This is a genomic window from Candidatus Poribacteria bacterium, assembly GCA_009839745.1.
In the GTDB taxonomy this organism is placed as follows: domain Bacteria; phylum Poribacteria; class WGA-4E; order WGA-4E; family WGA-3G; genus WGA-3G.
In genome coordinates, this window is record VXPE01000075.1 from 57,672 (window position 1) to 115,342 (window position 57,671).

At 48.4% G+C, this 57,671-nt stretch carries 54 protein-coding genes (2 of these 54 cut by a window edge); 23 read left to right on the top strand and 31 right to left on the bottom strand.

All coding sequences use genetic code 11. From position 1 onward, the window contains the following. The 5 genes from F4X88_12470 to F4X88_12490 form a co-directional block, all read left to right on the top strand. A protein-coding gene (locus F4X88_12470) for a carbon starvation protein A (protein MYA57104.1) crosses the window boundary here: on the top strand, window positions 1–1,750 show its 3' portion. 143 nt of this gene lie to the left of the window's left edge; 1,750 of the gene's 1,893 nt are visible here — the last part of the coding sequence; its start codon lies off the left edge, out of view; the stop codon is at window positions 1,748–1,750. Between the two features lie 153 nt (window positions 1,751–1,903). Continuing rightward, window positions 1,904–2,197, top strand: coding sequence for a DUF2089 domain-containing protein (locus F4X88_12475; protein MYA57105.1), 294 nt, complete (start codon window positions 1,904–1,906; stop codon window positions 2,195–2,197). Beyond that, window positions 2,197–2,592, top strand: coding sequence for a hypothetical protein (locus F4X88_12480; GenBank protein ID MYA57106.1), 396 nt, complete (start codon window positions 2,197–2,199; stop codon window positions 2,590–2,592). Before F4X88_12475 ends, F4X88_12480 begins: the two co-directional genes overlap by 1 nt. Then, a complete protein-coding gene (locus tag F4X88_12485; GenBank protein ID MYA57107.1) occupies window positions 2,592–2,987 on the top strand; it encodes a hypothetical protein in 396 nt (131 codons plus the stop codon). Before F4X88_12480 ends, F4X88_12485 begins: the two co-directional genes overlap by 1 nt. Beyond that, window positions 2,987–3,361, top strand: coding sequence for a hypothetical protein (locus F4X88_12490; GenBank protein MYA57108.1), 375 nt, complete (start codon window positions 2,987–2,989; stop codon window positions 3,359–3,361). The genes F4X88_12485 and F4X88_12490 overlap by 1 nt, the downstream gene beginning before the upstream one ends. A gap of 146 nt (window positions 3,362–3,507) precedes the next feature. Here the strand turns inward: F4X88_12490 and F4X88_12495 are convergent, their stop codons facing one another. The 7 genes from F4X88_12495 to F4X88_12525 form a co-directional block, all read right to left on the bottom strand. After that, window positions 3,508–4,287, bottom strand: coding sequence for a cysteine hydrolase (locus F4X88_12495; GenBank protein ID MYA57109.1), 780 nt, complete (start codon window positions 4,285–4,287; stop codon window positions 3,508–3,510). Beyond that, window positions 4,284–6,428, bottom strand: a complete 2,145-nt coding sequence (locus F4X88_12500; protein ID MYA57110.1) for a hypothetical protein — start codon at window positions 6,426–6,428, stop codon at window positions 4,284–4,286. Before F4X88_12500 ends, F4X88_12495 begins: the two co-directional genes overlap by 4 nt. Then, window positions 6,428–7,945 (bottom strand): insulinase family protein, encoded by a 1,518-nt coding sequence (locus F4X88_12505; protein MYA57111.1) that lies wholly within the window; start codon window positions 7,943–7,945, stop codon window positions 6,428–6,430. The genes F4X88_12500 and F4X88_12505 overlap by 1 nt, the downstream gene beginning before the upstream one ends. Window positions 7,946–8,272: 327 nt before the next feature. Next, window positions 8,273–8,530, bottom strand: a complete 258-nt coding sequence (locus tag F4X88_12510) for a hypothetical protein (protein MYA57112.1) — start codon at window positions 8,528–8,530, stop codon at window positions 8,273–8,275. A gap of 196 nt (window positions 8,531–8,726) precedes the next feature. Continuing rightward, window positions 8,727–10,784 carry an excinuclease ABC subunit UvrB gene (gene uvrB / locus F4X88_12515; GenBank protein ID MYA57113.1) on the bottom strand — a complete coding sequence of 686 codons (2,058 nt, stop codon included), beginning with the start codon at window positions 10,782–10,784 and terminating at the stop codon, window positions 8,727–8,729. 161 nt (window positions 10,785–10,945) lie between these two features. After that, window positions 10,946–13,408, bottom strand: coding sequence for a PBP1A family penicillin-binding protein (locus tag F4X88_12520; protein MYA57114.1), 2,463 nt, complete (start codon window positions 13,406–13,408; stop codon window positions 10,946–10,948). A 58-nt stretch (window positions 13,409–13,466) separates the two neighbouring features. Beyond that, a complete protein-coding gene (locus F4X88_12525; GenBank protein MYA57115.1) occupies window positions 13,467–14,120 on the bottom strand; it encodes a thioredoxin family protein in 654 nt (217 codons plus the stop codon). A 179-nt stretch (window positions 14,121–14,299) separates the two neighbouring features. On the opposite strand from F4X88_12525, the gene lexA reads away from it, so the two are divergent. After that, on the top strand, window positions 14,300–14,965 hold the full coding sequence (lexA, locus tag F4X88_12530) for a transcriptional repressor LexA (protein MYA57116.1): 666 nt from the start codon (window positions 14,300–14,302) through the stop codon (window positions 14,963–14,965). Window positions 14,966–15,036: 71 nt separating this feature from the next. Here lexA and F4X88_12535 read toward each other — a convergent pair whose 3' ends face one another. From F4X88_12535 to F4X88_12545, 3 genes are read right to left on the bottom strand one after another with little or no spacing between them, the layout of a single operon-like run. Then, the gene (locus F4X88_12535; protein MYA57117.1) at window positions 15,037–15,852 is read right to left on the bottom strand and encodes an HAD family hydrolase; all 816 of its coding nucleotides are present in this window, start codon (window positions 15,850–15,852) and stop codon (window positions 15,037–15,039) included. A 16-nt stretch (window positions 15,853–15,868) separates the two neighbouring features. Beyond that, window positions 15,869–16,915, bottom strand: a complete 1,047-nt coding sequence (gene waaF, locus F4X88_12540; protein MYA57118.1) for a lipopolysaccharide heptosyltransferase II — start codon at window positions 16,913–16,915, stop codon at window positions 15,869–15,871. 22 nt (window positions 16,916–16,937) lie between these two features. Next, the gene (locus tag F4X88_12545) at window positions 16,938–17,813 is read right to left on the bottom strand and encodes a PHP domain-containing protein (GenBank protein MYA57119.1); all 876 of its coding nucleotides are present in this window, start codon (window positions 17,811–17,813) and stop codon (window positions 16,938–16,940) included. Window positions 17,814–18,097: 284 nt separating this feature from the next. Between F4X88_12545 and F4X88_12550 the strand changes: the two genes are divergently transcribed. From F4X88_12550 to F4X88_12605, 12 genes are all read left to right on the top strand, one after another. Continuing rightward, on the top strand, window positions 18,098–19,018 hold the full coding sequence (locus F4X88_12550) for a molybdopterin biosynthesis protein MoeB (GenBank protein MYA57120.1): 921 nt from the start codon (window positions 18,098–18,100) through the stop codon (window positions 19,016–19,018). 45 nt (window positions 19,019–19,063) lie between these two features. Beyond that, the gene (locus F4X88_12555) at window positions 19,064–19,285 is read left to right on the top strand and encodes a hypothetical protein (GenBank protein ID MYA57121.1); all 222 of its coding nucleotides are present in this window, start codon (window positions 19,064–19,066) and stop codon (window positions 19,283–19,285) included. Window positions 19,286–19,334: 49 nt separating this feature from the next. Beyond that, window positions 19,335–19,577 (top strand): hypothetical protein, encoded by a 243-nt coding sequence (locus F4X88_12560; GenBank protein ID MYA57122.1) that lies wholly within the window; start codon window positions 19,335–19,337, stop codon window positions 19,575–19,577. 106 nt (window positions 19,578–19,683) lie between these two features. Further along, window positions 19,684–20,388, top strand: coding sequence for a hypothetical protein (locus tag F4X88_12565; GenBank protein ID MYA57123.1), 705 nt, complete (start codon window positions 19,684–19,686; stop codon window positions 20,386–20,388). 110 nt (window positions 20,389–20,498) lie between these two features. After that, window positions 20,499–22,151, top strand: a complete 1,653-nt coding sequence (locus tag F4X88_12570; protein ID MYA57124.1) for a CRTAC1 family protein — start codon at window positions 20,499–20,501, stop codon at window positions 22,149–22,151. 82 nt (window positions 22,152–22,233) lie between these two features. After that, window positions 22,234–22,881, top strand: a complete 648-nt coding sequence (cysC, locus tag F4X88_12575; protein ID MYA57125.1) for an adenylyl-sulfate kinase — start codon at window positions 22,234–22,236, stop codon at window positions 22,879–22,881. 60 nt (window positions 22,882–22,941) lie between these two features. Next, entirely contained in the window at window positions 22,942–23,214 is a 273-nt protein-coding gene (locus F4X88_12580; GenBank protein ID MYA57126.1) for a hypothetical protein, read from the top strand. Between the two features lie 49 nt (window positions 23,215–23,263). Continuing rightward, a complete protein-coding gene (locus tag F4X88_12585) occupies window positions 23,264–24,217 on the top strand; it encodes a fumarylacetoacetate hydrolase (protein MYA57127.1) in 954 nt (317 codons plus the stop codon). An 11-nt stretch (window positions 24,218–24,228) separates the two neighbouring features. Then, window positions 24,229–25,353, top strand: a complete 1,125-nt coding sequence (locus F4X88_12590; GenBank protein ID MYA57128.1) for a DSD1 family PLP-dependent enzyme — start codon at window positions 24,229–24,231, stop codon at window positions 25,351–25,353. Beyond that, window positions 25,353–25,673 carry a YbjQ family protein gene (locus F4X88_12595; protein ID MYA57129.1) on the top strand — a complete coding sequence of 107 codons (321 nt, stop codon included), beginning with the start codon at window positions 25,353–25,355 and terminating at the stop codon, window positions 25,671–25,673. The genes F4X88_12590 and F4X88_12595 overlap by 1 nt, the downstream gene beginning before the upstream one ends. 93 nt (window positions 25,674–25,766) lie before the next feature. Next, complete coding sequence (locus F4X88_12600; protein MYA57130.1) at window positions 25,767–26,942, top strand: hypothetical protein; 1,176 nt, start codon at window positions 25,767–25,769, stop codon at window positions 26,940–26,942. 14 nt (window positions 26,943–26,956) lie between these two features. After that, window positions 26,957–28,591: a PQQ-binding-like beta-propeller repeat protein gene (locus F4X88_12605; GenBank protein MYA57131.1), complete on the top strand. Its 1,635-nt coding sequence runs from the start codon at window positions 26,957–26,959 to the stop codon at window positions 28,589–28,591. Between the two features lie 163 nt (window positions 28,592–28,754). On the opposite strand, the gene F4X88_12610 is transcribed toward F4X88_12605, so the two are convergent. Then, the gene (locus tag F4X88_12610; GenBank protein ID MYA57132.1) at window positions 28,755–29,789 is read right to left on the bottom strand and encodes a DUF3500 domain-containing protein; all 1,035 of its coding nucleotides are present in this window, start codon (window positions 29,787–29,789) and stop codon (window positions 28,755–28,757) included. A 416-nt stretch (window positions 29,790–30,205) separates the two neighbouring features. On the opposite strand from F4X88_12610, the gene F4X88_12615 reads away from it, so the two are divergent. From F4X88_12615 to F4X88_12625, 3 genes are all read left to right on the top strand, one after another. Further along, window positions 30,206–30,787 (top strand): sigma-70 family RNA polymerase sigma factor, encoded by a 582-nt coding sequence (locus F4X88_12615; protein ID MYA57133.1) that lies wholly within the window; start codon window positions 30,206–30,208, stop codon window positions 30,785–30,787. Between the two features lie 20 nt (window positions 30,788–30,807). Beyond that, window positions 30,808–31,428: a hypothetical protein gene (locus F4X88_12620; GenBank protein ID MYA57134.1), complete on the top strand. Its 621-nt coding sequence runs from the start codon at window positions 30,808–30,810 to the stop codon at window positions 31,426–31,428. 230 nt (window positions 31,429–31,658) lie between these two features. Then, window positions 31,659–33,713 (top strand): tetratricopeptide repeat protein, encoded by a 2,055-nt coding sequence (locus F4X88_12625; GenBank protein MYA57135.1) that lies wholly within the window; start codon window positions 31,659–31,661, stop codon window positions 33,711–33,713. Window positions 33,714–34,005: 292 nt separating this feature from the next. On the opposite strand, the gene pncB is transcribed toward F4X88_12625, so the two are convergent. From pncB to F4X88_12725, 20 genes are all read right to left on the bottom strand, one after another. Next, a complete protein-coding gene (gene pncB, locus F4X88_12630) occupies window positions 34,006–35,424 on the bottom strand; it encodes a nicotinate phosphoribosyltransferase (protein ID MYA57136.1) in 1,419 nt (472 codons plus the stop codon). Further along, complete coding sequence (locus tag F4X88_12635; protein ID MYA57137.1) at window positions 35,421–37,772, bottom strand: tetratricopeptide repeat protein; 2,352 nt, start codon at window positions 37,770–37,772, stop codon at window positions 35,421–35,423. The genes pncB and F4X88_12635 overlap by 4 nt, the downstream gene beginning before the upstream one ends. Before the next feature lie 329 nt (window positions 37,773–38,101). Next, the gene (locus F4X88_12640) at window positions 38,102–39,520 is read right to left on the bottom strand and encodes a tetratricopeptide repeat protein (protein MYA57138.1); all 1,419 of its coding nucleotides are present in this window, start codon (window positions 39,518–39,520) and stop codon (window positions 38,102–38,104) included. Between the two features lie 96 nt (window positions 39,521–39,616). Then, entirely contained in the window at window positions 39,617–39,901 is a 285-nt protein-coding gene (locus tag F4X88_12645; GenBank protein MYA57139.1) for a helix-turn-helix domain-containing protein, read from the bottom strand. A gap of 276 nt (window positions 39,902–40,177) precedes the next feature. Next, entirely contained in the window at window positions 40,178–41,827 is a 1,650-nt protein-coding gene (locus F4X88_12650; protein ID MYA57140.1) for a CRTAC1 family protein, read from the bottom strand. Window positions 41,828–41,925: 98 nt separating this feature from the next. Beyond that, window positions 41,926–43,284: an acetyl-CoA carboxylase biotin carboxylase subunit gene (accC, locus tag F4X88_12655; protein MYA57141.1), complete on the bottom strand. Its 1,359-nt coding sequence runs from the start codon at window positions 43,282–43,284 to the stop codon at window positions 41,926–41,928. A 105-nt stretch (window positions 43,285–43,389) separates the two neighbouring features. Further along, window positions 43,390–43,914: an acetyl-CoA carboxylase, biotin carboxyl carrier protein gene (locus F4X88_12660; GenBank protein ID MYA57142.1), complete on the bottom strand. Its 525-nt coding sequence runs from the start codon at window positions 43,912–43,914 to the stop codon at window positions 43,390–43,392. Between the two features lie 55 nt (window positions 43,915–43,969). Beyond that, window positions 43,970–44,527, bottom strand: coding sequence for an elongation factor P (gene efp / locus F4X88_12665; protein ID MYA57143.1), 558 nt, complete (start codon window positions 44,525–44,527; stop codon window positions 43,970–43,972). A gap of 194 nt (window positions 44,528–44,721) precedes the next feature. Continuing rightward, window positions 44,722–45,309, bottom strand: a complete 588-nt coding sequence (gene rdgB, locus F4X88_12670) for an RdgB/HAM1 family non-canonical purine NTP pyrophosphatase (GenBank protein ID MYA57144.1) — start codon at window positions 45,307–45,309, stop codon at window positions 44,722–44,724. Continuing rightward, window positions 45,284–46,039: a ribonuclease PH gene (locus F4X88_12675; protein MYA57145.1), complete on the bottom strand. Its 756-nt coding sequence runs from the start codon at window positions 46,037–46,039 to the stop codon at window positions 45,284–45,286. The genes rdgB and F4X88_12675 overlap by 26 nt, the downstream gene beginning before the upstream one ends. A gap of 145 nt (window positions 46,040–46,184) precedes the next feature. Beyond that, window positions 46,185–46,409, bottom strand: a complete 225-nt coding sequence (locus tag F4X88_12680; GenBank protein ID MYA57146.1) for a hypothetical protein — start codon at window positions 46,407–46,409, stop codon at window positions 46,185–46,187. After that, window positions 46,399–47,316: a phytanoyl-CoA dioxygenase family protein gene (locus F4X88_12685; GenBank protein MYA57147.1), complete on the bottom strand. Its 918-nt coding sequence runs from the start codon at window positions 47,314–47,316 to the stop codon at window positions 46,399–46,401. The genes F4X88_12680 and F4X88_12685 overlap by 11 nt, the downstream gene beginning before the upstream one ends. Before the next feature lie 46 nt (window positions 47,317–47,362). Continuing rightward, complete coding sequence (locus F4X88_12690; GenBank protein MYA57148.1) at window positions 47,363–49,510, bottom strand: VWA domain-containing protein; 2,148 nt, start codon at window positions 49,508–49,510, stop codon at window positions 47,363–47,365. Between the two features lie 211 nt (window positions 49,511–49,721). Further along, window positions 49,722–50,708, bottom strand: a complete 987-nt coding sequence (locus tag F4X88_12695) for a DUF58 domain-containing protein (GenBank protein MYA57149.1) — start codon at window positions 50,706–50,708, stop codon at window positions 49,722–49,724. Between the two features lie 294 nt (window positions 50,709–51,002). Continuing rightward, entirely contained in the window at window positions 51,003–52,946 is a 1,944-nt protein-coding gene (locus F4X88_12700; GenBank protein MYA57150.1) for a SpoIIE family protein phosphatase, read from the bottom strand. 58 nt (window positions 52,947–53,004) lie between these two features. Beyond that, window positions 53,005–53,349 (bottom strand): STAS domain-containing protein, encoded by a 345-nt coding sequence (locus F4X88_12705; protein MYA57151.1) that lies wholly within the window; start codon window positions 53,347–53,349, stop codon window positions 53,005–53,007. 201 nt (window positions 53,350–53,550) lie between these two features. After that, window positions 53,551–53,982, bottom strand: coding sequence for an ATP-binding protein (locus tag F4X88_12710; protein ID MYA57152.1), 432 nt, complete (start codon window positions 53,980–53,982; stop codon window positions 53,551–53,553). 147 nt (window positions 53,983–54,129) lie between these two features. Next, entirely contained in the window at window positions 54,130–54,684 is a 555-nt protein-coding gene (locus tag F4X88_12715) for a hypothetical protein (protein MYA57153.1), read from the bottom strand. Window positions 54,685–54,743: 59 nt separating this feature from the next. Next, window positions 54,744–55,334, bottom strand: a complete 591-nt coding sequence (locus tag F4X88_12720; protein MYA57154.1) for a 4Fe-4S dicluster domain-containing protein — start codon at window positions 55,332–55,334, stop codon at window positions 54,744–54,746. Between the two features lie 47 nt (window positions 55,335–55,381). Next, window positions 55,382–56,014, bottom strand: a complete 633-nt coding sequence (locus F4X88_12725; protein ID MYA57155.1) for a transcriptional regulator — start codon at window positions 56,012–56,014, stop codon at window positions 55,382–55,384. Between the two features lie 194 nt (window positions 56,015–56,208). On the opposite strand from F4X88_12725, the gene F4X88_12730 reads away from it, so the two are divergent. Together F4X88_12730 and F4X88_12735 are read left to right on the top strand one after the other, a co-directional pair. After that, on the top strand, window positions 56,209–57,015 hold the full coding sequence (locus tag F4X88_12730; GenBank protein ID MYA57156.1) for a phytanoyl-CoA dioxygenase family protein: 807 nt from the start codon (window positions 56,209–56,211) through the stop codon (window positions 57,013–57,015). A gap of 120 nt (window positions 57,016–57,135) precedes the next feature. Then, window positions 57,136–57,671 carry the beginning of a sulfatase-like hydrolase/transferase gene (locus F4X88_12735; protein ID MYA57157.1) on the top strand. The gene runs 859 nt beyond the window's last position, so 536 of the gene's 1,395 nt are visible here — the first part of the coding sequence; it begins with the start codon at window positions 57,136–57,138; its stop codon lies off the right edge, out of view.

Below are 57,671 nucleotides of genomic sequence, written 5' to 3' on the forward strand. Positions count from 1 at the left end.
TTACGTTCCAACGAAAAAAGAGGTCATCTTTGGGCACCATTTCACGAGTATCGCGGGTACAGGTCCAATCGTAGGACCTGCCATTGCCGTTTTCTGGGGATGGCTACCGGCGTTGCTTTGGGTTGTCCTCGGCTCGGTTTTCATCGGTGCTGTCCATGACTTCGGGGCACTCGTTGTCTCCCTCCGTAACCGTGGGCAAAGTGTCGGCGAAGTTGCAGGGCGGATGATCGGTCCACGCGCGAAATTTCTCTTCCTTTTCGTCCTTTTTATGGGGTTGACCATTGTTCTTGCCATTTTTGGCTTGGTCATTGCCCTGATTTTCTCCTACTACCCTGAATCCGTCCTGTCCGTTTGGGTGGAAATTCCGCTCGCTGTTGCCATCGGTGTCTGGATCTATCGTAGGGGGGGCAATATTCTCATTCCCTCGATTGTCGCGCTCGGTATCATGTACATCGGGATGGCAGTTGGTGCGTATCTCCTACCGATCGATCTCTCGCAATGGTTCGGCATCCCCTTGCTCGGAAAAACTTACCTAAACGTTGTGGTGATCTGGACACTGGTGCTTTTCGTCTACTGCTTTATCGCCTCGGTATTACCCGTCTGGACGCTTCTGCAACCGCGTGATTTCATCAACAGCCATGAACTTGTATTAGCACTTCTCCTATTAGTGCTTGGACTTGCCGTTGCAGGTTTCACAGGCAGAGCGGATCTGACAGCCTCCGCGCCGGCTGTTGCCTCAGACATCCCACCCGATGCTCCACCGATTTGGCCCTTCCTCTTTATTACGATTGCGTGCGGTGCGGTCAGCGGTTTCCACTGTATGGTGAGTTCCGGGACTTCCAGTAAACAGGTCGCCTCCGAAGGCGACGCGCAATACGTCGGATACGGGGCGATGCTACTCGAGGGTGGACTTGCCGTTATCGTTATTCTTGCCTGCTGTGCTGGCATCGGTATGGGGATTTTCAACCGGACGGGGACTGGTGCAAACTATACCTTCCAACCGATTGTCAAGGCAGATAGCGCAACCCCTGTTACGAATCACGACGCCTGGAAAGCGCGCTACGCTATCAAAACGGAAACAAGTGCTGACGGGACGACTACGGTCGTCAGCGGTTGGGCAAGCCACGGACTCAAGGCGAAGGTGAGTGCGTTTGTGGACGGAGGTGGAAATTTCCTCGCCTCCCTCGGTATTCCGCTCAAGATGGGCATTGCGATTATGGCGGTTCTCGTTGCGAGTTTCGCCGCTACAACGTTAGACACAGCGACACGACTCCAACGGTATGTTATCTATGAACTGGCGCAAACGGTTAACTTCAAGCCGTTAACCAACCGTTATATAGCGACTGCGTTCGCGTTAGTGCTCGCCGCCGCAGTTGCGCTGCTACAGGGACCGAGTGGTCCTGGCAGTGGCGGTTTGACGCTCTGGCCCCTCTTCGGTGCGACAAATCAACTCTTAGCCGGATTAGCCTTCATGGTCATCGTTTTCTATCTCCTACGCCGCAACAAACCGATCTGGTTCGCACTCCTGCCGATGATCGTCATGCTCATCATGCCTGCATGGGCAATGCTCCACCAGATGTTCAATCCTGAAACAGGATGGCTTTTCACTGGCAAATATTTACTCTTCGGATTCGGTGTTGTCGTGGAGGCGTTACAGGTCTGGATGATCGCTGAAGGGGTCCTCGCGTGGCGACACGCCCGTGGCAACTACCCGGAACTTCCACCGTTGGAAAGTTTCGCCACCGATTGAAAATCAATCCTCGCATAATTTCTTCCATCAGCACTCTATACCAATTTTTCATCGCTTAAAACTTTAACAAAATTTAATTTGACTTTAATTTTGTTAAATGCTATCATATTATAAATGCCTTAAACCGCGTTTAAGTTTAAGGGAAGAAGGAATATGACAGATACACAAATTCCGAAGTGGCTGTCTGCCTTGAGTGAAGAAGAACTCCACTTCGTCAAACGATTTGTCTTAGCCTCCGGGTCGCTCAAGGACTTAGCAAAACAGTATAAAGTTTCATATCCAACCTTGAGAATCCGGTTGGATCGGCTTATAGACAAAATTAATATCGTTGATGACTCCGATGCGGAAAACCCGTTTTTATTGAAAATTCGGTTGCTGGTCGCGGAAGGTACGTTGACGCAAGCCGCCGCAAGGGCACTTATCAAGGCTTACGAGGAATCAAAATAATGAATGAAACTTGGATTTCACAGCAAGAACTGGGTATTTTAATGATGGTGATATTCATTCCTCTCGGTCCAATCGTCGGAACATTGGGATGGTTGTTTGTTCCAAAAGGAAAAGCCAAAAAACTTACTTTAGGTGTTCTCGCTTTTGGATGTGTCATGGGTTTCGTATTGTTGGTGTTTGGTATAATCGCATATTTCTTCGGACAACCGCGTTGGGTATGGTTGAGGTCCATTTTTTTCGGTCTAAATGACACAGTTCTATTTGCCTTTGTTTATTGGGTAATTCTCAAAAGATATAGAGAAGCCGAACTCAGAAAATCGATGTCTGAAGACCTCACATTCGGAGGGAACAAGACGCAGGACATAAATAACAGGAAAGAGAAGGAGGAATTCTGATGAACGAACCTTGGATTAGTAACACTGGAATGGTAGGTGGTATATTGGGTTCAATGATAGGTATCCTCGGTGGCGTTGTAGGAACATTGGCAGGCGGATTTGTTCCAAGGGGAAAAGCAAAGAGACTCACTTTGGGCGTTAACACCTTCGCGTTTGTTTTATCGTTCACTTCACTTGTTGTCGGTATAATCGCATATCTGTCGGGACAACCTCGTGACGTATGGTACGTATTTGGCTACATCGGACTCCTTTGCACAGTTGGATTTGGTACGGGTTTTTGGGTAATCCTCAAAAGAGCAAGAGATGCTGAACTCAGAAAATCTATGTCCGAAGACCTTATGCTTGGTGGTAACGAGAAAGACACCATGAAAAAAAAAAGAAAAGGAGGTTTCTGATGAATGAACCTTGGATTAACCCCGGAATACTGGGGAGCATATTAGGTGGAATTGGTGGTACTCTTGGTGGAGTCGTCGGGACTTTAGCAAGTTTTTTTATCCCAAAAGGAAAAGCAAAGAAACTCGTTTTAGGGGTCGACATTTTTGGCTTTGCTCTATCAGGCCTCTTACTTGTAGTTAGCATAATCGCGTATTTGTCAGGACAACCTTACAGTGTATGGTACGGATTTGGTCTCTGTGGACTGATTGGGACACCCCTCTATGGAATGCTTTTCTTTGTATTTCGCAGTGAATATAGGAAAGTCGAACTTAGAAAGGCTATGTCTGAAGATCTAACACTTGGAGGGAACAGTGACGACCAAAACGAAAACTGAAGACTTTAGGACCCGGAGGCTGTGGCACTCTTTACTCGGATGTTTCGAAAGTTCAAAAGGGCATTCGTCTCGTAGTCATTAAGCAAAAAGGCGAGGCACGGAGACCTCGCCTAACAGTGAAAAATGGGAATTCATTGGTAGGATAACTATGCTGGAAATTTCTCAATTGCCGCAAAGAAATCGGCGTTCGATGCGCTGAAGCCGTACTGCTGTTCCACCTCCCGAATGGCGATTTCTGTCGTGAACAGATTATCGTATGTATCAGGGAACTCCACACCAGTTGTAGCATCGCGGAGTAACACGATATTATAGCCATACCGCGCCATAGAGCGGATACCGTAATCCCTGCCCAATACACACCAATTCGTTGCGAAACCCGCAAAGAGCAGATGTAAAATCCGCCGTTCCTCCAGCAGTTCATGCAACTGCTGGCCCGTCGCGATAACAAAATCTTCCGGTTTCACGTCAATCGCAGGCGAAACAGAAAGTTGTGAGGCGAGTTTGTCCCAGTGGATGTCGATACTGGGGGGTTGACTCCGAGGACCGCGATAAACGGTATAGTCCCCCTCTCGACTTCGGAAATCGGAGGGGGGCCACACCGAAGGGGTAGACGGTTCAGGCGGTTTGTGCCGTTCGAGTTGCGGATATTGTGCCGCTACTGACGGAGACGGGGCATGCACAATCGTCAAACCCGCTTCCCGCGCGGCATCTATCACAGGCACGACGCACTCCTTCGTTACCTGTGCCGCGCGTTCTATCCAACTTTCTATGAAATGCACGTTCCACAAGTCGACGAGTACCAAAGCTGTCTCCTCAACGGGGAACGGCATATCAAACTCACGCCGGATGAAAGCGGTTTCACGGCACGGCACATCTGCCGGAGTGCTATCTTGAAAGTAGCGGACGCGTAAATTTAACGTTTTCACTTTGGCTCCTGAAACAGCGAATCGTCGAGTTCTGTGTTCAACATGACGCTGTTTATTCGAGTTTCGGTGAAGAGTTCACCCTCTACATTCTGCTGAATATGATGTGGGACTTTGACACCATCCACATCGCGGTAATCGCCTAAGAGCGTTTCTTTATTGACGACAACGCCCTGTTCCGACTCACGGAAGCTCATCTTCACGATATAGTGTGTCTCTTCACTGATGAAGATGCTGAGCATTTTACCCGAAGGCTGTTTGGCAAGTACAATGGCAGTGGGTTTTCCCATTACCTCTTCCGTGCCGGTGTATTGGATAGAGGTATCCTGGATAAGATTTGCAAGCAGCCAAATCGGTTCCCTGAACATATCATCTTTCAAAGCAACAGTCATTTCAGGAGGCAGAGGTTGGGCACCCATAGGGGTCAGCGCAAACCCGGAAGTCCCATCAAATGCGTAACTCATTTCACCTTGGGGCATCTTAATATCTTGTCGCATTGTATCGGGATAGACCTTGTATTCCTTTACATCCAGGTTCATCGGTCCCATCGGTGAATTGGCGGTCGCGCGTCCTTCGGCGACAATATTCTTGACGGTTTGCAGCTTCTCAAGTCCACCATAAGCATCGACTGCCGCCGCGACGATCTCTTTGGCTTTCGCCATGTCGCCTTCACTCGCTTCAGGCATCGGTTCCGCAGGGGGCGGTGCCGGTTGCTTTATCTCGATTTCGTTGACCTGTCCGAATTCATCAAGCGATCGATCGAAATTGGCTTTATTCCCGACAGTGACAATCGTGAGTGCGTCGGGATGGAGATACTTTTGTGCGACTGCCTGCACATCCGCTGCCGTGACCTTCGCTATATTATCGGTATAGGTTTCAAGGAAGTCGGAGGCATAACCGCGATACGCCAGCATCATCTGTTGGAAGGCGATTTGCGAACTGCTCTCAAACCCAAAGACAAACGAATTGATGAGTGAATCTTTGGTGCGCTGTAACTCATCTTCTGGGACAGGTGTATCTCGGAGACCTTCAACGACATCAATGATGAGGGAGATCGCCTCTGCCGTCTTTTCCGTCCGAGTCTGCGAATAGGCGAACCATTCCCCTGGATTCGTATAGTAACTCGTTTGCATGATGCTGCCGACCATATAGGCGAGACCGTGTTTCTCACGCACTTCCTTCATGAGCCGAGAGGCGAAACCGCCTTCTCCAAGAATATCGTTCATCACACGGAGCGCGAAGAAATCAGGGAAATCGGGAGTGCGCTTGATGCCGAAATGCCCGATTAACATCACCGACTGCGGGAGATCCTTGAAAATATAATTAACGGATGCTTCGGGAGTGGGATCCACGGTTGGAACATCAGGGAAAGTAATATCTGCGGATTCCCAACCTTCAAACACTTTTTCCAGTTGCGCGATCAGAGTTTCCGTATCAAAATCGCCAGTCATCGCGAGCATCAGGTTGTTGGGATGATAATATTTCGCGTGGAACGCTTTGAGATCGTCAACAGTGATGCTTTCTATACCCTCAATTTCGGTATACCACCCGAAGGGATGGTCGGTTCCATAGAGGAGCGCGGAGAAGTTACGCCACGCCAGTTGGATAGGGTTATCGTTGCGTCGGCGGATACGTTCGATCGACTGCTGCTTACGGAGTTCTAATTTATCTTCGCGAAATGCAGGATTCCTGAGCACATCGGCAAAAATTTCCAACCCTTTTTCGATATCTTCGGCGAGCGTTGAGAGGTTAATTGTCCCGTATTCACGCGACATCCCCACTTCAACGGAGGCCGCCATAGATTCCAATTCCTCGTTCAGCGCGTCCGGTTCACGCGACACCGTGCCGCCGGTTCGCATGACAGAGGCAAATATGGATGACAAGCCTACCCTATCCGCTGGATCGTAGATGTCACCTGTTTTGATCAAGCCGTTGATGTTAAACAAGGGTAACTCATGGTCCTCAATGAGGTAGAGCGTCATCCCGTTTGAGAGGGTTCGCTTCTCTGGAACGGGCGGTTTAAACTCGATCGGTTCAAAGGTCAGTTCTTCGTGGGGTTTGGCAAATGTAGAGGGGATACCCCACACAATGAGACAGGTGACCAGTGTCGCGAAGACAATTCCAGTAAAGGTTCGTTTCTTCATTATTCGCTGCCCTCCGTCCCTTCACCGGCGGGTGCTGCTGCCGCTTTCTTAACGAGTGTGCCGACGGTGCGGTTGCTTTTCGTGAAATAGGTTTTTGCGACTCTCATGATGTCCTCCGGCGTAACTTTATATATGTTTTCACGCCAATCCAGGATATAACGCCAATTGCCAGCAATCCCTTCATAGAAGGTGAGTTGTCGTGCCATTCCAGCGTTCGAGCTCAGGCCTCGGATAAAACTGGCATCTACCTGTTTGAGGATACGTTTAAATTCTTTTTCTGCGACGGGTTCGGTCTTAAGCCTTTCGAGTTCAGTGTAAATCGCTTCTTCCAAGTCTGCGGTTGTGTGTGGAGACCGCGGCGCGCCATCTATAACAAAAAGATTGTTGTAACGCGCCCCCGGGTATCCATTCAATGAATCGGTAGAGATGGCGATCCCCGTCTCAACGATGTTTTTGTAGAATCGAGAGGTACGCCCATCAGAAAGGATCGCACTGATAAAATCCAACACATAGTCGTCAAAGTGTGGGAGTGTCGGTTTATGGTACCCAATCATGAGTTGCGGTTCAGCATCAAATTCGACATCTACACGACGTTCACCTTCCTGCGGCAGTTCTTGGGTTGTAACTTCCGGCGGGAGCGGTTGCGAGGGGATATCACCGAAATGCTTTTCGATGAGTGCGATGGTTTCATCTATGTCTATATTCCCAATGATAGCCATGACAGAGTTATTCGGGGCATAATGGACACGGAAAAATTCTTCTGCCTTGCGTCGATTTAGCATCGCAATATCCGAGGGCCATCCGATAATCGGTATCCCGTAAGGATGTGCAGTGAAGGCGGCAGCCATAAACTGTTCATAGAGTTTACCGCCGGGTTGGGTGTCAACACGCATCCGCCGTTCCTCTTTGACAGCCTCGCGTTCAACATAAAATTCGCGTAAGACAGCGTTCTTAATCCGATCGGACTCAAGGATTGCCCATAACTCTAATTTATTAGACGGCAATTCCACTGTGTAAATCGTATAGTCAACAGAGGTACCAGCATTGAATCCGGTACTCCCGTGTTGCGTGTAAATTTCGCTATATTCGCCGGTAACGATCCACTCTTTGGCGAGCTCCTGTTGTGCTTTAAGTGCTTCTTCCAATTCGGCTATTTTGTCCGCATCCGCTCTGGCGCCTTTTGCACGTTCCATGTCAAGGGCATCACCGATTCGATCGATTTCAGCGAGCACGACCTTTTCCTTTTCATAGTCTTTTGTGCCGATGGTTTCAGTGCCTTTGAATAACATGTGTTCGAGCATGTGTGCGATACCGCGTGTATCATCTGATTCATCGACTGAACCGGCTTTAAAGAGGATGTAGGGGGCGATGGTCGGGGAGGTATCGCGTTTAATCATTAACAACTTCAGACCGTTCGGAAAGATGTGCTCTACCACCCGGTCTGAGAGATCCTGTGCTGATGCTATCCCGTGCAAGGCAATGAGGCATAGAACCAGCAGATAACGTATCTGTTTCATCCTTCATTTTGCGGCACTCTATCCTATAGAGCACCCGATATTGGGCGATGCCGCTTCCTTTCTATATTATACCACTTCTAAAAGTTTATATTGCATTAGCAGCCCCTGAGTGCACAGACTAACAGTCTATGCTACAAGCATGCACGAACTGAAGTTTATGCTACAATTTCAATCAGAAATGGTATTAGTTATTAGTTATCAGTCGTCAGCCATCAGCGAAGAGGATTCCCGTCACAACGAACGTTTGCTGAGATTTCTCCAAGGCAAAGTGAATTGTTACAAGTCCCCTCTTTAACTGATAACCGATGACTGACTGCTGACAACTATTTATCCTTTCTCAAGATCACCGAGTAACCCGACGAGGGCAAATCTAATGTGAGATGAGAGTGCCGAGTTCTCTGCGCGGAGGTCAGCACCTTCTTCGTCTGGGTACATGACATGTGCCGCGACAGCGCGCTTGACCCAACGTTCTGCCCTGTCATCGTAAGGGATGTACTTTTCTTTCGGTGCTGTGCATGCAGGACACTCATCTGGTGGGCTATCCGCTTCCTTCCACAAATAGCCGCAAGCTATACAAACAAACATGGCAAAATCCTTTCTCTGTGCCTCAGGAAGATTAATATTTTTGTGAACAAAATGCCAAAATCATTAACCTTCAACTGATCAAAATTACAGGTTTTAATATTCACAATCAACTACTGCATTTTAGCAGATTACACTTCAAGATACAAGTGTTAAATTGCTGTATCTTCTTCGGAAATAGGACACGCTATACAGGCTATTAAGCGGATTGTTTCGTTGATTGCGCTTTCAGTTCAGCGATCTGGTCGCGTAAGGCTGCGGCTTCCTCATAATCAAGGTCCAACGCCGCTTTTCGCATCCGTCGCGTTAAGTCTGTAATCATCGCGTCAATATCCTGTGGTTCAATCCTGTCTGGGAGGATCGCAGGCTTGTCAGATTTTTTCGTCTTATACTCGTCAGTCGATTCAGCGATCAGTTCCTGGATTGCCTTTTCAATCGTCGCGGGGGTGATATTGTTATCCGTGTTATATTGAAGTTGAATCTCGCGGCGTCGCCGTGTTTCCTTGATCGCTTCGTCCATGGCTTCGGTGATATTATCCCCATATAAGAGGACTTCACCGTCAACATTTCGGGCAGCGCGTCCAGCAGTTTGGACGAGAGACCTGACAGAGCGGAGGAAACCGGGACGGTCAGCGTCAAGGATTGCCACGAGGGAGACTTCAGGAAGATCGAGCCCCTCGCGAAGTAGGTTGATACCGACCAGCACATCAAAAACGCCTTCGCGAAGTTCACGTAGAATGCGGGCACGGTCGAACACATCAATTTCGGAATGCATATAGTCCGCACGGATACCCGCTTCTGTCAAATACTCAGTTAAGTCCTCTGACATCCGTTTGGTCAGCGTCGTGACGAGGACGCGTTGTTTGCTCCTGACGCGTTCTTGGATCTTGCCGATGAGATGGTCTATTTGTCCTCTCACGGGATGTATCGTAATTTCGGGATCGATGAGTCCCGTAGGTCGGATAATCTGCTCAACAACTTGCGCGCTGTTTTCCATTTCATAGGACCCCGGTGTCGCGGAGACAAAGACAACTTGGTTGACGCGCGCCTCCACTTCATCGAACCGGAGCGGACGGTTATCCAAAGCGGAGGGCAGACGGAAACCATACGCAACAAGCGTCTGCTTTCGGGAGCGGTCACCCCGATACATACCTCGCAGCTGCGGAATCGTTACGTGAGATTCATCAATAAAAAGCAGGAAATCATCCGGAAAGTAGTGCATCAGGCAATACGGCGGATCACCGGGTTGCAATCCTGAAAGATGCCGTGAGTAATTTTCAATACCGGAGCAGTAACCCACCTCCCGTAACATCTCCAAGTCAAATCGAGTGCGCTGCTCAATGCGTTGCGCTTCCAGCAATTTCGTCTCTTTCTCAAACGTCAGAATCCGGTCTTGGAGTTCCAGTTCAATATTGATTAACGCCTGATCAAAGATTTCACCATCGGTCATGAAATGCTTGGCAGGATAAATTTCAAGGAAATCCCGTTGTGCCAACACCTCTCCAGTCGTGGTATCAATTTCGTTAATGCGATCAATTTCGTCCCCGAAAAGCTCAATACGATACGCGTGCTCACTGTAAGCAGGAAAGACTTCAACGACATCACCACGGGCGCGGAACACACCTTGCCAGAACTCAATATCGTTGCGGACATACTGAATATCGACTAATGCGCGTAGGAGTGCGTCGCGCCGCACGACATCGCCGACGGCGACTTGAACCCTCTGATTTTCAAATTCATCTGGAGAACCGAGACCGTAAAGACAGGAAACACTCGCGACCACGATAACATCGCGACGCGATATCAAGGACGCTGTTGACGCAAGCCGCATCCGTGTAATCTCTTCGTTAATGCGGACATCCTTTTCAATAAAAGTATCCGTGGATGGAATATATGCTTCGGGTTGATAGTACTCGTAATCGCTGACGAAATAGTGGACGGCGTTGTTTGGGAAAAAGGTTCGAAATTCGTTGTAAAGCTGCGCGGCGAGTGTTTTATTAGGTGAGATAACGAGCGTCGGCAATTGGACGTTCTGAATCACATTCGCCATCGTATAGGTTTTGCCTGAACCTGTCACACCGAGGAGTGTCTGTGCTTTGTCTCCACGGTGGAGCCCTTCTGTGAGTTTATCAATAGCTTCGGGTTGGTCGCCTTGGGGTGAAAAGTCTGAGATGAGTTCAAATCGCGGGTTATCCGGTTCGGGGATATCATCTTCTAAATCATCGATTTTGGTCAGCAATTCCCAGTTCTCTCTCATCGTGGCTTCTGGCTCCTTGTTAATTTTTTGATCGCCTCGCAATATGGAGACGGCTGCGGTCTACATCAAAACTACAAGAAATTTGTGTGATTTGTATTGTATTTTAGGTCTTATATAGTATACCACACTGCGCCAAAGATGTGTAGAGAGATTTGTGCTATCTAATGGAGTGTGCAAAGTCCGACCGGTTCCTGCCCTTGGATGAAGGGTTCTCGGCTAATGTCCGCCTCTGGACATTTACCTTGTTTTCTGAGGAGCCCGCTCTTTTTATTCACCTCTCGGAAAACAATACCTTTCGGAACCGGGAACGGTTTTTCTGGACCGCGAGCGGCATCAATCATAAATTGTGCCCAGATTGGCAGTGCTGCTTTCGCGCCTTCCTGATTGTAGTTCCGGCGACTCAACCGATTCTTATCGAACCCGACCCAAACACCGACGACAAGATCGGCGGTGTAACCGACAAACCAGGCATCTACGTTGTCATTGGTAGTGCCTGTTTTACCTGCTGCCGGTCGCGTCAGTCCCATCCGTATTGCCCGTTTACCTGTTCCGTCCTGAATTACACTCTCCATAAACGAGGTAATCTGATATGCGACCTTTTCATCTAAAACACGGGTCGGCTCATTTTGAGAGTTATCAGAAGTATAAATAATTCTCCCCGCTGTGTCCAACACGTACTGAATATTAACCGGTTCCGTCTGAATGCCACCGTTTGCGAAGATACCGTACGCGGAGGTGAGTTCAAGGACTGTTACGCCAGACGCACCTAAAGAGAGTGCTGGCACTGGATCCAATGGGCTTTTAATGCCCATTCTTTTGCTCAAATCCACAACACGATTCAAACCTTCCCATTTACCGTTTTCGGCTATCGGGGTCTCCAACATCGCTTTCGCTGTCGGCACATTAATCGAACTCGAGAGTACATCGCGCACGGTAACTTTACCCTTAAACCACTTGCTATAATTGCGCGGAGACCATATCGGCTGTCCAGGGAACGGAAGTATTCCCCATGCCTCATCAATAATAATCGTTGTAGGTGTCACAATTGCAGGGGCTTCTAACAATGCCGCAAAAACAATCGGCTTAAATGCGGAACCGGGTTGTCGTCTGGCACTGCCAATCGCTCGATTGTAGAAATTAATCTTATCTCCTGTAATGTTGTAATTCCGACCACCCACCATCGCCTTAATGTGTCCCGTCTTGGGTTCATAAGCGATCAGTGCCGCCTGCAAGTAATCATCAATCGGATCGAGGCGTGGACTCCGCTTATTGGTATCGTAATCGGGGAGACGTGGACCCCCATAAGTTTTATCCATCACACGGAGGTGCTTTTCGATCTCTCTCTCCGCAACGGTTTGCATGGACATATCTATCGTGGTGTAAACCTTCAATCCACCACTATACAAATTATCTTTGAGTTCAGGCAGCCGACCGAGTGCTTCATGAACGTAGTCAAGGAAGTGTCCAGCCTCTTTCAGTGCCGTTCTTGTCCCTTTTCTGGGCAGATTTTGCGGGAGGAGTGGGGCGTCTCGGCTTGCACGCCATTCGGATACAGCCGGGATATACCCCTGTTCAAACATCTGGTCGAGTACGATATTCCGCCGATGCAAGGCTCTTTCTGGGTTGGAAAAGGGGGAAAACGCGTAGGGACCTTTCGGAAGTGCGGCGAGCAATGCACACTCGTGATAGTTAAGCTCCGAGACCTCCTTCCCGAAATATCCGAGTGCCGCTTGCTGCACCCCGTGATATGTTTTTCCGCCATACCTTGATCTCCCTAAATCAACGTGGTTCAGGTAGCGTTCAAAAATCTCGTCTTTAGAGAAAGCCTTCTCAATTTTCACAGCGAGGAGTATCTCTCTTGCCTTCCGAATGACGCTTCTGTCGGATCGTTGATCGAAAAGATAGATATTTCGTGCCAACTGTTGGGTCAACGTGCTGGTCCCAGCCAAGCGACTGCCGTGCAACAGGTTGTTTTTGAATGCCCCAACGAGACGTATCAGATCGATGCCCCAATGTTCAGAAAATCGTCGATCTTCAATAGCAGTGAACGCGCCTGTGAGTTTGTCTGGCATTTGCAGGAGCGGAATCAGACGACGTGTGGACCCCTCATCGTCAGCAAACTCACCGATTTTCTCCGGTTCCAGATAGAAATTATGGCGCACAGAATTATCCGCGTTCCGGATGGCAGCAATTTTTCCATCCGTCACTGAAATCCGAAGGTATCCCGCCTTCACGTCAAGATTCGGGTACTCAAAATCCCGCAGATGGATGCGAACGGTTCCGTCCGTTGCGATCGCATACTCTCCCGGCCCACTCAGCTTCGGAATGAGTTCCGCGACCTTCTTGTACTCCAAACGTTCCAATTTATCGATCAGAAACGCGATCTTATCTGTTTCTTGGACTTCACAGACCGAAGAGTAGACCTCGAGATGCTGCCGCCATGTCTGGATATCGGCATCGTATTCAAGGCGATAGAGATCAATATCGCGGACATCTTCCCAACACGCCAGCAACATGCCACCTGCAAACCCGATGGCAGCAAACATTGCCAGAAACACGCATATACCTACAAGCCAAAATAGCATTAGCACTGCCTGAAAAAGATGATAAAAAAATCGAAGCATTTATCTATTTGTCCCCTCTGTGAGGCGCAACGAAGAGATTCAAGGGCTATGGTGGAATTTAGGGTGTCCTATCTACATCCGTTTTCCGAACTCGCTTAATCGTACATCCAACAGCTCTTGTCTTCTTAGATGATTTTGGAATATCCTTCCCGGTGATTACTAAATCCAAAGCGTCTCGGAGATAGTGTTTCGTTGGTGCCTTTGGACTGTTATCAAACGCGCCTGCGTAACGCAGGACACGTTCCGCGTCAAGAAGAAAGACTTCTGGTGTTCTTCTCGCTCCGAAATAATCGGCAATTTTGTTCTCCGGGTCCTTTAGCACAGGAAATTCAAAACCGTGCGCCTCATTGTATTCCCGAATCTCTTTGACCTTCTCCTGTTTATTTGAATTTATTCCGACAAATTGCACGCCCTTCTCATCGTAAGCCTTGACTAATGCAACGATTCGTTCCGCATAGTCGGTTGCGATCGGACATTGTGTAGCGAGGAACAGAACGACTGTAGCGGGTTTCTCTTCACTGAGTGCATACAGTTCATGAGAGGTGCCATCGGCATCCTTGAGCGTAAAATCCTTAACGCGGGTGTCAAGTTCAACCTTCTTTGTTTTTTCTTTCGTGAACCCTACCTCTATAGCACTGATAACTGAGACAATTATCAAAACAACAAGGCTCTGCTTAGCAAAAAAACGTGCAAAACAATTTAGACTGTGCATTTTCCAAATTCTTCCTTTAATTCTTCAATTAAGACGTTAACAACGCTATTCGGTTTCAATTCTCTAATGATCCGCTAATTTCAAACGAAAAATAAAAAATTAATTTTTTTCTTGCATTTTAAAACTGAATATAGGATAATATATAAATATAAACTAATGCTTACTACGGGAGACTACTCATGGCAAAGACCTTGACAGGTAGACAGCGCGAAATTTTCAACTATATTCAGTCGCGTATTAAGGAAGGCTACCCACCAACGATTCGCGAGATAGGGCGCCACTTCGGTTTTTCCGAAAAGGCGGCACATGACCATCTCAATGCCCTTGAGAAGAAAAAGTATATTAACCGGGAAGATGGTAAACCTCGCGCAATTTCCATCTTAAAAGAGGCGGATCCGAAACTCGCAACCAGCAGATGGCTGGAAGGACAAAACGCAAATCTGGCGTTGGCGGAAGTATCGCGAGATGTTATAGAGATCCCCGTCTTTGGACGTGTGGCAGCCGGCGAGCCCCTCCTCGCATCGCAGAATATTGAAGGAACGCTTCCAATGCCGACACGCATGCTTAACGATTATGAGTGCTTCGCACTCCGCATCATGGGCTCGAGCATGATCGGCGTCGGAATTCTGAATGGTGATTTTGTTATTGTTAGAAAACAGTCAAACGCAGACCCAGGTGATATTGTCGTCGCGCTGGTTGAGGACGAAGCAACCGTGAAACGCTTCTTTATTGATGGCGATCAAGTCCGGTTGCAACCGGAAAATCCAGCGATTGAACCGAACTTTTTTGATGTCAAAGACGTAATGATACTCGGTAAAGTCATCGGTCTGCATCGAGAAATGTAGCAACGTCGGGCATCTCAATACCGCAATCTAATGGGCAGAACGAAATGTCTGCCCATTCCTCTCAAAAACTTTTATTGTTCCTCCAGAAAACCGGTCAATTCGTGCAGATGAGAGAGCCAAACATCTACCATAGAGGTGTCTGGACACGGTTTCAGCTGATCCCCAACAAGCCACGCTGTCCATAAGCCTGCGTTCTTACCGCCAACCATATCTGCAGAATAACTATCCCCAACGTAGATCGCTTGATTCGGGGCAACGCTCAATTCCGACAGAGCCGCCTCAAATATACGAGCGTCCGGCTTCGCTATCCCCAAAACCGTTGAATCTATAATCACATCCAGCAGGGGCGATAGTCCATAATCATCACACCACCCGCGCGTGTTCCCGAAGTTATTACTAATCACAGCGAGTTGATAGGTGCCGTGAAGCGTTTCAAGCCATTTCCGATTCTCCGCGAGACTTTTAGCGGCTCCGGCGCAAAACCATTCAACATATTCATCTTTCATTTTCTCGCTTAACCCAAGTCGTTGGTAAATCCCCACTGCAATCGCCTCAGTCGTCTCTTGCAAATTACAGCGCGCCGCATACTCAGAGGCGACCGCACCGATCGGTAGCATGGAACCGTCTTGGTAAGACCACTTAACAGAAGAATCCTGTTTTTGCAAACGCGCTGCCGCGGTGCTCACAGCGTCTTGGTAAGACCACTCAATGGAGGAATCACCGAATGCGAATTCTGTGATTGAGGCTCTATCCGCCTCGTCAAACGCTTCACGTGTAATCTCAGGATGCCGGTCGTGGATAAACTGATATGCCCGCTCCAACCAGTGGACACCATTTCCATCTAAAGTTCCGCCGAAATCGAATACCAATGCGCGGATGTCCTTCATTCAGTCTCCTTTTTTATCATGTTTGGATAACACAATCCTTTTGATGTAATCTTGTTTCAACCGCTTTTACGACTTCATCTGTTCCGATTTTTTGCATACAGAGATGTGGTGTATCTTGTCGATGACACGTCCGTTTGTAGCACGGACGACACGAGACTGACTTCTCAATGACCGTATGTCCAACGCCATAAGGACGGTGTCGCACTGGATCTGTCGGACCGAAGAGGGATACCGTCGGCGTGCCGACAGCCGCGGCGATGTGCATAGGACCGCTATCACAGGTTAAACACACATCGCACCTCTCTAACAGCGCACCGAGCTGCAGAATCGATGTCCTTCCGACGAGATTAATTATCGGTAACGAGGCAGGTAACGCTTCTATCAGTCTCTGTTCAGCGTGTGAACCTGTTAGGACGACTTTGGCTTCTGGAAGGAGGCGTGTAATTTGCTGGATAACCTCGATGAAATTTACGACCTCCCAGCGTTTCGTCGTCCACGTTGTGCCTAAATTAACAGCGATGAGCCGATCATCCCGTGAAACACCTTCAGCACGCAAGAGATTTTCAATGACCTGTCGGTCCGCATCTGTATGCCAGAATTCCAAATCGTCCGATGGCGTATCAATATCGAGCAGCTGCAGCACCCGTAGATACCGATGGACCTCATGGAGGCTTGTATCATCTCGACAAGACTCCGTTAGCAGCATCCCACGTCCGTTGATGTTCGTTCCAACGCGAATTGGAATTCGCGCGAGAAAGGGGAGCAAAGCGTTTCGGAATGAGGTCGGATGCAACACCACAGCAAGATCAAAAGATATATTTCGGACCTGACGGAGGAATCTCGTGACGGATCGGACGCGTCCTTCCGTTTTTTCATCAACGATGCAGGCATCAACATAAGGGTGCGATTCCATTAAATCTGCGACGCGTGGACGCAATAGCAGCGCCAAACAGGATTCACGGAACGTCTGCTTCAGGGTGCGCAACGCCGGGGTTAGCAGCACCATATCACCGATCCAGCCACCTGTCTGGCACACCAGAATGTTTTGCATCACAGCACCCATGAAAACATCAGGATGTCTTGTCTTAGAAGAAGAACGGGTTTGACCAAGCTTTCTTACCTGTTGCGTCTGTGACTTCAACCCGGACGTATTTCACGCCTTTCGGAATGCTATACGTTGCCTCGGTCAACAGTTCACCCGCTGGTGGTAGAATGCGACGACCGCGACTGCACTCGGATTTGAAGACAATTGATTGCGCCTCTGAACATTTAACCGTTACTTCGTTACCCTCCAGCGTCATATCCACAATTTCGGGTCCGAGTGTAGAATAGAACGCGCCTGTCCGGAGTGCTTCCATGATACTCTCAATCGTCAATTCTTGTGCCTTCACCATAATCCAGCCGTGGAAGCAGTCGTGTTCGGTGCCGTGTGCGTCGTCCGAGGCGATTCCAAGCACGGGACCCCCTCTATCCAGCAGATCATCCCATGCCTGCTCCGAAAAGCCTTTGCCGATGCCCATACAGGTGTCGTTGTAGACTTCAATCGCGAAATAACCCTGCAAGGGTAGATAATCTGTAATCGTATGTCCCGACCAATAGGGATGACACAAAACGGCTTCGCCGCCCTGCGCTTTAATTTCATCGAGCACCGCGTTCGGGTGCATCTTTGCACAATTCAGGGTCTCATGAATATTAATGGCGACAAAATGATACGTCGAGCCACCATACGGATTCGACGGATGCACTTCGCTGCCTGAGATTGCCAAAAAATCTGAAGTGCTGTAAGCGCTCACATCGTTGACTTTACGATGGTCTGTCAACACTAGAAAATCATAACCTGCTTCACGATATGCACCGAACCGGTCCGACATGGGGAGCTGCCCATCGGACTCTGTGCTGTGACTATGTGTGTTTCCTCGGTACCATTGCCCTGGCTGGTGGAAAGGATTCGCGTTGAACATGATGACTCCTTATTCGGTAATGGTGTGTTCAAGTTTTAGGGATAAGGCATATCAATAATTGATGAACTTCGGACATCCACATTTATTTTAGCATGTCTGTTGTCCGTTTGTCAATTTTTTCGTTGTGAGTTATTAAGGGTGAGTCGGAAGAGATCCGAAAAATAAAAGATTGACAATATCGCGCTGTTATGATATAATTGTGCTAAAGGGCAAGCGACAAAAATTTACGGAACCAGAATATGAACCCGGATCTTCATATTCCTTTTCCGCAGGAGAAAAATTTCATGAAATCTTATAGGCAAATCGTTGAGGAAGCGAAAACGGAAATCCCGGAGTTAACCGTCGACGAAGTAAAAAGTGAACAGGACAAAGACAGCGATTTCGTGCTACTTGATGTCCGTGACGAGGACGAATATCGCGCGGGCTATATTCCGAACGCCGTGCACGTCACACGAGGTATGCTGGAATTCTCAGTTGAAAACTACATTCCCGATCGAAACCAAAAGGTTATCGTCTATTGTGCAGCAGGACTCCGTTCGCTCCTCGCTGCCAAATCCTTACGCGAAATGGGTTACACCGATACCATCTCTCTTGCGGGTGGATATCGCGATTGGATGGCGGCGGGTTACCCAACTGCACAAGATAAACCGATGACCCATGAGCAACTTGATCGCTACAGTCGCCACTTTATGCTCACTGAAGTTGGGGAACAGGGGCAAGCGAAACTCCTCGATGCTAAAGTCTTAATGGTTGGAGCAGGCGGATTAGGTTCACCCGCTGGCGTGTATCTCGGTGCCGCCGGTGTTGGACATCTCGGTATTATCGATTCCGATGTTGTGGAACTCAGCAACCTCCAACGTCAGATCCTTCACCGCACAGAATCGGTCGGCACACCGAAGGTTCAATCCGCAACCACGACAATCAAGTCACTGAACCCTGATATCGACATCACACCGTATAATCTCCGCTTGACTGCGGATAACGTCGAAGAAATCTTCTCGGAATACGACCTGATTGTTGACGGATGCGATAACTTCGCGACCCGTTATCTCGTTAACGATGCTGCTGTGTTGATGAACAAACCGGTTGTTCACGGCAGTATTTTCCAATTTGAGGGACAGGTGACCCTCTTTAAACCGCACGAGGGACCGTGCTACCGATGCATGTATCCGACCCCGCCCCCGCCGGGTATGGTGCCCAGCTGAAGCGAAGCCGGTGTCCTGGGCGTGCTCCCAGGCGTAATTGGTGTTATGATGGCAACCGAAGCGATTAAATACATTATCGGTATCGGTGAACCTCTTATCGGTCGGCTCATCCTATACGACGCACTCAGCATGACCTATCGCGAAATGAAAATCAGCCGAGATGAGAATTGCCCACTTTGCGGGGATAATCCCGTCATTACAGAATTGATTGACGATTACGATGTCGCAGCGGAAAATCCTGATACCTTTGCGCCCGCTGCCGATTAACCCTTAGCACTCGATTTTGTGATCGAGACGCCTCCGAGGAGAAACGTATATGCTACCTTGTCCTGATTGTAATAATCCGTTGACGCAGTTTCCAATTGAAAAAGACGGTGTAGATATGGTCAGTTGTGACAGTTGTTACGGTGTATGGCTTGTGTATCCGGGTGATGATCTCGATCGTATAGATAACGTCACTTTTGATGATCTCGTTGAAGCTTACGGCACTGAGTATCCGATTGATGTTGACCCCGGGACCGTCGAACTCCCCGAAGAAGTCGAAGACGCATTGATGTAGAGGGACTACATATTTTCTTTCAGATTTTAACGGAAAAAAAGTAGCACGTTTTTTTTGAATGTGCTATAATAACTTTAATCCACTCTTCTAAGGAGGTTTGTTGTTAATGCGAACTATCATTTTATTGGCGATGCTGAGTCTCATTGTCTCACCAGCATTCGCACAGAAATATATCAGCTGGGAAGCCGAGGACTTTAACGATTCAAACGGCACAAAATTTGAAGTCTTTGATGTCCCGACCGATAACCCTGGGAACGCTGCTGAAGGTGTAGACGATTACACCGTCACAGAAGCATCCGGGGGTGCTTACATCGGTTCACACAATGGGACTGGAAACGATGGTGGTGACTGGGTAAAATACGAATTCACAGTTGAAGCAGACGATTGGCATTTCTGGGGGCGTGTGATTGCCCCTTCAGTTGCCGATAACTCCTGTTTCTGGGCATTCGATGCCGCTGATGGTGATGTCGAATCTGCGAATAACGCTACCATGAACATCTGGGATTTCTTTGAAGTAGAATCACTTCGAGTTAACTATACAACCGATTGGGTCTGGTTTCGGTTGAACACGCGCGACGGTCCTTTTGAAGGAACTGAACTCGTCCAGCACGGTGACGATCCTGTTCCCGTGGAACTGGATGATGGTGATCACACATTTCACCTCGCGCATCGCGAAGACGGGACATACGTTGATAAATTTTTCGCGACAACGGATGTCGAATTCAATCCGAATGAAACCGATCCGCAGACTGCTGTTGAAGCGCAAAACAAACTTACGACAACTTGGGGTGCGCTCAAAGGCGGATTCTAAGGTAAACAAACACTTAAAAGCACCCACCCGCTGGGTGCTTTTATTTTTTTAATCGCTACCAACAACGCGACTCGCTCAATGTGAAAGTAGAAACCCTCCTACTTACCTCTCTGATACTTATCTGCTGTGCTGTGATACCGTCCACTGCTGAAACGAGACTCCACTTCACAGACCAGACGCAGCAAGCAGGTATCCATTTCAAACACACCAACGGCGCATCTAAAGAGAAATATCTACCGGAAACAATGGGATCTGGCGGACTCTTTCTTGACTACAATAACGATGGACATCTCGACATCTATCTCGTCAACAGTGGCACACTCAGCGGAACGTCCCAACCCTACAGGCATCCTAACCACGCAAACGTCCTCTATCGCAATACAGGTGATGGGACATTCGTTGACGTCACTGCAGAAGCGGGACTTCAACACAACTACGGTTACGGCATGGGATGTCTCGCCGCAGACTACGACAATGACGGGGATGCCGACCTTTATCTCACGAACTTCGGCAGAAATCAACTCTATCGTAACAACGGCGACGGCACTTTCACAGACGTTACGTCACACGCCGGTGTTGGAGATGGCAATTGGAGTGTGAGCGCGTCTTTCGGGGATTTTGACCTCGACGGACACCTTGATCTCTATGTAGCAAACTATTTAGATTATCAATTAGAGACCGCTCATGCGTGCTTTCTACAGGGCGTTCATATCTATTGTGGTCCGCATGAATACCCGGGTGCGCGTGATACACTCTATCGTAACAACGGCGATGGCACCTTCACAGACGTTACAACTCGGGCAGGAGTTCACAACACCGGTAAAGGGTTGGGAGTGCTCTTTACTGACTATAACAACGACGGGTATCCTGACATTTTCGTTGCGAACGATGCCGTTCCCGATTTCCTTTACCAGAACAACAAGGATGGCACGTTCACGGATGTCGCTATCGCTGCAGGGGTTGCCTATAATTCAGAAGGGCGTGCAACGGCGAGTATGGGGATCGCTTCGGGGGATTACGATAACGACGGCATTCAGGATCTCTTCGTTACGAATTTCTCTCTGGAAATCAATAGCCTTTTTCGCAACGATAATGACGGCTTTTATACGATGACCACCTTTGAAGTAGGACTCGCTGATCCGAGTTTCTCAAAACTCGGCTTCGGCACCCAGTTCCTTGACGCAGATAACGACGGGACACTCGAATTGTTCGTCGCAAATGGACACGTGTGGGACAACGTATCACAGATTACGCCATCGCTCTCCTACGGGCAACACTGCCAGATTTTTGGGAACACAGGAACAGGACAATTCAGAGATTTATCTGAGACGGCGGGTCGGTTCTTCAAACGTTCCATTGTCGCACGCGGGGTCGCCGTTGGTGATTATAACAACGATGGCGCGACGGATATCCTCGTCACCTGTTGTGGTGAACCCCCAATTTTGCTACGAAACGATTCCCAAGTAGACGACTGGGTGAAAATTCGACTCGTCGGCACGCAAGGGAATCGCGATGGAATCGGCGCGAAGGTATGGATACATACAGACGAAATGACACTGTTCAGGGAGGTAACGTGTGGTGGAAGTTACGCCTCTGGTAGTGAGCAAACGCTACTCTTCGGCATCGGTGCGCAAAAGACACTTCAATCCATCGAAGTCAAATGGCGAAGCGGACATACTCAGACGCTGGATTTCTCAGATGCCGAGAGTCCCGTAAATCAAACCATCTATATTACCGAGAAATTGAATGACCCCATGAATTAGGTTGACATTATTCGTTTCTGCGCGTATAATAATAGGATGATTGTATCTGACGATAGAGGCATATTTGGAACGTCTCAATTTTATGAATTCTAAGATATGTGAGGATAATCGATTGGCTCAACAGAAAGCAACCAATATTACGTGGCACGATGCGATTGTCACGGCAGCAGATAGAGAAAAATTACTGAATCAGAAAGGTTGTGTGATTTGGTTTACAGGTCTCTCCGGTTCAGGCAAGTCGACGTTAGCAAACGCAGTTGAACAGGTATTACATCAACAACAGCATCACACCTACGTCTTGGATGGCGATAACGTCCGCCACGGATTGAACAAGAACTTGGGTTTCTCACCCGAAGATCGAGAGGAAAACATCCGGCGCATCGGTGAAGTTGCGAAACTTTTTGTAGATGCCGGCACCATTGTTATGACAGCCTTCATCTCGCCCTATCGCGCCGATAGGGACCAGGCGAGAGAACTAATTGCTGAAGGTAGATTCGTTGAAGTTTTCGTGGAGTGTCCACTTGAGGTCTGTGAAGAACGCGATACAAAAGGCTTATACAAAAAAGCGCGCGCTGGTGAGATTAAAGAGTTTACCGGTATCAGTGCCCCTTACGAACCGCCCGTCGATCCAGAAGTCACAGTCAATACAGCGGAGCTCTCACTTGAAGAATCCGCGCACGCCGTCGTCTCGTCGCTTGTGAAAGCCGGTTTGGTTCCCAGTGGAAATTAGACGAGAAACAGAGATGTTCACTTAGCACGAGAAATGCCACGCAGAGAGGGAAACCTGAAAATGGAAGCAGTTATCAGGAACTTCAATGAGAATGGGTTTGCCATCCTGCGCGGGGTTTTAGAACCGGTAACGCTTGAGGCTGTCAAACACGAATGCGAAGTGTTGGTCGCTGAATTGGCAACACGTCGGTATGCGGAAGGAAAGCTGACAGACACCCACCCCGATGCCGATTTTGAAACCCACCTCATTCGGCTCTACGAAGACTATCCCGACGAAACCCCAACCATTTTTCGCTCGGAACTCCATCGGGGGGGATGTCGCCATTTTCAGTAATCTGCTGTTCCACCGCGGGTTACCGAACCGCAAGGTAAAATTAAAATAAATGAAACTTATTCAATTTCATCTACCCAATTTAGGCAAGCGGGTTGGCATTGTCACCCGCGATGAAGAAGTGATCGATGTAACCAGCGAAGAATCACCCGGCGTCTTAGAGGTGTTGGAACTCGCTGACAGGGAACAGATAAGCCTGGGTGTAATACTTGCCGACATCCAAGAAAAAGTGGCGACTCCCGCACCGATGCAACTCCGTTCACTGCCGGAATCAGGCAACGAACCGACCGAACCGGAAGGACTCACGCTCAACAAATTAGATGTCGCTCCTGACGAAAATGTTCCACATCTCCTATCCCCAATTGATTCCCCTGAAGTTTGGGGATGCGGGGTAACCTACAAACGGAGTGCGGACATGCGTGATGACGATAGCGAACAGGACATCTACAGTCGCGTCTATTTCGCTGACCGTCCGGAGATATTCTTCAAAGCGACTCCCTCGCGATGCGTTGGACCTAACGGCTTTATCGGTATCCGGAGCGATTCCGCATTGACAGCGACCGAACCAGAACTCGCTTATGTTCTTGGCAACAACGGTGAAATCATCGGTTACACACTCTGTAACGACGTATCCGCATGGGACATTGAGCGCGATAATCCACTCTATCTCCCACAATCCAAAGTGTTCTATGGGTGCTGTGCCCTCGGTCCGATGTTCGTCACACCCTCCGAAGTAGACGATCCCTATAATCTTGAGATGCGGTGTACCGTTCTTCGGGATGGAGACGCTATCTATCAAGGTGAGGTCAACACATCTCAAATCAATTGGAAGTTTGAAGAACTCACCGAATTCCTGATGCGGGATAACCCGATTCCGTTTGGAACCGTCGTTTCGACAGGCACGGGTATCATCGTCCCGAACGATCTGCCGCTTGCCCCAGAGGATACCGTCGAGATAGCAATTGATGGGTTCGGCACGCTGTCAAACCCCGTTAAGCAACTTTAGGAGAATGGATAATGAACACCACCTCTGAACCTTTCATCGGCATGCAGAAAACGGAATTAGACACACCCGCGTTGCTGATTGATTTGGATAAAATGGAAGCCAACATACAGACAATGGCGGATTACTTCACGACAGTCAACGCCATGTTGAGACCCCACGTTAAAACGCATAAAACGCCTATCATTTCACATAAACAGATTGCCGCAGGTGCCATCGGCGTTACATGTGCGAAACTGGGTGAGGCGGAAGCCGTGATCCACGCGGGGGTCCGAGATGTGTTGATTGCTAACCAAGTCGTCGGTTCACATAAAATTGCCCGTCTCATTAACCTCGCGAGACACTCGGAGATCATGGTCGCAGTCGACAATCCTCAGAACGTGCGAGACATCTCCGAGGCAGCAGCTGCCAAAGGCGTAACCGTCAGGATGTTAGTAGAAGTGAACGTCGGTATGAACCGATGTGGCGTTGAATCCGGCAAACCTGCATTAGAGCTCGCAAAGCAGATACGCCAAAGTCCTAACCTGAAGTTTGAGGGATTGATGGGCTACGAGGGACATACCGTCGCAAAGCCGGACCTGAAGGAACGGGAGGCAAACGTCCGGGAAGCGATGCAACACCTGATTGACGCGAAACACTACCTCGAAAAACACGGTGTAGAAGTTTCAATTATGAGTGGCGGTGGCACAGGCACCTTTAACATTACCGGAGGTATCCCAGAAATGACAGAGGTGCAGGCGGGTTCCTACATCTTCATGGATTCTACCTACCGAAATGTAGAAGGTGTTGGAGAGCAGTTCGACTGTTCGCTGTCAGTTTTGGCGACCGTTGTGAGTCGTCCAGTACCAGATCGAGTCATCGTGGATACAGGTTTGAAGGTGCTCGCAAAAGAGTTCGGGATTCCACAGCCGATCGGTATAACAGGTGTAGAGATGACAGGACTCTCTGAGGAGCACGGAACTTTAAAATTTGTTGGACAGGTATCCGATGCTGATGTTCCCCTCACACCTGGGGATAAAATTGAAATTTTACCAACGCACTGTTGTACGACAGTAAATCTCCACGACAGATATTACGGCATCCGTAACGGGATTGTTGAATCTGTGTGGGACATCGCAGCGAGAGGAAAATCGCAATAATGATTACGACAACGACAAACACAGTTGAAGGCAGACGGATTCGACAATATCTTGGACTTGTCACAGGTGAAACTATCATGGGAGCGAATGTTATTAGCGACTTTATGGCAAGTATCACAGACTTTGTCGGTGGACGTTCAGGGACTTATGAAAGCAAATTTGCGGAAGCGCGTGAAACAGCGATCCAAGAACTTGAAGAAGAGGCACAGCGCAAAGGGGCGGACGCTGTTGTCGGTATTGATATCGACTATCAGGTCCTTGGTGCCAGTAACGGCATGCTCATGGTGACGGCGACCGGAACCGCTGTCAAAATTGAATGAACTTTCGTGGGTCGGGTTTGTAACCTCGATTTCCTTTGGAATGCGCTCACAACACCACAAGCGTATCCCAGAAAAACATAGGAGAAAAGCGCAATGATAACACCCTGTTCTACATTTAGAGTCTGGAAATTTGGTTGCCTCTCCAGCTTGCTTGTTGCAAGTATCCTCATGTTGACACAGGCACCAGTGGAAGGCTACATTGCAAAACGGTATACCATCAGACAAATCGTTGCGGAAAGCACCAATGTCGTCTTCGGAACCGTCTCCGAGGTTAACGTCAAGCGACGAACAGCGAAGGTTAAGGTTGAAGAAAACCTGAAAGGCACGAGTGAATTCAAGGAAATTCGGATTCGGTTCGATGTCTACAAAGGGGAAGCGGATCACAGGGACGAGATTATCCATTTTCTGAAAGCAGGGGAACCCGTTATTGTCTTCTATCTGAAAGCAGGCGGACGCATTGATAGTCTCGCACATACAAGGGGGAGATGGTTCCAAACTCAGGTCACGGCGAAGAACAAGGAACGCACGGAGTGGGGCTGGTGGCTCTTTACACACTTTGAGAAATACCTCAACAGAGACAAGGTCTCAAGGCGAGATTCAACACCTGATTTCCAAGAAGAATTGCGTAATTTACTCAGCGGAGACGCGCTTGAACTCCTGCTCCTCAAAACGGATAGATATGACTCAGAACAACGCGCCATTGCCGAACTTGATGCTGTTGCCGACTTCGGTTTTGTTTATCACGCGACGACTGACCGGAATTTACCGGCCCTCCGAGAAGCAGACATTCTATGGATCGGGTTCCGTTCACTTTCCGAAGGAAGATACCGGCTTAACAGGAAACAAGAGAATCGGATTAAGAATTTCGTGAAAAACGGTGGTATTGTCATCGCCTCTGGGCAGGATAGTGATAAGGAGCATCCGTGCGGCAGCGGTTGGCTACCGGAACCACTCAGGGGTGTAGAAAGTCCATCTCGGAACGATTTCCAAACCACCTCCCGGGCAGGTGAACTCTTTAAGACACCCAACCGTATCCGGTCAGGGCAACTTGCCCTTGATGACTCATGGAGAGGGTGGAATGAAAAGTATGAAATCCTCGCGACAACCAATGCTGGCAAAGAGATCGTCGTTGCTAAGTTGAAACACGGTAAAGGGATGTATATCGTCACTAACCTCCGTAACCAGAGCCGCTCGCAAGTCTCTAAGAACCGTCGAATGCTTGAGAATTTGGTCCATTTCGCTGTCCGATTTTTGGAAGAATCCGAATAGCAGAGGAAAATCAAATGAAGAAACTGACCAGGATTATTGTGGTTTACCTGATTACCATGATGAAATCTCCGATAAGCATGGTGAATCCTAAAATCATAGTTCAGACTTTACCTCATAACCGAAGACCGATAATTGCTCTCCTGAGTCTATTCTTTCTGCTCTTTGTTTCTGCAAAACCTGCACACGCGGTCATTCCGCAGCTGCTGGGACCGCTCACGGCACTGCTAAGCATCGTCCCGCAGATCCTTGCTTTTGTCGGGGTTGCCCTTATTACTGGACTCGTGTTCGCCCGGGATACAACCAAAATGCTTTTCTATAGGTTCCGGGACTTTGTGACTGCCCATAAAGTTACCGCCTCTATCCTAAGCGTCATTTTCCTCGTTGGATTCGGTTGGGGATCCTATACACTCGTTCGGATGACCGTAAGTCCAATGACATCATCCCCTGAAACGATGGTCCGCAGAACGGGAATAGGAAACAGAAAGGCAAACACCTCCTGGTCAACTTTCCGAGGTGGCAAAAGTCGAACTGGACATCTGGACACGCTCGCGGGACCAACAACCGGAACACCTGCATGGGTTTTCAAAGATGAAGAGCCGATGGCGGTTGATTTCTCCTCGTCTCCAGCGGTTGTTGGGAACCGCCTCTATATCGGTTCTGCGCACGGTTCGATCTTTTCGTTAGGCGGCGCGACTTACTGTATTGATACAGAATCGCAGAAGATTCTCTGGCGGCATACGTCTCCGACCCCAATATTTTCATCGCCTGCGGTTGCCGGTGGCAGGGTCTACATCGGTGAAGGGTATCACCACGATAGCGATTGCCATCTCCGATGCCTCGATGCCCGCACAGGTGAACAGATTTGGTCATTCCCAACAACGAGTCACGTTGAATCAACGCCATTCATCCATCAGGGGAAACTCTACTTCACAGCGGGTGCGGATGGGGTCTATTGTATTGATGCCTTAGAGGGAGAACAAATTTGGCACTATCCGGCGGTTCATGCCGACATGTCGCCTGTTATGCATAAGGACAAAGTTTACTTCGGCACAGGGTATGGGGATTATCGGATTTACGCTGTTGATGCGCAAACAGGTGCTGAGGTATGGTCGAAACAGATGCCGTATTCTGTGTGGGGGAGTCCGAGTGCGGAGGAAAATAGAGTCTTTTTTGGGCTTGGAAGGGGTAATTTTTCGGAGAGTGCGCCTATACCCGCAGGTAAGGTTGTCGCGCTTGACACGGAAACCGGCGACATCCTATGGGAGCATGAGGCAGAAGATGCTGTCCTGACGGCAATCGCAATTCAGAACGGTTATGTCACTTTTGGCTCGCGCGATGGATACGTCTATTCTCTCCAGTCAACAGATGGAAAACTCAACTGGAAAACGGATCTTGGGGGACCGGTTGTCTCCTCACCCGCTGTAACGATGGATACTATTTATGCGGCGACGAAAGACGGGTACATCTATGCGCTTGCCACTGATAATGGAAAAGTGCAATGGGAATTTGATACAAGAATAATTAATAGAAACATAGATCTGTATTCCTCACCCGCGGTTGCCAACGGCTTGCTGTATATCGGCTCCAGTGACCGATATATTTTCTGCTTTGGCGCGGATGAAAGTCGTGAAATGATTGGTAATCGGTGATAAGGCGAAAAAATGAACACGCGACCGATGAAGTGCTTGCCGTTGACCCCGCCAACAAGTTAGCCACAATCTGGGGTAACCTGAAATCTGTCCGATGAAGAGACTGCGTAAAAAAACAAGAAAAGCCGCCAACCTTGGCGGCTTTTTTATCTGCTTGATAAGTCTAATGATCGTGATGGTTGGATTTGTGGTAGTGTAACCGAAGTAGGTCCACACCGAAATCGTCCGCGATGTGCCGCCACACAGAATGGATGTGGTTCGCATTGTTCTGCGTATTGTCATACTCTACAAAGAAAAATGGACCGTGTAATCTATAGTAGTGCGGTGTCTTCGGCGTGCCACTTCCCGCCCAAGCGAAATGGATATCGCTAACGTTCCCTTCGCGTAGTTTTCGGAGTTCTATTTGGGCAACCTCATCAGGCAGTCGATCAATGTATTCATGAACGAGAGTCATCAGGAGTTCACGCTGGGATGTTTCCATAGATTCCGCGGCTAACCCTTCAACAGCCTCAAATTCAACCTTCGGGACATCGCGGGTTAAAATATCGGAAGGGGCATCCGCATTGATGATTGTCTGACGTTTCTGTGTATCATTCAGGCTCGTAAGGAGCTGGCGCGCAACATCTTCCTCGGCGGAAAGGACTCTTAATCCCTTTTTCTTACCTTGGGGGACCTCTGCCGGATTCGATCCGAAGAAAAATGGATTTGGTGAAATCAGCTCACGATTAACGACGGTAAAGTTAAGCGAGACGTGATGTCCTTCAGCACGCCATCCCCAGGCGCCATTACTGGTCGGATCACCGAAAACGGTGAAAAAATAGAGTCCAGGGTCGCGGACCAATCGTGCTTCCCCAGCGGCTTGTTCAATTTCGCCGAGTGTTGTCTCCAAATTAATAATTGCACGGGCTTTTTGATAACCCTTTGCACTCAATCCGCTTTCCATGAGAGCGAACGCCGCTTCCTGCTGCTTTGTGTTCAGTTCATTGAGAGAAATGCCTTCCCGTTCCCACATTTCGATTGGAATGTAGTGCCACCGGAGCCGTTCATTTCCGTCAAATGGAAGTGCTGCCTTTTCACGTAGTGCGGGCGTTAATGTATCCAAAAAGTTGCCTGCTGCATTTGCCATCTGCTCCGCTGTCGCCGAAGCCGGAATAAACAAAGGAGACTTGTGTTCGGGATGGGTATGTGTCTGTGCCATTTTTTAATTTTTCCTTGCGGTTCGGTCAGCTGGGTTCGGGATTTGCTATGCTATTCCGTAGACTCAGCGCGCCCGTTGGTTGCGCTTACGCGCTTTGACTAAAAGCTATAGACATTATCGCAAAATCTACAAAAGGAGTCAATATTTTTTTTCTTTTTGAAGATTGTTGACAATTGATTACAATTTTTGTAAACTTATTTAAACGGTCTCCGTTTAAATAAGCATTTATCGTAGATTTTAAAGTTATCTATACATTATCAATAGGCGAGGTGAGGAAGCCTCGCCAGCGGGGTGGCGGGTTTTGCTTCTATTCATAAAGTGTAAATTCATTTTTATCATTCACCATAGCCTACTATCGTCCACCCCCTGCTGCAGGTAGAACAAAATTTCCAACTGCTAATCATAAGTCGGGAATTATGGACAAATTGATTGACGATGAAATGTTAGTTGCCCAGTTTCAATCCGGTCGCCAAAATGCTTTTGATGAGTTGATGAAGCGCTACAAATCCAAGATTTTCTCGTACCTTCTGCGCTCTGTCAGAAATTATGAGGATGCTGAGGATATCACCATCGAAGTCTTTTTTAAGGCGTACCGCGCCCTTGACAATTGGCAACCGAAAGCCAAGTTTTCAACATGGCTCTACAAGATCGCGTCCAATCTCGCTATTGACTATCACCGCACGAAAGTGCGGCATCCTGTCTATGCCTTGGAGGACATGGAAATCCCTGAAGCGAATCTTGTTGCTACCGATCTTCACAGCGATCCTGTCCAGCAAGTGGAAGATCAGGAACGTGGACGTATCATCCGTGAGGCGGTTGATCAGCTCTCTCCGAAACAGAAAGCCGTCTTTATGTTAAGTCGTTATGAAGGATTACAACTGAAAGAGGTCGCTGAAACACTGGATATGGCGGAAGGGACCGTAAAAATTCACCTTCACCGGGCAGTCAAACGTTTACAAACATTGTTACGACCGCTTTGGGAAAATAATGAAATTTAAAGAAAGGAGACGTATTTATTATGCCTAAATGCATAAAATCTGGAGGGCAAGCGATTGATTATGCTTCTAAACTTCTGTCGCCAGAAGAGGAAGAGCCCTTTGAACAACACCTTAAGAACTGTCTCGACTGTACCGAAGCAGTTCAATCTTTTCGGACTGTCTTACAGTTGACAGATGAAGCACAAGCAGACTTGCGTGTGCCTGAACTCGCGTTACAAGATATTGAAATGAACGTCTACAAACGTCTCGCCGCTGCAAACGAGCAAACGCTGCTTTCGCGGGTGCGTGCATCCATTGCTAACTTCGGTTCGCTGTTCCGTTGGTATAGGACTGCTGCTGCGAGCACTGTTGTTATTGCTTTGATTACGATCGCACTCTTATGGGGAGATCTCTTTCCACCAGAACCGGAACGGTTATTGCCTGAAACGCAATCCGCTGTCGCTCGGATCGAACAATATCGTGAACAGGATATCCAACGGAACTTAGAGGAGGCACTCATCACACATCATCTCCGAAACGATGCGTGGGATACAGAAAGTCGGCTCTACCGCATGAAAGAACAGGCAGATGGGACCAATTGGATGGCGGTTGCGGATGCCCATCTTCAGAACCTTCAATCTGGAACCTTGGATACACCATAGCGGAATAGCAAGCGTATTTCTAATGATGAACACCTCGACACCGCTTTTTTTTAAGGATTCCTAAAGTGGTAAACAGGCAATGTGTCTAATGGGGATCTACGATTAAGGATTGTTTGCGCCGTTGCGACGGTGGCTATAATCATGACCACCCTCTTAGGAAAGCGCGTTTGGGTTGTGCATATTAAAAACAGAAAACCGCGCCCGTAAGCGTAGCGGAGGGCGACTCGAACATGAATATCGTCAAATCACAAACCACCGATATTGTCCCGCAAGCCCACACGCGGCTTGCGCCAAAGCAAGGTAAAATTAAAAAACTGCTCTCACACGTGCTACTGCTGTTTCTCCTCTGCGCGTTTGCTTATGCTCGCTTTGAAGAGGTGCATGTCTTAATTGAGGCGGGACACTACACCGAAGCCAATAATAAACTGGCGTCACTTGCGGAATCTACCAAAGATATTGCTATAAAAAGTTGGTCCTACTACCAGATTGGCGAGATTCACTATAATTATACACACCAGTATACCAGAGCACTCGAGGCTTACGATAAAATTCTAAAACTTGAGAAAAACGGGCTTGCTGCCGAGGAACTCTTCCTCGCCATCATCAAAAAAGGGGATGTCCATAGCCGTATGGGCAATTACCATGATGCTATCCAAACTTACGATAGGTTGATTAAGCTCGCACCTGCCACGCATTTCGTGCATAAAACAGGCTTGCAGAAGATACGGGATATTAACAACGCGCTCGCTGACTTACGAGAACAGCAGCGTATTGCGCTCCAGTATAAAGGGACACCCCTTGCTGCCATCGCTCAATTTCAGATCGCTGAACTCTATCGAAATCATTCCCAACTTAACCAGCCTGAAAAGGCAATAGAAAAGTATAGCGCACTTCTCGAAGGACACCCGAATGTGATAATGGCACCCGAAGCGAGATGGCGCATCGCGTATTTAAGGCATACCGTTCTGAACCAATCGGCTTTAGCAATGGCGACCTACAGAAAAGTCGTTGAGGATTACCCAACCAGCAATTTTGCTGCGGAGGCACTCTTCCAAATGGCAAATATCCATCGCGCAGCCGAGAAGTATTCATTAGCAATCCCTGTCTTTGAAAAACTGAAACAGAGATACCCGAACTTTTGGAATATGCATGCCGTTCTCTATTGGACAGGCGTTTGCTATGAAAAAATCTTAAACTATCCGAAAGCGATAGAGGCTTTTGAAACGTTCCATCACGCCTATCTACCGAAACTCGATCCGTGGTATTTAGGACAGATCTCAATGCACGACAAAAGCGTGTCTGAGGTGGAGGCACAGATTGATAAGAAAATAGAGGAACTCACAGAACAGATGTCGCAGACGGAATTAGCACGCTTGAACACAGCGAGTGCGGCTCGAAATTTTTCTGAAGCCTTAAATATCGCTCGACACCTCATCGCCACGGCACCCCATACGCCTCACGGAGAGCAGGCGGCAGAACAACTCCCAACACTTCAGCAACTTGCCGCTATCGAAAACCTACATGAGAAACTTCAAGACCAAAGTTTGCTACCTATAGAGGCAGCGCGTGCGCGGTTACAAATCGGAACCATCTATGAACGGAAACCCTTACAGGACTATCCAAAGGCAATTGCGGCATATCAAGAGGTATTGAAACACCACGCCGAGTTGACGCATGCTGCCGAAGCGCTCTACCGCAGTGGACGCATTTACGCTGAGCAACTTTCCACGCCTAACGAAGCGATTCAAACCTACAAAAAAGTGATTGAAACGCATCCGAACACCTTACAAGCGATGATGGCAAATTTTCAGCTCGGTGAGCTTTACAGAGGACTTCGCCGTTACAACGAGGCACTGCAAGCCTACGAAACCACGATCGGGTATCCAGAGCGGGATCGCTACATCGCAGGAGGCTATAAGGACAGTTTCGCCGATAGGGCACAGTTTCGGATCGGACGTGTCCATTACGAAGACAGACGCTACAACGAAGCGCGTTTCGCTTTTGAGGAGTTCATTCAAAACCGAGCGCAGTCCCCACGTCTCGCTGCTGCTTACGTCTACCTCGCTGCCATCTGTGAAGATCGCAACGAAAACGCCCAAGCCGATTACTATTACAAAAGGGCGGAAGATCTACTCACAGACAACCCTGTGCAAATGACAACGCTCATAGAAGAAGCGAATGCACTCGGAACCCTACAGGGTGCTACTGATTTGGATACGATTATACGGCTCATTAAAGAAAACCGGAAGCGTCTTGGAATAGAAAAAGCGGAATCCAATCAATAGCAGGCAACCGCTTTCTGTCTTTCGTAACCTCCAAAAACATAGCCTGCAACAATACGCAGAAATACGCAGAAACACCCTATCAATACGCAGAAATACCCAAGCAAAAACACCCCAAGCAAAAACCCCTATCAAAAACACGCAGGCGGATATCCCCGAACCCAATTCAAATTCCCAGACCCGCGGATCACTCCGCAAGGAAAGTTATAGTAAAACCCGTAATTACCTTTACACTTTTTTGCATCGGCGAGGTTAGGAAACCTCGCCTACCGGGGGCAGAAGTGTAAACTTATTTTCAAAATCTACTATAAAGAAATAGGTTTCTGAACGTCGGATGTAATTCCACAGGATAGGGTTCTACTTCTGTCAAACCTTTATGGGAATCCGTTAATCTTTCGAGTTCTGCGGTCGTTCGTGCCTGAATGTCGTGGAGGTTCGGAAAAGCGTATACCAACTCCCCATCTTGAATAATCGGAACGAGGAGCGGCTGTCCCTCGGAGATCGGTTCATCCCAAAGTGTCACACAGTCCTTGACATAATTTCCATTGGCATCAGCAACACGATAGATTTGTTTCTTACCCGGGATCGTGGCTTTTGTAGGTTCATCTTGGGAGCGTTTCCCAACGGGTTTGCCATCACTCTCGACCAATTTGTAGACACCACCAAGGGCAGAGGTGCCCCCCTCACCGGTGAGCGAATTGAGGTTCGCCCCCGTCGCAAGCCGTGTGCCGACCCCGAAGTTATCAATCGGTGCCCCATTTTTGAGCAATAGGTCTATCTGGAATTCATCAAGTTCATGACTGGCAATAATTTGGACATAATCGAGTCCTTCGGCATCAAGGATACGACGGACCTCTTTGCTGAGTGCTAAGAGGTCACCACTGTCAAGTCGGACTGCGCGTAATCGTGCCCCGCGTGTCTCCATTTCTTTTGCGACGATACAAGCGTTTCCTGCCCCTTGAAGTGTATCGTAGGTATCAATGAGGAGGGTGGTACTGTTCGGAAAGGCTGCAGCGTAATCGCGGAATGCGTCTAACTCGGTAGGACGTTCTGAGATAAACTTATGTGCCATCGTGCCAACGTAAGGAATATCAAAATAGTGTCCCGCAAGCACTAACGAGGTCCCACTCGCACCACCGATGAAAGAAGCACGAGCGGCGAAGATACCGGCATCTCTGCCGTGTGCACGCCTCGCACCGAAATCATATACGGGTCTACCCTGTGCGGCTTCCACAATTCGTGAGGCTTTCGTGGCAATCAGTGTCTGGAAGTTCATGACACAGAGCAGATAGGTTTCAAACAGTTGGACTTCTCGGGACCTACCTGTGACGTTGATAATCGGTTCATTTGGAAAAACAGGCGTGCCTTCGGGAACAGCGAAAACGGAACCGTCAAAATGGAAATCTCTAAGCGAAGCAAGGTAGTCAGCGCTCAAGTCACCACGTTCCGCCAACCAATCGAGCGTAGCATCCGTGAAACGCAAATTTAAGATGTAGTGGATGACCTGTTCCAGTCCTGCGGCTATGAGATATTGTCCCTGTGGGATTTCGCGGACGTAGTAGTTCGCTGTGATAACCGTATCGTTCTGGACATTGAAATCTGCCTGCCCCATCGTGAGTTGATAATAATCAACAAAAAGTGCCATATTATCTTCCGTGAGTAGCGCAGATTTAGGTGAATTCGGGGTTACAAACCCCTCCCACATGGCATTCATAGCCCTTTTCCCTCAGTGACAACGAGTTTTTGGTTAACAGACAGGTTCCGATGGGTATCCACCTGACCGGAGGGCCAAACAATTTCAAGGGTATCCACCTTCGTATGCGTCCCGAGACCGATTTCAAGGGACAAACTATTGGTCGAGCCGAATCCACATCCCCCACTGACTTCTCGGTAAATTACGTCATCACCAATATGTAGGGTGACTTTAGCCCCGATGCCATCCCGATTACTTTTGACCCCGACGAGTTTGAGCGTCAGCCAATTGTTTCCAGTGCCATTGTTGCGATAGAAAAGATTGTGCCACTGGTCGCCAATAAACGCTCCACCAACAGGGACATAGATATCAACGTCACCATCCGTATCGACATCACCAAAGGTTACGCCGTGCCCTTTTCCGATGTTCCCCAAACCCAGAGCGGTCGTCGCATCTGTGAAAGTGCCATCGCCGTTATTACGAAAGAGGGCATCTCGTTCGAGGCGTCCCATCTGTGGCGCGCCGGTCGCAAGATAGATGTCGAGGTAGCCGTCGCTATTGATGTCCCCGAAGTTGGCACCCATCGCACCATACGCGTGATAGAGCCCCGATTCACGGGTGACATCTGTAAAGGTGCCGTCGCCGTTGTTGCGATAAAGCACTTGCCGATCAACGTCGTGTGTAGCAGTGCCTGTGATTTGACCTGCGATGAAGGCTTGAAAGGAACCTGAATTTGAGATGAAGATGTCCAGATCCGCATCGTTGTCCACGTCTAAAAAGAAAGTAACGAAGGCATCCGTAACAGGGAGATTCATACCGGTCGTCGGGGTGACATCTGTGAAGGTGCCATCGCCGTTATTGCGGTAAAGCACATTGGATTGCCCAAAGTTGACGACATGCAGGTCGATATGTCCATCTTTATCGTAATCCCCCCAGGCGGTGCCGAGCGAGTTCCCAGTATCTGCTACACCGGCAGCAGCTGCGGTGTTCGTGAAGGTGCCATCGCCATTATTGCGATATAAGACATTCGCAGCACCATCACCGATAACACCGTCAGCAATATAGAGGTCGATGTAGCCATCGTTGTCGTAATCCGCCCACGCCGCACAGAAACTACTCTGTGGGTCTGCGACACCTGCAGCGTGTGTAACATCTGTGAAAGTGCCATCCCCGTTGTTATGATAGAGTGTATTTTCCGCTGCGCCCGACCAACCCCCACGTGTGATGTAGAGATCCACATCCCCATCGTTATCATAATCGGCGAAAAGGGAACCCCAACCGCCTCTCGGATCAGCAATGTCTGCTGCGTCTGCGACATTTGTGAAGGTGCCATCGCCATTATTGCGGAAAAGGGCGTGGGGTTGATACGTGCCGACAGCAACGATGTCTAAATCTCCGTCGTTATCATAATCCCCCCAGGCACTGCCGCGTCCACCGTCAACCTTGTCCATTCTTAAGTCCGGTGCGACATCTATAAATGGAGAATTTTGTCCTACAGAATTCGGCGTTACGAACCCCTCCCACGGTTGAATTTTGAATGCCTCTGGCACGTCTTCTGGATAGCCACCGAGTTTGCTGTATGCTGTCCACAGGTTCCACAAGGTTTCGGGGTCGCGTGGTTTCAGACGGAGCGACTCTTTGAAATTCTCAACGGCTTTTTCAGGCGCGCCGTGCCGGAGATGATAGACTCCTAGATAGTAGTACGCCCCAGAATGACGTCGGTAATTTTGGATAATATTTTCAAACCGTTCAGCGGCTTTGTCTGCTTCACCGAGTCGGAATTCGGCTAAACCGAGTTGGAGCATCGCCTCCAGGTGATTCGGTTGGAGTTCCAGCACCTTTTCAAACTGTCGTTTAGAGGCAGAGAGATCCGGGACGAGCATCTGTTGCGGGGCACCCAAGAAATAACCGAGTCTGATGCGTGCCTCGGTATCGTCAGGGTTTACCTCCAGCGCATTGGTGAGCGCAGCAGTAGAATCGGAAAAGCGTTGTTGATAACTGAAAACCTGTGCTAACGTTAGGTATGCCTTTGAAAGTTGGTCCTTGTCGGCGGGGTTTTTAACCCTTGTATCCTTAAGCAGCCCTATCAGCTTCTGCAACGTCTCTTCGGCAAGTCCCCATTTCTGCTGTCTGATGTATGTGCGTGCGAGCAACATGCGTGCATCGTGAGCATTGGCATCGATCTGCAGGCACGCCTGAAACGCTTTTTCCGCTTCAGCGAAGTTGCTCCTGTCTAATGCGTCCGTGCCTTTCTGATAGTGCGTCGTGAGTTGCGGATTTACATCACGCTGGGGTTCATCTGGGCTGCAGCCAATACTGATGAGGAGAATGAGGAAAGTAAAAAAAGTTGGTCGCATATTTTTAAGCATACCTTGCGGTTCGGTGAGGTGGGGTTGATAAATAAAGTGCCTTTCCGTATATCTCAGGACTTACGCAAATTGAACAGAAAAGGGCATATTTCGTTGTATTTAACCCCCTAAATCCCCCTTATCAAGGGGACTTTAAGAGGGAACACGTAAGTCCTATATCTGAAGAAACACCCAAGCAAAAACCGCTCCATTTCATTACGGGCTACAAGTTTGGTATTCTCTTTATCTTTCTTATTATCCAAAGCGTATAGCCTGCAACAACGGCGCAGGCGGATCTACCCCAACCCCCTTCAAGGTCCCTATCCCGCTTGTTACTCCGCAAGGTAAAATTAAAAATCTGCCAGCCTTGCCTTCAACGCCTGTATTTGAACGGGTTTTGTGAAATCCATGAGATAGATCCGCATGTGATCGGAACGGTCGGAACTAAATACGAGCGTTTTTCCGTCTCTTGAGAGGCTCGGTTCAAAATGGGCGCCGATGTGGTTTGTAAGTTGCGTTTTGTTTGTGCCGTCTACGTTCATCGTCCAGAGCGTATAACGGTTATGCGCGTTCGAGACATAGAGTATCCGTTTGCCATCTGGACTGAAGGCGGGATGATAGTGGCTCGCGTTCTCAAAAGTTAGCTGCTTTACTGAGCCACCTCCGGCATTGACACTGAAAAGTTGGTAGATGTCGTCCACCATTCCGGTAAAAACGATCTGCTTTCCATTGGGTGCCCACGTGGGATGTCCATCATCTACATCGTTATGCGTCAGTTGCTTCTTGTTGGTGCCGTCGATATGAATAATGTGGATTTCTAAGGTATCATTATTCTCCGCAGGCGAGGTGACCTCGTCCTTACGGGATTCAAAGGCGATTTGTTGCCCATCCGGTGAAAAGACAGGGGCGCGCTGCGCACCTTCTATATCGATGAGTGGGCGTTGGTTTCTTCCATCAACATCCATGAGGTAGATCGTCGCAGTCCTCGGATCGGAACCACTCGCTTGGACAGATGGGAGCATCATACCGCCACGTGTCCGTTCTGAAACGAAGGCGATGGATTTACCATCGGGTGAAAAAGCGGGCATGTATTCATCAAGTTCATCGGTATGTGTCAGCTGCTGTAGCGTGCGAGTCGTCAGATCCATGAGATACAACTCAGCATTCTCGAGACGATTTGAAGCGAAAGCAAGCCATTTTCCATCGGGTGAAATTGCGGGACTATAATCGTCGGTATACTTTGCGGTAAACGTCATCATATTCCCTTTTTCAGTGAAGGTCTGCTCGTAGTCGTCGCTGCCTTCAGTGCGAATCCGCTGGACGTGGTAGGTGTCTCCTGTGAGACCCGCTATCTGAAGGAGGATTTCCTTTTTTGGGGAGCCGCTCAGCAGACTTTGAAATTCGGTGAGGGCAACGGAACGGTTACCGCAGTGCCAATAGACGCGCCCGAGGGCGAGTGTTATTTCTGCACGTTTCGGTGCCAATTTTGTAGCATCTCTGAATGCAGTGGCGGCTTGCGTAGCATCTCCTAATCCTTCATACGCCAAACCGAGTTGATAATAAGCCTCGGCGTTGGAAGGATTCTGCTTCAGTGCTGCCTGAAACTGCTGAATGGCAGACGTAGTGTCGCCTGTTTTAAGAAAGGCTTTGCCGCGCTCAATCGTGGGATCCCCTCCGCACGCAAGCAGGATTAAGAGTATAGGAATGAATAGATAGCAACGGATGTTGACACTCCCACAGCTAAAGCGGTGGGATTCTTGTTTCGTCATTTCGCGCCTCCCGCAAGTGGAGGACTTATAGAAACTCCACAAGCGTTTTAACTCTCCGCGTATCCCGCGGCGAGCGTTCTTAAATTGAGTGCTGCGTTAGTGTCTCGGTCTATGGACCTTGTTATCAATCGCTTTACCGAGGCTATGGACGGCATACATCGCGGCTCGCTGATCTTGGGCTTGCGTCCAATCGGACGCTTTCTTCTTCTGATTAAAGCGTTTGTTAAGGTCATACATGGACAAGAAGTTATCCGCTGAGAGTTCCGCCTTAAAATCAGACAAAGCTGAGTTATATGCAAACTTCGCATAACCGCATTGCTGGTAAAACCATGCAATCTGAACCCTGTCCGGGCGTAAGGCAATTTTGTGTGTCTTTATCATGGTATATCAAGTATCAAGTTTTTAACCCTTGTTCAGTGGGTAGGCAGACACAGAACCTTGCGATTCTGCTGAACATGTCTGCCAACTTGATACTCTAATTATACCACAAAAAGCACCTATTTGTCAAATCTTTTTTCAGTGTCGGTAGACTTCCGAACCCCCTGGACCCAAAGCGAAAGCATTGGGATTGTTAGACGATGCCCTTCAACTTTAGTACACTTCAGTTCACTTTAGTACACTTGCGAACTTTCTCCTATGCTTTCGGATGGCTGATGGCTATTCTTGTGTTATACGGATTCGCTGGTTTGCTGGAACATTATGAAGTTTCTGCGTTTCTCCGTTCTGCCACGTAACCTGTAAGGTCTCAATTTGTGTCGCATCTCCCACGCCGAATTCCGCGACGAAACTGTTAGCGGACATGTAACTCTCACCGGCGTAAATTTCTCGGATCTGCATCTGATCCGCCGTTTTCACCTGAATTTTCGCGCCAATGGCATCCCGATTTGTGCCTGTTCCCACAAGTTTGACATAGACCCAATTGTTGCGATTTCCGCCCTCATTCCGCAACAGTGTCGGCGGAGCATGGTTGTTGACAATAAAAATATCGACATCGCCATCATTATCATAGTCTCCAAACGCTGCACCACGACCGACGCGGATAGGGAATGCCGCGATGCCTGCCTCTTGACTCACATTGGTGAATGTTTCGTCTCCATTGTTTCGGAACAACATATCAGGCTGAGGGATAAGCACCTCTGGACGGTTCAGTTCTTGGAAGGTGCTGCCGTTCGTCACAAAGATATCCAAATCTCCATCATTGTCATAGTCAAAAAGGGTCGTGCCCCATCCGATCTGTTTAATGCTTTCTTCAGCAAGCAGGGACGTATAGGATTCATCTACGAATCTGATCTGTCCAGTGGCACCATCCTCTGCGAACAAATTTCTATAGAGCGCGTTTTCTTCGTCCACCCAATGGCTCATAAAGAGATCTATATCCCCATCGGCATCGTAATCGCCAGCGGTGAGTCCCATAGAACCGCGGAAATCCGCTGCCCACGACGCAGTGCTGACATCCGTAAAGTTTCCACTGCCATCGTTGCGATAGATATGGTTTGTGGTGGTATCATTAGCGACGTAAAGGTCCAGGTCGTTATCGTTATCAAAGTCGCTAAAGACGGCTTGCATACTTCTACCGCCTCCTGCCGCGATGCCCGTTTCATCGGTTGCATCGGTAAAAGTCCCGTCCCCGTCGTTACGATAGAAGACGTTATCTTGTGGTTCAAAAACATGCGGGTTCAAGGCACTGGGCACAGGTTTCCCTGATTGTAGGGACTCCTCCTTCATCTGTTCCAACTGTTCTAAGTTGTATGTGACATAGTTGCAAACGTAGAGGTCCAAATCGGTGTCGCCGTCTACATCTGCGAAGGCGGCACCCGTGCTCCACAATTCGCATCCAACGCCAGCAGCGTCCGTCACATCGGTAAAGGTGGCGTTTCCGTTGTTCCGATAAAGGACATTCTCACCATAGTTAGTGAGGTAAAGGTCGAGGTCGGCATCACCGTCGTAATCTGCGAAAACGCACCCCATGCCAAATCCTTGATGCCCAACACCTGCGGCACGCGTGATGTCCGTAAATGTGCCGTCACCGTTGTTAAGATAGAGGACATTGGTGTTCCCTTTATTATTCTTTCCATCTTGTGTAAAGGGACCCGGGATATTGACGATGTAAAGGTCGATGTCTCCATCGTTATCTATATCGGCGAAGCCTGCACCGGAACCCATATCTTCTGGGAGCAGACTGGAACGGGTTCCGCTTGAATGCTGGAAACGGATACCGGCTTCGTTCGTGACATCAACAAAGGTAACAGCGTTTACAGTGAGGGGTGTCAGAATAAAAATTGCGAGTGTTGCAAAGATGGAATGCATATAAAGTGCCTAAAGTGTACCAAAGTGTGCTAAAGTTGTTGTGGCATATCTACAAACTCCCCAACTTTACTGACTTTAGAACACTTTCTAACTTCCTTCTATGTTTCTAAGAAATTCGTGAAAATAGTTCCGCTAAGAAAGCGTTCATCGTTGAGGATATTCTGGAAGAGCGGAATCGTGGTCTTAATACCTTCAATTTTGAACTCAGACAAGGCACGTTTCAACCGCGCAATCGCCTCTTCTCGATCCCTACCCATTGCGATGAGTTTCGCCACGAGTGAATCGTAGTGCGATGGAACAGTATACCCGGTGTAGAGGTACCCATCAACCCGGATGCCGATACCGCCTGGAGGATCGTAGGCTGTGACAAGACCGGGTGAAGGCATGAACTGATTTGCTGGATCTTCGGCGTTAATTCTGCATTCAATCGCGTGTCCTTGGATTTGAATATCGGATTGGTTATATCCGAGTTGCTCTCCCATCGCGAGCCGAATCTGTTCTTTGATGAGGTCAATGCCCGTGATACACTCAGTGACAGTATGCTCGACTTGGATGCGTGTGTTCATTTCCAAGAAATAGAAATTATCGTCTTTATCCACAACAAACTCAATGGTTCCGGCATTCGTGTAGCCGATCGCTTTTGCGGCTTTTGCGGCGGCTTTACAGATATCGTTGCGAAGTTTCGATGGAATTGAGGCAGCGGGTGCTTCTTCCAAGAGTTTCTGTTGTTTACGCTGGATAGAGCACTCCCGTTCACCGAAATGGACGACGTTGCCGTGGGTATCGCCGAGAATTTGGACTTCAATATGTCGTGCTTCTTCAATCCACTTTTCAATGTAAACGTCCCCATTCCCAAAGGCCGCTTCCCCTTCTGCTTTCGCAGTGTGAAAGAGGTTAAGGAGACTCGGCTGATTTTCGGCGATTCGGATGCCCCGACCGCCCCCACCAGCCACGGCTTTGATCCCGACAGGGTATCCGATTTTCTCGGCGAGCTGCGCGGCCTCCTCGGCGGTGTCAACTGTTCCCTTTTTGTTATTTTTCCGCCTACCCCGCTGACTTCCGGGTATCAGTTTAAGTCCGGCTTTCGCGACAGTTTCACGTGCCTTCACTTTATCACCCATGGTAGTGATGTCTGCGATGGAGGGTCCAATAAACTGTATCTGATGCGCCTCACAAATTTCCGCAAATTGCGCGTCCTCAGCGAGGAAACCCACACCAGGGTGGATGGCATTGACATTCGCATAGTCCGCAACAGTGATAATATTCGAGTATTTGAGATAACTCTCAGTTGAGGGGGGTGGACCGATACAGACGGCTTCGTCTGCGTATTTAACGTGGAGTGCGTCTTCATCAGCGGTTGAGTATATCGCGACTGTTTTAATCCCCATGTCTTTACAAGCACGGATGATGCGGACAGCAATCTCACCGCGATTTGCTATCAGTATTTTTTTTATCATTTTTTAAACTATCGAATCTGGGCGTTGTTCCACTATGTTCCACAACGGTGTCTGGTGAAGCCCAACGCGACTGAGGAGATGGACGATTTTCAAAGACTCTTAAAATTAAGAAGCCTGCTTCACTCGGAACAGCGGTTGTGCATATTCAACTGCCTCGCCATCTTCAGCGAGAATCTCTAAAATCTCACAGTTAAATGGAGCTTCCACGGGATTGTAAGTTTTCATGACTTCAAGGACGGCAACGGGTTCACCCGTTGCAACTATATCGCCAACTTTTACAAAAGCCGGTTCGTCAGGGGCGGGGGAGCGGTAGAAGCGCGAAGGCATAGGTGCACTAATGAAGGTGTTATGTGCCTGCGCAGCACCTTCGGTATCAGGGGTCTCTACAGGAACCTGCGGCGCACCTGCTGCCCTGTTCGTCTCTGCGGGACGTAGTGAGGACTGTTCGGATTCGACGGGATTCCCGCGATGTCTGGAAACCTCTATCTCAAACTCGTTGTCCCGGAGGACGCGGACTCCGGAAAGGTCGGTGCGGACAAGAATTTCTGCCAACTGTTCAACAATTTCTAAGAGATCATTGTTGTTTTGTTCAGCAGATTCAGATTTATCCTTGGATCTGTTTTGACGCATTTCTTTTTTTAATAGGTGTCGGTGCGTATTGCTACACAACACGCACCGACAACTACTATATCCTTTCTACGTATTTGCCGGTGCGCGTGTCAACTTTGATACGCGTTTCGTTCTGAACGAACAAAGGAACATTAACAACACCGCCTGTCTCCAGCGTGGCACGCTTTGAACCGCCGCTGACAGTATCGCCTCGCAATCCTGGGTCGGTCTCAACGATCTGAAGTTCAACAAAGTTCGGAAGTTCAACGGCAAGTGGGACGACCCCTTCCATTTTAACCGTGACCGTTTCCCCTTCTTTTAGGAACTTCAAATCATCTCCTATGAGCTCTACAGGGAGTGTGTGTTGTTCAAATGTCTCATTATCCATAAACCACAATGCCTCTCCGTCTCGGTACATATACTGCATCTGGTGATCCATAAGTCTGACGGTTTCGACATTTTCATTTGAACGAAACGTCCTGTCCAAGACGGCGCCGTCGGAAACGCGTTTGATTTTGGTGCGTGCAAAGGCACCCCCTTTCCCCGGCTTGACATGCTCACAGTTGACTATGGTATAAATGGTATCATTGAGTCGGATAACCAACCCGTTGCGTAAATCGTTAAGTGCTGCCATCAAATTCTTCAGGCTGAAAACGCCATGCTTCAACATGGCGTCGAAAAGCCTGCCTTCTTGTAAAATAATGTGAATTGTAAAGATATATATGCCTATTGTATCTTTTCAGATACATAATATCTAAAGTTAAGTCTGCGTAATATCTTCCGATTTGATACTCTAGCAGATCGTGATTTCCCCTCTTTTAGTAATAATCAAAGCAAGGCGATTGCTTGTTCCAACGCCTTGGCTCTGTGGCTAATCCTGTTTTTTATTTCTTCTCCTAATTCTGCGAAAGTCTGATGATAACCATCAGGTACAAACACGGGATCATAGCCGAAACCGCTCTCTCCCACAGGATCATGCCTGATGTGTCCCTCGCAAACACCGAGCACCACTTCGGGGTTGGCATTCGGATGGACCACCGCAATCGCAGCGATGAACCGCGCCCGCCGATTGGCGGCACCTTCAAGTGCCTGAAGGAGTTTCGCGATCCGGGTCTCATCTGTTGCGTTTTCACCCGCCCAGCGTTTCGAGTGAATGCCTGGCGCGCCGTCGAGCGCATCTACCTCCAGTCCCGCATCGTCAGCGAGGGTGAGATGGGACGTATACGCAGCGATAACAGATGCCTTCTTAATGGCATTCTCCGCATACGTTTTTCCATCCTCAATCACCTCTGGGGCATCTGGATAATTTTCCAAAGAGATAACTTCGATCTGTTGTTTGGAATTCGCTTCACCGTAAAGCATGTTTGTGAGTTCTCGGACTTTACCTTGATTACGCGTCGCCAATATGAGCTTCATCTAAATTCTCCAACATCATCCGATTCTGGAGTCGGACAAGTTGTTGTATACCGCCAACGGCGAGATCCAGCATTTGGTCATACTCGGTACGCGAAAAGGGTTTCTCCTCTGCGGTGCCTTGTATCTCTATAAATTTTCCGCTCCCTGTCATCACAATGTTCATATCAACATCTGCTGTTGAGTCTTCCGTATAGCAGAGGTCTAACATCGGTTGACCATCGATCAGTCCGACGCTTGTGGCGGCAATGTTGTCGATAATCGGAAAATTTTTGATTCTTTTCCTTTTAATAAGTCCTTGACAGGCATCCCAGAGCGCAATGAAGGCACCCGTAATTGAGGCAGTGCGTGTCCCACCATCCGCCTGAATAACATCACAATCAACCCAAACCGTCCGCTCTTCCAAGGCGTACAAATCTACAGCGGCACGTAAGGAACGACCGATAAGACGTTGGATCTCCTGTGTTCTCCCACCGACACCCCGGCTTGTCTCACGTTGCATCCGTTCGGAAGTGGAGCGGGGTAACATGGAATACTCTGCCGTCACCCATCCCTTTTTTTTGATACGCTGATTACGCATAAAACGCGGCTGCTGGTCAATCACAGAGGCAGTGCATATAACACGAGTGTCTCCGGTTGCCACGAGAACAGAGCCTTCGGCATGTTTGATATAGTGCCGTTTTATTGTGACAGGACGCAGCTCATCGGGGGTGCGTCCATCCTCTCTTACCATATTTTTCTTTCCTATTTTCTAATTATGGGCCCCTGGGCGGCGTTTCCGTTGTCAACGCCGATCTAAAATTGGTAAAAAAACCTGCTTTAGATTATGAAGGGTTCGTTAACAATTGGAAGACTGCAAGGACAACGGACGCAGCAGCTCAGAGGCAATCGTTAAAAAAAGTTTCCAGAAGTGCTAATGCTTTTGTGTAACTCTTCCGCTCCAGATAGTGCAGAAGCATCTTGGGAGCTGTCGGTGCAAGCGCTTGAGAGAGTGCGTTAATCTGATCTAACTGTTCCATTATATCTTCGCCTACCTCAATCCGCTGCATCATCGTTTCCAACGTTTGCCTAAGGTCGGAAAAACGTTCAATTTCAACTTGCATCTAATGACTCCAGTTCATCAACGGCTTTGCAGGTTCGCAAGTGGACATTTTCCGGTGGGTCATCATAGCCTTTCCATGCGTAGGGATCGACACCAGAGACCGGAATGACACATCGGCGATCAGCACTTGCGGGACGTTCTCCGTCTTGAATCGACCAAGGTAACAGCGACCATGAATTGCAGTAATGGTTCACTAAAACCCTGCGATATGTCTCTCCACGGTTTTTACGAGAGCGATGGAGTAGATACCCGTTAAAAAACACCAATGTACCGGTTGTAACTTCAACAGGCACCTCATCTCCATCATCAAACCCGTAACTCTCCCAGGCAAAATCGAACTCATCTGGGTTCTCATGGTATCTCTGCGGATAGAGATACCCTCGACGGTGTGAGCCGGGAAGCACCCATAAACATCCATTTTCTATGGTGGCATCGTCCATTGCCGTCCACGCACCGATCAGGGAGCGATCGCGGGTCGGAATATAAAATTCGTCCTGATGCCATGCTTGTCCTTGAAAATTGGGCGGTTTTACAAAGAGCATCGACTGCATACACTTGACGCTGCCGTCCCAGTGGGGTAGATGTGCAGCCGTTATCTGACTCAGGATACCACAGATCTTCGGGTGCTTGACGTACTTCTCGATAATTGGACTGACGAAATGAGGTTGATGAATGCAAAGGATGCGTCCAATCGCCTCGTCATCGCTCATGTCCTTAGGAAGCGGTTGGAGGGTTTCACACGGGTATCCCCCTTTAGCGAGCGTAACAGTGTCCTGCCGCAATTCCGCTACCTCATCCAGAGAAAGCAGATCTGGGACAATAAGATACCCGTTATTGATGAAAAACTGGATCTGCTCCTCAGATATAATTTGTGGCACTTCAATTGGTGCACTTGGTTCAAAGTTCATTTTTTATCCATTGCTCCTATCGTGGGTTTCATCCAAATCCGATGCGTTAAACACGGTTGGCGAGGAACATCTCTGTTATTGCTAAGGCAAAGACTGCAAACATGAGATAGATCCATACGTTTTGATTCCTCTCTACATCCTCATTATATTGCGCCACCAGTTCTGCTGTCGGTTTATCTTCAACGAGTTCGTCAGCCGTGCCTTTCAACATACTTGCGAGTTCCTCAACATCGCGTGCCGCAAGATCCGACTCCGTGGTATCAACGTTGACGACAAAGTAGTCTGTAACTTCTGTGCCCGACCTATGAACTGAATAGATACCGGGTATTGCAGTGTCTGTATATAAAACACTGCTTTGTGGCGTGTTCTGTGCTGTAGGTGTTTCATCTTTGTTCCGTCCCAAACGCGTCTCAACGCTGTTTGGATTGAAGATAGCGATTGCTCTGTTCTTTGTTATACTCTCATTCTCAGTTTCTGAAACCTTTAGGTCTATAGTATCGCCTACACGGTAATCCGGTAGCGTTTCTGCGTCTTTCAGTGCGAGATACTTAATAGTTTCATGCAAGAAAGGCAAATAAACCGCGCGAATCGGTAAATCGTTCCATTCTCGGTCTATGGTCGAGGTAAAACAGAGCACACGCCCGAGGTTCCCGTAAGGCTTCTCGAAGAGTGCAGGACTGCCATCATCATAAGAGGCAATGACAGTAGCATTTTCCGTGGGTACCGCCTGAAAAATTCTATAAAACCGCGCCTTACCGAAATCGCCATGGTTCGGTTCTTTGAACGGCGCGAAAATCGGGTGTTCGTACTTCACCGTCGCGAGGACACGGAATTGCTGACGATCAAGAGCGTCGCCAACGGGGCGGACGAAGTTACAGGGCATCAAACCTATCTCACCCCCAAACCGTTGTTCATAGACAGCAGCATCTATGTTATTGCCTACTGTCACAATCAATCCACCGCCTGCAGCAACGTAAGTCGCCACACGTCCGGCTTCGTCGGAAGAGATCTGTGCTACATTGGCAAGCACCAGAACATCAGTGCGATCGAGTGTCGCAGCGCTGGGCACTGAACTCGATTCGGTAAAATCAATAGGCACCGCATCACGTCCTGCGGTAAACGCCATTTTCATGAAAAACGTTCCCATTGTCTGCTGCGGGCTTTGCGTCCGCGGTTTGTCCCTAACGGCGTGAACCCTGATTGACCGCAGACTTTGTAACGTGAAATAGCGTTTGTTGTCAACCTGAAGTGCGTCTTCCGGCAATTCCACCCAACCTGTGTGCGTCGCCTCGTCTCGAAAGTCTATCCTGAAAACAGCATCTGCGAGGTCGTCCGGTTCAAGGTCAAGCTGCACGGTATGAATCATATTTCCATCTACGAACAGACGAATCGGTAGATTTTCAACTGCCGCATCGCTGAAATTACGGACGCGTGCCACCAAGTAGGAGGCTTGCTGTTCCTTCAGGATAACAGGTGGAACATTGAGATCTGTTATCGCGAAATTCTGCGGTTGTTCAGGATGGACATCGATAAACTGGATTTGGACATCCGGGTTAAGTTTGTCCGTTTCGATGAAGTTTTCCCATCCCCGCTTTTGCATGTCCGCGATGACATAAATCTGCTTTTCACCGATAGGAATAGATGCAAGTATTTCGTCAGCCGTTTGCAGTGCGTCTAAATAATCTGTAGGTTTATAAGTGGCTTCTGCCTTGTTCAAAGCCGTTCTAATGTGTGAGAACTCTGAGCCGAGTGGGGCGATAACACGCGCCCGGTCTGAAGAAAGAATAAGCCCCGCGGCATCGGTTGCATCAAGCCCGTCAAGAATTGCGATACCTTCCCTTTTTGCGTTCTCAAATACCTGCTCATATTGCATACTATAGGAGATATCCAGAATAACAATTGCGTTTCGTTTACCACCCGTTTTCTGCGCAATGATTGGTGCTTCGGCGAAAAACGGTCGCGCAAACGCAAAACCGAGCAGTGCCAATATCAAAATACGCATGAGCAGCAGCAATAACCGTTTCAACTTATGCCGTCTCACGTTTGTTTGGTGCGACATCTGGATGAAACGGATGGTACCGAACACCAACCGTCTTGCACGTTCCCGGTTCAACAGATGCAAAATGAGTGGAATTGAGGCACCGACAACACCTGCTACTGCGAATAAGGGGGCTAAAATTCCTAATCCAAACAATTTTTAATTATTCCTTGCGGTTCGGTCAGGTGTATTGGATAAATAACTTTCATTTCCGTATATCCGCCCTCCATTACATTACGGGCTATGCGCTCTTTAAACAAACCCATAGCCTGCAACATCGGCGCAGGCGGATTTGCGCAACGGGTTTCAATGTCCAAAAGCACTTCGTTACTCCGCAAGGTAAAATTAAAAACCTTTTCGAGATAAATTAGAGGACTCCTTGCCGCTTAGCGAGATAGGATGCCAGTGCTAAATCAATTGGTGTTGCTGTTGTTATCATGTTGTAATCAATATCCGATTGCCGTAGAGCGAGCCTATAAGTATCAAGAAATTCGTTGAAATTATTCAAATAACTCTCCTGAATCGCTTGTGGCGTTGTGATAATTTCAGCATCATTTTCGGAATCGATAAAACGGATGAGTGCCTCTGCACTCCTCCCTGCTTCGAAGTCAGCAAATGCGAGTTCCTGATGCGCGAGAACATGAAAAACGATGACTTCATGTCCCTCATAGCGGAGGTGTTCTAAACCTTCGATGACTTCTGACTGTCCATCTATATCACCCGCATCGTAGAGATCAGAGACGAAGAGGACTAAACCGCGTTTGGTTAGACGTTCTGCGATTTGATGCAAAGGCATCCCCATCCGCGTGCTTTTTGCGGTCTGTAGCGTCTCCAATGTGAGCAAAATCGAATGCAAGTGCGATGTGCTACTTCGAGCGGGAAGATATTGACGAAGTGTATCATCAAAGTACGCAAACCCAACAGCGTCCCGCTGCTTCGCCATAAAATAGGCAAGTGACGCGATGAGGAAACTTGCGTATCGCAACTTTGTGAGTTTTTGACCTGTGCCACTCTCCTCTATAGTCGGATCATCCACTTGTGCCTCATCTATCGGATGCAACATAGACTCGCTTGCATCCAAGAGTAGGTAACAATTGAGATTGGTTTCCTCCTCAAATTGTTTGATATAATAACGATCAGTGCGGGCGTAGGCTTTCCAATCTATATGTTTCGGATCGTCTCCTGGCATATATTGTCGGTACTGCGAGAATTCGACGCTGAATCCGTGATACGGACTTTTGTGGAGGCCAGAAATAAAGCCTTCAACCACAAATTTTGCAATCAATTCAAGGTTCCCGATTCGGGCGAGGATTGCTGGATCCAAAAATGAGCGCCCTGCCGGACTTTGTTGCATATTTTTTAATTTCCCTTGCGGTTCGGTCAGGTTTTTAACGATTGCTTCTGAGCTGCTGCGTCCGTTGTCCTTGCAGTCTTCCAATTGTTAACGAACCTTTCATAACCTAAAGCAGGTTTTTTAACGATTTTAGATCGGCGTTGACAACGGAAACGCCGCCCAGGGTCCATAATTAGAAACCTTCCCGTATATCCGCCCTCCAAATGTAAAGCAAAGACAAATTATGCCATTTACAAATTATGCCATTTAAGGAAACATAATTTCATTACGGGCTACGCACCTACATCTATTCTACTACTGTTTCCTCAAAATAAGTAGGGTCAGGTCGTCAAACTGATCGGCTTCCCCCTGAAACCCCATAACTGCGTCGTGAAGATATTTCAAGATACCCTCAGCATCAGAATCCTTGCACGCTTTGGAATCCTCTACGAGTCGGTCCTCCTCGTAATACTCGTCGTCGACATTCTCGGTTTCTGTCACACCGTCTGTATAATATATAACGACATCACCGCTTGTGAGTTGAACATGCTCGGCTTCATATTCAGCGATGTTTGAAACCATATCGTTCGGGAACATCCCGAGTGGAATACCACCAATCTCTTCACCCAACCACTTATAGGTGCCATCCTTTTTAATGAGCAGTGGCGGATTATGTCCCGCATTGAGCGTTGTCAGGACATCCGTTTCTGGGTTAAGATGGCTGTAGAAAAAAGTAGCGTATTTCTCTGCTGTGCCACTGGCGTAAAGGAGCGAGTTAAGCGTCAAAGCCATTTCGGTAAGTTCAGTATATAGGGTGGACACACTGAGGTCATTGGGTGTTCCTGAATCTTCCACTGCGGCACCATTTCCCCGTGACAATTCAGAGATAAGCCCTGCCCGGAGGGTTGCCATGAGAAGTGCTGCTTGCATTCCTTTTCCAGAAACATCTGCGATTGCGAGTCCCCAATGTCCCGTCGACAAAGCGATACAATCATAGTAGTCGCCTCCAACGGGACCGCGCGGCTCATAATGCCCAGCAATTTCGTATCCCGGAATGTCAGGGAGCGTCTCCGGAATGAGGTTCTCTTGTATCTTGCGGGCTTCCTCCATTTCCGCTTGCAACTGGCGTGCCTCAAGTGCTTCTTGATGTAAGTGGGCGTTTTCAATAGCGACGCCTGCCTGTTTTGCAAAAGAATCCAGTAAGATAACATCTTCATCGGTAAAGGGCGCGATGCTACCGCCACGTTCCTCTTTATCGCCAACAACGAGGATCCCGAGAATGTCCCCATCGCGTCCCGGGATAGGGACCGCCATCAAATTCTTTCCGCCGAAAAGCGTATCGGATTTTGGCGGGCAGTGTCCTGGCAATCCTTCCGTGACGACAGACTTCAGCATGTCTACAGACGTTGTTTCCAAGGATATGGGTGCCTCTTCACCATAAGGAACAACGAGTCCGTTAGGGTCGGCATCGGGTGTGGAACTTTCAACCAATGTTTCCGGAAAAGTGTAGTGCATCTTGAGTTCTTGACGTTCCGCGTGCGTGAGCATGAGTGCCCCCGCATTAGCGTCTAAGAGGGAGACAGCCTGATGAACTACCTGTTCTGCGGCGGCTTCAGGTTGTAGGAGTTGGCAGATTTGCGGCGCGCTTTCAGCGAGCATGAACAATCGGAATTTTTCGCTTTGAACACCCTCCACCATTTGCGAATAAGCGATGGCGATCGAGATTTGGTGGGCGAGGGTTGTTAACAATTCCATCTCCCATGTTTCCAATACTTCTCTGCCCAAAAAACTCCCCAAACCGATCATTCCGAGAAATTCATCGTGAATCTTCAGAGGCACCCAAAGACGTATATCAATAGTTTCGACGAACTTTGCAGTCCGGGCGAAGAAGGGTTCAAGAGGTTCTGGAAGGTTTGCACTCTCAATGAATGGATGTTGCAGCAATTCCTCGATTTCACCGGGTTCAACAGTGATAGGGGCAAATACTTGATCTGGGGATGCGGCAACAACTTCAAGATTCTGTCTCGTCTGGTGGTGACGGAGTATCGCGCCGCGCGTCACTTGCAGAGTTCCAAGCGTGATACGGAGATAAGTTTTACTTGAATGATTAAAGTTGCTGTGTCCAGAGATCAACGTTTGTCCCAAGTGTTCTAACTCGGACAGGCTGAAGATAAGCCGCTCCATCGTCTGTTCGGCGGTACTTTGTGTCTTATGGACTTGCAAACTGTCTCCTGATATAAGCTGGCTTGGATCTTTCATAGTGTTGCATCCAAATGGCGTTCGTTTTCATTTTTACATCGAAATTTATGCTAAAAAATTACAGGTTGGCAATCGCAGATTCTTCGTCTGGAAAGATACCTGCGTATTTAGCAATTGCCATCATACGGAATGTGCGCTCCTGTGTGGCAGACAATCCACAGAAATTCAGGGTGCCTTCCCGTTCAGTGAGGGCTTCTATAATCTCAATAAGTATAGATATACCGATGCTGTTAATAAGTGTTGTTTTTTCAAGGTTGATTACAAGTTGCGTACAACCATTCTGAATGAGTGACTGTGCTCTCTCGGCAAGTTGTTCTCCGAGGGCATCATTCAGGTATCCTGTTGTTTCAATGACCGCATGCTCTTTAGCCTCGCGAATTTGAATATCAAGTTTGTCCGACAAATCGCTTACCTCCTTAAGTTCTTACATGGACTTGTGAACGGTTTCCCCAAAACGGAAACGTGATATATTAGAAAAACGTGTCGTTTTAACAGCACATTTAACACAATTTCGTAAATTGTCCGCAATGGGTTCAAAATTGCCCCGTTGGTATATTGTCTCACAGGTTTCCTCTATAGGTTCGCGCAAAAACGGCACAGCAACCTATGGCGGTGTCTTCTTTTTCGTGAAACTAACAGTCGTCCCGTTAGGACTGCTTTCTATAACCACTTCATCCATTAAAGCCCTAATAATTTGTAAGCCTCTTCCGCGCTTACGTAAATCCGGGTGCATAGTAGGTCTACCCAGTAAGCGGGTGCCATCCAGTGTATCTGCAGTTATACCGACGCCTCGATCCGTAATTTTGACTTCCAACCGATCGTCCGTAACTAAAAACTGGATATGTACTTCCTTATCGTCACTTTGGCTATGTTCAGAAGCGTTAATACAAGTTTCAATGATAGCGAGTTGGATCTCCTCAACCGCTTCTTCGTTGAAGTCCTTCAATTCAGCGAGGACAGAACCGGTTTTCGCCGCGGCAAGTTCCATATCAGGATACATCGGTATAGTGAGGAGTACTTTGTGTTCATTTGACACGCTAATTTTACCTCCTTGCTATGGCTTATGTTTATATTAAGAAGCCGATAAAATTTGTGCACCTAAGTTGGCACTTTCCGGAAATTAGAGGTTCATGAAAAACTTAATTAACATAATACTATATTTTTTCAAATTATGTCAAGAATTTTATGGCACCAGCGACTTTGTTTCATCAACAATCCAACGGGCGTCTGCTATCCGGACAGATGCCTCTGTTAATTCCGGTTGATAGGTTGCAAATTTTACCATATCACAGTTGGCGAGTAATTGTCGCGTTCGTTCAACATGGGGAGCCGCTATTTCAGCGCGTAGCATCGCCTGTTGCACTCCCGTTGTTGTCAACTCCAACGCTGGAATTTGATAACGTGCATCGATATATTGGCGGAGAACATAAGCAATTTGGGTATGATACGTCTCCATGTCGCCACGTGTTAGCCAATCCGATGCCTCAATCGCCGACAGTTTTTCGTATGCTACCTCATGTGCCAACGGGGTCTCAGTCTCATCCGTTACAGAGGTAGACAGGGGTTGACGCCGTTTTTGAAGGGTGTGCCATAGCAGGGCAGCTACAAAACCGAGTATCACTGTGCCACTGATGAAATAGGGCAGTAGATGCTGCGGCATTTCTAAGGGGGGTTTGATATCGCGTAGGGTTTGACCTCCTAAAGTCCCCTGCATAAGTATTTGTATAAGTACAGACATATTTCTTGCGGGAAGGGGCGACGAACAACCAGATAGCCTCGAAACCAATATTTGACATCTTATTCAACGAGAAGTTCAATAACGATCGACTTTGGTGAAGTTGGACAGGCGTATTGACATACCCCGCATCCTGTGCATCCGGCATCAATAACCTCTACAACGCCATCCGACCTCAAATGAATTGCATCCTCACCTATCGGACAGGTATCGACACAGTAAGTACACGCCACATCTTTCGTCCGAAGACAGGTTTCAGCACTGAAAACTGCCAAACCTATTTTAATATCTTCGGCATAAACGGTTTGCAAAGCACCGCTCGGACAGACATACATGCACGCCAATGAATCGCAAATGACACAGGGTTGTTCCTCGGGATCGATATAAGGTGTATTCGCGATGTCGGGTTGGGGGGTCTGTAAAGGGAAAATAGCGCTTGCCGGGCAGTTCTTGACGCAATTGCCACACCGATGACACGTTTCTAAAAATTCCACTTCAGGCAACGCGCCGGGCGGGCGAAGAAGTGGACGGTTACTCGGTTGCTCGGCGGGCAAATGCTCACTTACCTTGTCATCCAGAAATTCGGCGACAGGTTGTATGAGTTGATTCAAGGCTTCCTTGAAGAAGCCGCGTCTCCCCGTTTCATCAGGCATCTTTAGGTTCCATCCGTGAGAGTCGTGTTCCGCGGTCGCGCAGCAGTTTACTCTTCCTTGGCTTTAGAAATCCGGTAGCAACATTTATGGCTGCCTTGCATAAGGTGTTCCACTCGGACGACTTTCGCCCCCAAAGATTGTCGGAAAAGTGCCGTTTCAATCTCGCAGACGTGTGGGTATTCTTGCGCGATCAAGGCTATAGGACAATTATGTTCGGTTAAAACGTAAGCGTTCTCATCTTCGTCAAACCGCGCCATATACCCCTCTTCATCACGGATATGGGCAAGTTCCTTGACGCGTTCAGACAGCGCCTTCCCTTCAAGGCGTTGTTGATACGTCTGCAACTGCGATTTCATCCGGCCTCGGAAGACTTGGTTGATAAAATCGGGTCCGTTGAATTTGGCAACCTCATGCATCAACCCAACAGCAAAGTTGGCGTAAGTCGTGGGGAAGAGACTATTTGCCGCATCGGTCAATTGGTAGATATAAGGTGGACGACCGCGTCCCTGCTTCTCTCGGTAATGCTTGACCAACCCCTCTGCTTCAAGTATAGTGAGGTGTTGTCGGATCCCCATCTGACTGATATGGAGTGCCTCTTTCAGCTGACCGACTGTCATGCCGGCACGCATTTTCAGCAATTGCAAGATTCGCATTCGGGTTTCACTCATTTCACAATTCATAGGTTCCCTCGCAGGATAAGCTTGCAAACATTACTTTATTTCATCATTTTTTAAAATTATATCACAATTGGACGTTTCAATTCAAGATTTAACCCACTATTTTTCTTTTGTCTATTTATCGCGTATGTGATACAATTTGATGAAGGAACCTGAGCGCAGGTCGAACCTAAAAAGATTGAAAGGAGAAAATAAGGATGCAGAACGAACTCACCGAATCACAAATTAATTTTTATCAGAAGAACGGATTTCTTGCCATTGAGAACTTTCTGGACGCTGCGGAATTGGCGGAGTGGCGCCGTTGCACCGATGAATCTGTTGAGGAACGCCTCGGAAACTCAGTGGAGTTTATGACAAACCAGATGGATGCCAAGCAGTTTTACGCACGCGTTTTTACACAGTGCCTCCGCTTGTCGGACACGCACCCTGGGATGCGGAAACTCGTGCACGATCCGAGACTCGGTAAGATGGCAGCGCAGTTAGCTGGTGTTGATGGCATGCGAATTTGGCACGATCAGGCACTGATTAAACCACCCCATGGGAATCCCACCGCATGGCACCTTGATGTCCCTTACTGGTCCTTTGATTCACGCGATGCCGTCTCGTTCTGGGTTGCGCTGGACGATGCCACACTCGCAAACGGATGTATGTGGTATCTCCCCGGCACGCATAAAACAGCCCGCTTTGATAACGTTGGCATTGGAATAAACATCGGTGAACTGTTTAACGTCTACCCGGAATGGAAACAGATTGAACCGCAGTGCGCGCCCTGTCCCGCAGGTTCTATTGTCTGGCATAACGGTCTCGTTGCCCACGGTGCTGGCGCGAACATGACAATCCATCACCGCAGAGCGATGACATGTGGTTTCATGCCCGATGGATGCACTTTCAACGGGAAAAAGAATATCTTGCCTGAGGACTATTTTGCGTCTCTTGAAATTGGAGATGTCCTTAACAACGACAAACAGAATACGCTCATTTGGCATAGAGACCAAGACGCTTAAAGGTAAATCTGTGAGATTTCCACCAAAAAACCAAGCCCGAAACGAAGTGGAGGGACGGCTCCCGAAGAGGAGAGCGAGGAAGTCCAAACCACATCGTTTAACCGCAAGGAACATTTAAAAATGGCAAAACAGCCAAATATTGTATTATTGGGAGTTGACTCACTGCTCGCGACACACATGAGTTGTTACGGGTATGATCGACTGACAACACCACATATTGATCGGTTTGCAGCGGATGGTACTCTCTTTGAGAAAACGTATAGCCCGCACATCCCAACAACGAGTGCGTATGCATCAATGCTGACCGGTTTGGATACGTTCAGCACGCAGGTTGTCGCCTTGCGGCATCAAGGACCGCTCCGTGAAGAGGTTAAAACGCTGGCAGAAATCCTGCGAGATGAAGGCTACGACACCACCTGTGTCGGATTCGGCGGACCCAGTGCCCGTGGGTTTGACACCTATCTTGAATATTCGGGATGGGGACCCGATGAGAGCGGTCGGAGTCCGAAAGCGGAAAACCTCAACAAAACAACCCTCCCTGAACTGAATCGGCTGATCGATCAGAGCGACGAAAAACCGTTTTTCCTGTTCCTGCGCCACATGGACCCACACTCCCCCTACCTACCGCCTGCACCTTATGAACGGATGTTCTACCA

Coding starts and splice junctions, on each gene's coding strand:
- F4X88_12475 (MYA57105.1), top strand. CDS start 1,904: ATGACAGATACACAAATTCCGAAGTGGCTGTCTGCCTTGAGTGAAGAA.
- F4X88_12480 (MYA57106.1), top strand. CDS start 2,197: ATGAATGAAACTTGGATTTCACAGCAAGAACTGGGTATTTTAATGATG.
- F4X88_12485 (MYA57107.1), top strand. CDS start 2,592: ATGAACGAACCTTGGATTAGTAACACTGGAATGGTAGGTGGTATATTG.
- F4X88_12490 (MYA57108.1), top strand. CDS start 2,987: ATGAATGAACCTTGGATTAACCCCGGAATACTGGGGAGCATATTAGGT.
- F4X88_12500 (MYA57110.1), bottom strand. CDS start 6,428: ATGAAGAAACGAACCTTTACTGGAATTGTCTTCGCGACACTGGTCACC.
- F4X88_12505 (MYA57111.1), bottom strand. CDS start 7,945: ATGAAACAGATACGTTATCTGCTGGTTCTATGCCTCATTGCCTTGCAC.
- F4X88_12510 (MYA57112.1), bottom strand. CDS start 8,530: ATGTTTGTTTGTATAGCTTGCGGCTATTTGTGGAAGGAAGCGGATAGC.
- uvrB (MYA57113.1), bottom strand. CDS start 10,784: ATGAGAGAGAACTGGGAATTGCTGACCAAAATCGATGATTTAGAAGAT.
- F4X88_12520 (MYA57114.1), bottom strand. CDS start 13,408: ATGCTTCGATTTTTTTATCATCTTTTTCAGGCAGTGCTAATGCTATTT.
- F4X88_12525 (MYA57115.1), bottom strand. CDS start 14,120: ATGCACAGTCTAAATTGTTTTGCACGTTTTTTTGCTAAGCAGAGCCTT.
- lexA (MYA57116.1), top strand. CDS start 14,300: ATGGCAAAGACCTTGACAGGTAGACAGCGCGAAATTTTCAACTATATT.
- F4X88_12535 (MYA57117.1), bottom strand. CDS start 15,852: ATGAAGGACATCCGCGCATTGGTATTCGATTTCGGCGGAACTTTAGAT.
- waaF (MYA57118.1), bottom strand. CDS start 16,915: ATGGGTGCTGTGATGCAAAACATTCTGGTGTGCCAGACAGGTGGCTGG.
- F4X88_12545 (MYA57119.1), bottom strand. CDS start 17,813: ATGTTCAACGCGAATCCTTTCCACCAGCCAGGGCAATGGTACCGAGGA.
- F4X88_12550 (MYA57120.1), top strand. CDS start 18,098: ATGAAATCTTATAGGCAAATCGTTGAGGAAGCGAAAACGGAAATCCCG.
- F4X88_12555 (MYA57121.1), top strand. CDS start 19,064: ATGATGGCAACCGAAGCGATTAAATACATTATCGGTATCGGTGAACCT.
- F4X88_12560 (MYA57122.1), top strand. CDS start 19,335: ATGCTACCTTGTCCTGATTGTAATAATCCGTTGACGCAGTTTCCAATT.
- F4X88_12565 (MYA57123.1), top strand. CDS start 19,684: ATGCGAACTATCATTTTATTGGCGATGCTGAGTCTCATTGTCTCACCA.
- cysC (MYA57125.1), top strand. CDS start 22,234: ATGAATTCTAAGATATGTGAGGATAATCGATTGGCTCAACAGAAAGCA.
- F4X88_12580 (MYA57126.1), top strand. CDS start 22,942: ATGGAAGCAGTTATCAGGAACTTCAATGAGAATGGGTTTGCCATCCTG.
- F4X88_12585 (MYA57127.1), top strand. CDS start 23,264: ATGAAACTTATTCAATTTCATCTACCCAATTTAGGCAAGCGGGTTGGC.
- F4X88_12590 (MYA57128.1), top strand. CDS start 24,229: ATGAACACCACCTCTGAACCTTTCATCGGCATGCAGAAAACGGAATTA.
- F4X88_12595 (MYA57129.1), top strand. CDS start 25,353: ATGATTACGACAACGACAAACACAGTTGAAGGCAGACGGATTCGACAA.
- F4X88_12600 (MYA57130.1), top strand. CDS start 25,767: ATGATAACACCCTGTTCTACATTTAGAGTCTGGAAATTTGGTTGCCTC.
- F4X88_12605 (MYA57131.1), top strand. CDS start 26,957: ATGAAGAAACTGACCAGGATTATTGTGGTTTACCTGATTACCATGATG.
- F4X88_12610 (MYA57132.1), bottom strand. CDS start 29,789: ATGGCACAGACACATACCCATCCCGAACACAAGTCTCCTTTGTTTATT.
- F4X88_12615 (MYA57133.1), top strand. CDS start 30,206: ATGGACAAATTGATTGACGATGAAATGTTAGTTGCCCAGTTTCAATCC.
- F4X88_12620 (MYA57134.1), top strand. CDS start 30,808: ATGCCTAAATGCATAAAATCTGGAGGGCAAGCGATTGATTATGCTTCT.
- F4X88_12625 (MYA57135.1), top strand. CDS start 31,659: ATGAATATCGTCAAATCACAAACCACCGATATTGTCCCGCAAGCCCAC.
- pncB (MYA57136.1), bottom strand. CDS start 35,424: ATGAATGCCATGTGGGAGGGGTTTGTAACCCCGAATTCACCTAAATCT.
- F4X88_12635 (MYA57137.1), bottom strand. CDS start 37,772: ATGCTTAAAAATATGCGACCAACTTTTTTTACTTTCCTCATTCTCCTC.
- F4X88_12640 (MYA57138.1), bottom strand. CDS start 39,520: ATGACGAAACAAGAATCCCACCGCTTTAGCTGTGGGAGTGTCAACATC.
- F4X88_12645 (MYA57139.1), bottom strand. CDS start 39,901: ATGATAAAGACACACAAAATTGCCTTACGCCCGGACAGGGTTCAGATT.
- F4X88_12650 (MYA57140.1), bottom strand. CDS start 41,827: ATGCATTCCATCTTTGCAACACTCGCAATTTTTATTCTGACACCCCTC.
- accC (MYA57141.1), bottom strand. CDS start 43,284: ATGATAAAAAAAATACTGATAGCAAATCGCGGTGAGATTGCTGTCCGC.
- F4X88_12660 (MYA57142.1), bottom strand. CDS start 43,914: ATGCGTCAAAACAGATCCAAGGATAAATCTGAATCTGCTGAACAAAAC.
- efp (MYA57143.1), bottom strand. CDS start 44,527: ATGGCAGCACTTAACGATTTACGCAACGGGTTGGTTATCCGACTCAAT.
- rdgB (MYA57144.1), bottom strand. CDS start 45,309: ATGAAGCTCATATTGGCGACGCGTAATCAAGGTAAAGTCCGAGAACTC.
- F4X88_12675 (MYA57145.1), bottom strand. CDS start 46,039: ATGGTAAGAGAGGATGGACGCACCCCCGATGAGCTGCGTCCTGTCACA.
- F4X88_12680 (MYA57146.1), bottom strand. CDS start 46,409: ATGCAAGTTGAAATTGAACGTTTTTCCGACCTTAGGCAAACGTTGGAA.
- F4X88_12685 (MYA57147.1), bottom strand. CDS start 47,316: ATGAACTTTGAACCAAGTGCACCAATTGAAGTGCCACAAATTATATCT.
- F4X88_12695 (MYA57149.1), bottom strand. CDS start 50,708: ATGCAACAAAGTCCGGCAGGGCGCTCATTTTTGGATCCAGCAATCCTC.
- F4X88_12700 (MYA57150.1), bottom strand. CDS start 52,946: ATGAAAGATCCAAGCCAGCTTATATCAGGAGACAGTTTGCAAGTCCAT.
- F4X88_12715 (MYA57153.1), bottom strand. CDS start 54,684: ATGTCTGTACTTATACAAATACTTATGCAGGGGACTTTAGGAGGTCAA.
- F4X88_12720 (MYA57154.1), bottom strand. CDS start 55,334: ATGCCTGATGAAACGGGGAGACGCGGCTTCTTCAAGGAAGCCTTGAAT.
- F4X88_12725 (MYA57155.1), bottom strand. CDS start 56,014: ATGAATTGTGAAATGAGTGAAACCCGAATGCGAATCTTGCAATTGCTG.
- F4X88_12730 (MYA57156.1), top strand. CDS start 56,209: ATGCAGAACGAACTCACCGAATCACAAATTAATTTTTATCAGAAGAAC.